Annotated in this window: 65 protein-coding genes and 1 tRNA gene (2 of these 66 running past the window's edge); 42 read left to right on the top strand and 24 right to left on the bottom strand. The window is 62.3% G+C overall.

Features of this window, described 5'->3' with window-relative positions; genetic code table 11:
* Positions 1–33: the 5' portion of a phosphonate metabolism transcriptional regulator PhnF gene (phnF, locus tag AWT76_RS01220; protein WP_072244350.1), read on the bottom strand. It extends 705 nt beyond the left edge of the window; 33 of the gene's 738 nt are visible here — the first part of the coding sequence; its start codon is at positions 31–33; the stop codon falls past the left edge of the window.
* Between the two features lie 89 nt (positions 34–122).
* Here phnF and phnG point away from each other — a divergent pair, with 89 nt between their 5' ends.
* The 7 genes from phnG to phnN all read left to right on the top strand — a co-directional run bounded on the left by phnG (position 123) and on the right by phnN (position 5,213).
* Positions 123–560 carry a phosphonate C-P lyase system protein PhnG gene (phnG, locus tag AWT76_RS01225; protein ID WP_072244351.1) on the top strand — a complete coding sequence of 146 codons (438 nt, stop codon included), beginning with the start codon at positions 123–125 and terminating at the stop codon, positions 558–560.
* A complete protein-coding gene (gene phnH, locus AWT76_RS01230; RefSeq protein WP_072244352.1) occupies positions 560–1,123 on the top strand; it encodes a phosphonate C-P lyase system protein PhnH in 564 nt (187 codons plus the stop codon). The genes phnG and phnH overlap by 1 nt, the downstream gene beginning before the upstream one ends.
* Entirely contained in the window at positions 1,123–2,211 is a 1,089-nt protein-coding gene (locus tag AWT76_RS01235; protein ID WP_072244353.1) for a carbon-phosphorus lyase complex subunit, read from the top strand. The genes phnH and AWT76_RS01235 overlap by 1 nt, the downstream gene beginning before the upstream one ends.
* 103 nt (positions 2,212–2,314) lie before the next feature.
* Entirely contained in the window at positions 2,315–3,154 is an 840-nt protein-coding gene (locus AWT76_RS01240; RefSeq protein ID WP_072244354.1) for an alpha-D-ribose 1-methylphosphonate 5-phosphate C-P-lyase PhnJ, read from the top strand.
* Positions 3,151–3,921, top strand: coding sequence for a phosphonate C-P lyase system protein PhnK (gene phnK, locus AWT76_RS01245; protein WP_072244355.1), 771 nt, complete (start codon positions 3,151–3,153; stop codon positions 3,919–3,921). The genes AWT76_RS01240 and phnK overlap by 4 nt, the downstream gene beginning before the upstream one ends.
* A gap of 63 nt (positions 3,922–3,984) precedes the next feature.
* The gene (phnL, locus tag AWT76_RS01250; RefSeq protein WP_072244695.1) at positions 3,985–4,671 is read left to right on the top strand and encodes a phosphonate C-P lyase system protein PhnL; all 687 of its coding nucleotides are present in this window, start codon (positions 3,985–3,987) and stop codon (positions 4,669–4,671) included.
* Positions 4,668–5,213, top strand: coding sequence for a phosphonate metabolism protein/1,5-bisphosphokinase (PRPP-forming) PhnN (phnN, locus tag AWT76_RS01255; RefSeq protein ID WP_072244356.1), 546 nt, complete (start codon positions 4,668–4,670; stop codon positions 5,211–5,213). The genes phnL and phnN overlap by 4 nt, the downstream gene beginning before the upstream one ends.
* Here phnN and AWT76_RS01260 read toward each other — a convergent pair.
* Positions 5,188–5,868: a DUF1045 domain-containing protein gene (locus AWT76_RS01260; protein WP_072244357.1), complete on the bottom strand. Its 681-nt coding sequence runs from the start codon at positions 5,866–5,868 to the stop codon at positions 5,188–5,190. The two genes, phnN and AWT76_RS01260, sit on opposite strands and share 26 nt — an antisense overlap.
* 94 nt (positions 5,869–5,962) lie before the next feature.
* Between AWT76_RS01260 and AWT76_RS01265 the strand changes: the two genes are divergently transcribed.
* Positions 5,963–7,105 (top strand): alpha-D-ribose 1-methylphosphonate 5-triphosphate diphosphatase, encoded by a 1,143-nt coding sequence (locus tag AWT76_RS01265; protein ID WP_072244358.1) that lies wholly within the window; start codon positions 5,963–5,965, stop codon positions 7,103–7,105.
* Positions 7,106–7,845: 740 nt separating this feature from the next.
* Here the strand turns inward: AWT76_RS01265 and AWT76_RS01270 are convergent.
* Positions 7,846–8,751 carry a universal stress protein gene (locus tag AWT76_RS01270; protein ID WP_245638743.1) on the bottom strand — a complete coding sequence of 302 codons (906 nt, stop codon included), beginning with the start codon at positions 8,749–8,751 and terminating at the stop codon, positions 7,846–7,848.
* 84 nt (positions 8,752–8,835) lie between these two features.
* Here AWT76_RS01270 and AWT76_RS01275 point away from each other — a divergent pair, with 84 nt between their 5' ends.
* The 4 genes from AWT76_RS01275 to AWT76_RS01290 are packed head-to-tail and all read left to right on the top strand — an operon-like array spanning position 8,836 to position 14,190.
* Complete coding sequence (locus AWT76_RS01275) at positions 8,836–9,063, top strand: helix-turn-helix domain-containing protein (RefSeq protein WP_072244360.1); 228 nt, start codon at positions 8,836–8,838, stop codon at positions 9,061–9,063.
* Positions 9,063–10,778 (top strand): cation:proton antiporter, encoded by a 1,716-nt coding sequence (locus tag AWT76_RS01280; RefSeq protein ID WP_072244361.1) that lies wholly within the window; start codon positions 9,063–9,065, stop codon positions 10,776–10,778. Before AWT76_RS01275 ends, AWT76_RS01280 begins: the two co-directional genes overlap by 1 nt.
* Before the next feature lie 38 nt (positions 10,779–10,816).
* On the top strand, positions 10,817–11,587 hold the full coding sequence (locus AWT76_RS01285) for an SDR family NAD(P)-dependent oxidoreductase (RefSeq protein ID WP_072244362.1): 771 nt from the start codon (positions 10,817–10,819) through the stop codon (positions 11,585–11,587).
* The gene (locus AWT76_RS01290; protein WP_072244697.1) at positions 11,587–14,190 is read left to right on the top strand and encodes an HAD-IC family P-type ATPase; all 2,604 of its coding nucleotides are present in this window, start codon (positions 11,587–11,589) and stop codon (positions 14,188–14,190) included. The genes AWT76_RS01285 and AWT76_RS01290 overlap by 1 nt, the downstream gene beginning before the upstream one ends.
* A gap of 531 nt (positions 14,191–14,721) precedes the next feature.
* On the opposite strand, the gene AWT76_RS01295 is transcribed toward AWT76_RS01290, so the two are convergent.
* The 3 genes from AWT76_RS01295 to AWT76_RS01305 all read right to left on the bottom strand — a co-directional run bounded on the left by AWT76_RS01295 (position 14,722) and on the right by AWT76_RS01305 (position 17,212).
* Entirely contained in the window at positions 14,722–15,027 is a 306-nt protein-coding gene (locus AWT76_RS01295) for a hypothetical protein (protein WP_072244363.1), read from the bottom strand.
* A 1-nt stretch (position 15,028) separates the two neighbouring features.
* Positions 15,029–16,087 (bottom strand): phage minor head protein, encoded by a 1,059-nt coding sequence (locus tag AWT76_RS01300; protein WP_176699303.1) that lies wholly within the window; start codon positions 16,085–16,087, stop codon positions 15,029–15,031.
* A 531-nt stretch (positions 16,088–16,618) separates the two neighbouring features.
* Entirely contained in the window at positions 16,619–17,212 is a 594-nt protein-coding gene (locus AWT76_RS01305; protein WP_176699304.1) for a TetR family transcriptional regulator C-terminal domain-containing protein, read from the bottom strand.
* Positions 17,213–17,289: 77 nt separating this feature from the next.
* Here AWT76_RS01305 and AWT76_RS01310 point away from each other — a divergent pair, with 77 nt between their 5' ends.
* Positions 17,290–18,417, top strand: coding sequence for a DUF418 domain-containing protein (locus AWT76_RS01310; RefSeq protein WP_072244365.1), 1,128 nt, complete (start codon positions 17,290–17,292; stop codon positions 18,415–18,417).
* Positions 18,418–18,689: 272 nt separating this feature from the next.
* Here the strand turns inward: AWT76_RS01310 and AWT76_RS01315 are convergent.
* The 4 genes from AWT76_RS01315 to AWT76_RS01330 all read right to left on the bottom strand — a co-directional run bounded on the left by AWT76_RS01315 (position 18,690) and on the right by AWT76_RS01330 (position 22,383).
* A tRNA-Arg gene (locus AWT76_RS01315) sits at positions 18,690–18,766 on the bottom strand.
* A gap of 81 nt (positions 18,767–18,847) precedes the next feature.
* A complete protein-coding gene (locus AWT76_RS01320) occupies positions 18,848–20,242 on the bottom strand; it encodes a sensor histidine kinase (RefSeq protein ID WP_072244366.1) in 1,395 nt (464 codons plus the stop codon).
* Positions 20,243–20,269: 27 nt separating this feature from the next.
* Positions 20,270–21,664, bottom strand: coding sequence for a dihydrolipoyl dehydrogenase family protein (locus AWT76_RS01325; RefSeq protein ID WP_072244367.1), 1,395 nt, complete (start codon positions 21,662–21,664; stop codon positions 20,270–20,272).
* Positions 21,661–22,383, bottom strand: coding sequence for a TVP38/TMEM64 family protein (locus tag AWT76_RS01330; protein WP_245638744.1), 723 nt, complete (start codon positions 22,381–22,383; stop codon positions 21,661–21,663). The genes AWT76_RS01325 and AWT76_RS01330 overlap by 4 nt, the downstream gene beginning before the upstream one ends.
* A 278-nt stretch (positions 22,384–22,661) precedes the next feature.
* Between AWT76_RS01330 and rpmH the strand changes: the two genes are divergently transcribed.
* The 10 genes from rpmH (at position 22,662) to AWT76_RS01380 (ending at position 29,653) form a co-directional block, all read left to right on the top strand.
* Complete coding sequence (gene rpmH / locus AWT76_RS01335) at positions 22,662–22,796, top strand: 50S ribosomal protein L34 (RefSeq protein ID WP_072244369.1); 135 nt, start codon at positions 22,662–22,664, stop codon at positions 22,794–22,796.
* Positions 22,797–22,834: 38 nt separating this feature from the next.
* Positions 22,835–23,245, top strand: a complete 411-nt coding sequence (rnpA, locus tag AWT76_RS01340; RefSeq protein ID WP_072244370.1) for a ribonuclease P protein component — start codon at positions 22,835–22,837, stop codon at positions 23,243–23,245.
* Positions 23,242–23,502, top strand: a complete 261-nt coding sequence (gene yidD, locus AWT76_RS01345; RefSeq protein WP_072244371.1) for a membrane protein insertion efficiency factor YidD — start codon at positions 23,242–23,244, stop codon at positions 23,500–23,502. Before rnpA ends, yidD begins: the two co-directional genes overlap by 4 nt.
* Before the next feature lies 1 nt (position 23,503).
* The gene (ttcA, locus tag AWT76_RS01350; RefSeq protein WP_072244372.1) at positions 23,504–24,349 is read left to right on the top strand and encodes a tRNA 2-thiocytidine(32) synthetase TtcA; all 846 of its coding nucleotides are present in this window, start codon (positions 23,504–23,506) and stop codon (positions 24,347–24,349) included.
* Between the two features lie 100 nt (positions 24,350–24,449).
* The gene (gene yidC / locus AWT76_RS01355; protein WP_072244373.1) at positions 24,450–26,216 is read left to right on the top strand and encodes a membrane protein insertase YidC; all 1,767 of its coding nucleotides are present in this window, start codon (positions 24,450–24,452) and stop codon (positions 26,214–26,216) included.
* Positions 26,217–26,219: 3 nt separating this feature from the next.
* Positions 26,220–26,963 (top strand): MOSC domain-containing protein, encoded by a 744-nt coding sequence (locus AWT76_RS01360; protein WP_072244374.1) that lies wholly within the window; start codon positions 26,220–26,222, stop codon positions 26,961–26,963.
* On the top strand, positions 26,960–27,613 hold the full coding sequence (gene yihA, locus AWT76_RS01365) for a ribosome biogenesis GTP-binding protein YihA/YsxC (protein ID WP_072244375.1): 654 nt from the start codon (positions 26,960–26,962) through the stop codon (positions 27,611–27,613). Before AWT76_RS01360 ends, yihA begins: the two co-directional genes overlap by 4 nt.
* A gap of 17 nt (positions 27,614–27,630) precedes the next feature.
* Positions 27,631–28,503: an acetylglutamate kinase gene (gene argB / locus AWT76_RS01370; RefSeq protein WP_072244376.1), complete on the top strand. Its 873-nt coding sequence runs from the start codon at positions 27,631–27,633 to the stop codon at positions 28,501–28,503.
* A gap of 2 nt (positions 28,504–28,505) precedes the next feature.
* Positions 28,506–29,153 carry a ferredoxin gene (locus tag AWT76_RS01375; RefSeq protein ID WP_072244377.1) on the top strand — a complete coding sequence of 216 codons (648 nt, stop codon included), beginning with the start codon at positions 28,506–28,508 and terminating at the stop codon, positions 29,151–29,153.
* Positions 29,150–29,653: a SixA phosphatase family protein gene (locus AWT76_RS01380; protein ID WP_072244378.1), complete on the top strand. Its 504-nt coding sequence runs from the start codon at positions 29,150–29,152 to the stop codon at positions 29,651–29,653. Before AWT76_RS01375 ends, AWT76_RS01380 begins: the two co-directional genes overlap by 4 nt.
* On the opposite strand, the gene AWT76_RS01385 is transcribed toward AWT76_RS01380, so the two are convergent.
* The 3 genes from AWT76_RS01385 to AWT76_RS01395 all read right to left on the bottom strand — a co-directional run bounded on the left by AWT76_RS01385 (position 29,650) and on the right by AWT76_RS01395 (position 30,969).
* Positions 29,650–30,225, bottom strand: coding sequence for a methyltransferase domain-containing protein (locus AWT76_RS01385; protein ID WP_072244379.1), 576 nt, complete (start codon positions 30,223–30,225; stop codon positions 29,650–29,652). The genes AWT76_RS01380 and AWT76_RS01385 overlap by 4 nt on opposite strands.
* 89 nt (positions 30,226–30,314) lie before the next feature.
* A complete protein-coding gene (locus AWT76_RS01390; protein WP_072244380.1) occupies positions 30,315–30,539 on the bottom strand; it encodes a DUF1150 family protein in 225 nt (74 codons plus the stop codon).
* Between the two features lie 13 nt (positions 30,540–30,552).
* Positions 30,553–30,969, bottom strand: coding sequence for an Hsp20 family protein (locus tag AWT76_RS01395; RefSeq protein ID WP_072244381.1), 417 nt, complete (start codon positions 30,967–30,969; stop codon positions 30,553–30,555).
* Between the two features lie 166 nt (positions 30,970–31,135).
* Here AWT76_RS01395 and AWT76_RS01400 point away from each other — a divergent pair, with 166 nt between their 5' ends.
* From AWT76_RS01400 to AWT76_RS01410, 3 genes are read left to right on the top strand one after another with little or no spacing between them, the layout of a single operon-like run.
* The gene (locus AWT76_RS01400) at positions 31,136–31,354 is read left to right on the top strand and encodes a YdcH family protein (RefSeq protein WP_072244382.1); all 219 of its coding nucleotides are present in this window, start codon (positions 31,136–31,138) and stop codon (positions 31,352–31,354) included.
* Between the two features lie 60 nt (positions 31,355–31,414).
* On the top strand, positions 31,415–31,897 hold the full coding sequence (gene purE / locus AWT76_RS01405; RefSeq protein WP_072244383.1) for a 5-(carboxyamino)imidazole ribonucleotide mutase: 483 nt from the start codon (positions 31,415–31,417) through the stop codon (positions 31,895–31,897).
* On the top strand, positions 31,890–32,963 hold the full coding sequence (locus AWT76_RS01410; protein ID WP_072244384.1) for a 5-(carboxyamino)imidazole ribonucleotide synthase: 1,074 nt from the start codon (positions 31,890–31,892) through the stop codon (positions 32,961–32,963). The genes purE and AWT76_RS01410 overlap by 8 nt, the downstream gene beginning before the upstream one ends.
* A 27-nt stretch (positions 32,964–32,990) precedes the next feature.
* On the opposite strand, the gene parA is transcribed toward AWT76_RS01410, so the two are convergent.
* Complete coding sequence (gene parA / locus AWT76_RS01415) at positions 32,991–33,632, bottom strand: ParA family partition ATPase (RefSeq protein ID WP_072244385.1); 642 nt, start codon at positions 33,630–33,632, stop codon at positions 32,991–32,993.
* Positions 33,633–33,693: 61 nt separating this feature from the next.
* Positions 33,694–34,146 carry an Lrp/AsnC family transcriptional regulator gene (locus AWT76_RS01420; RefSeq protein ID WP_072244701.1) on the bottom strand — a complete coding sequence of 151 codons (453 nt, stop codon included), beginning with the start codon at positions 34,144–34,146 and terminating at the stop codon, positions 33,694–33,696.
* Between the two features lie 102 nt (positions 34,147–34,248).
* Between AWT76_RS01420 and AWT76_RS01425 the strand changes: the two genes are divergently transcribed.
* The 4 genes from AWT76_RS01425 (at position 34,249) to AWT76_RS01440 (ending at position 38,405) form a co-directional block, all read left to right on the top strand.
* Positions 34,249–34,845, top strand: coding sequence for a LysE family translocator (locus AWT76_RS01425; protein ID WP_072244386.1), 597 nt, complete (start codon positions 34,249–34,251; stop codon positions 34,843–34,845).
* Between the two features lie 92 nt (positions 34,846–34,937).
* Positions 34,938–35,897 (top strand): TAXI family TRAP transporter solute-binding subunit, encoded by a 960-nt coding sequence (locus tag AWT76_RS01430; protein ID WP_072244387.1) that lies wholly within the window; start codon positions 34,938–34,940, stop codon positions 35,895–35,897.
* Complete coding sequence (locus AWT76_RS01435; RefSeq protein WP_245638745.1) at positions 35,894–36,355, top strand: DUF1850 domain-containing protein; 462 nt, start codon at positions 35,894–35,896, stop codon at positions 36,353–36,355. The genes AWT76_RS01430 and AWT76_RS01435 overlap by 4 nt, the downstream gene beginning before the upstream one ends.
* Positions 36,356–36,374: 19 nt before the next feature.
* Positions 36,375–38,405 carry a TRAP transporter permease gene (locus AWT76_RS01440; RefSeq protein ID WP_072244388.1) on the top strand — a complete coding sequence of 677 codons (2,031 nt, stop codon included), beginning with the start codon at positions 36,375–36,377 and terminating at the stop codon, positions 38,403–38,405.
* On the opposite strand, the gene AWT76_RS01445 is transcribed toward AWT76_RS01440, so the two are convergent.
* Positions 38,314–38,691, bottom strand: coding sequence for an ArsR/SmtB family transcription factor (locus AWT76_RS01445; protein ID WP_072244389.1), 378 nt, complete (start codon positions 38,689–38,691; stop codon positions 38,314–38,316). The genes AWT76_RS01440 and AWT76_RS01445 overlap by 92 nt on opposite strands.
* A 213-nt stretch (positions 38,692–38,904) precedes the next feature.
* Between AWT76_RS01445 and AWT76_RS01450 the strand changes: the two genes are divergently transcribed.
* The 5 genes from AWT76_RS01450 (at position 38,905) to AWT76_RS01470 (ending at position 41,441) form a co-directional block, all read left to right on the top strand.
* Complete coding sequence (locus AWT76_RS01450; RefSeq protein ID WP_072244390.1) at positions 38,905–39,243, top strand: AtpZ/AtpI family protein; 339 nt, start codon at positions 38,905–38,907, stop codon at positions 39,241–39,243.
* 40 nt (positions 39,244–39,283) lie between these two features.
* The gene (locus tag AWT76_RS01455; RefSeq protein WP_082700070.1) at positions 39,284–39,991 is read left to right on the top strand and encodes a F0F1 ATP synthase subunit A; all 708 of its coding nucleotides are present in this window, start codon (positions 39,284–39,286) and stop codon (positions 39,989–39,991) included.
* A 59-nt stretch (positions 39,992–40,050) separates the two neighbouring features.
* Entirely contained in the window at positions 40,051–40,287 is a 237-nt protein-coding gene (locus tag AWT76_RS01460; RefSeq protein ID WP_071470100.1) for a F0F1 ATP synthase subunit C, read from the top strand.
* Between the two features lie 75 nt (positions 40,288–40,362).
* Positions 40,363–40,881 (top strand): F0F1 ATP synthase subunit B', encoded by a 519-nt coding sequence (locus tag AWT76_RS01465; RefSeq protein ID WP_072244392.1) that lies wholly within the window; start codon positions 40,363–40,365, stop codon positions 40,879–40,881.
* Positions 40,881–41,441 carry a F0F1 ATP synthase subunit B family protein gene (locus AWT76_RS01470; RefSeq protein ID WP_072244704.1) on the top strand — a complete coding sequence of 187 codons (561 nt, stop codon included), beginning with the start codon at positions 40,881–40,883 and terminating at the stop codon, positions 41,439–41,441. The genes AWT76_RS01465 and AWT76_RS01470 overlap by 1 nt, the downstream gene beginning before the upstream one ends.
* Before the next feature lie 50 nt (positions 41,442–41,491).
* Here AWT76_RS01470 and AWT76_RS01475 read toward each other — a convergent pair whose 3' ends face one another.
* The 3 genes from AWT76_RS01475 to AWT76_RS01485 all read right to left on the bottom strand — a co-directional run bounded on the left by AWT76_RS01475 (position 41,492) and on the right by AWT76_RS01485 (position 43,947).
* Positions 41,492–42,262: a FadR/GntR family transcriptional regulator gene (locus AWT76_RS01475; RefSeq protein WP_072244393.1), complete on the bottom strand. Its 771-nt coding sequence runs from the start codon at positions 42,260–42,262 to the stop codon at positions 41,492–41,494.
* 120 nt (positions 42,263–42,382) lie between these two features.
* A complete protein-coding gene (locus tag AWT76_RS01480; protein ID WP_072244394.1) occupies positions 42,383–43,021 on the bottom strand; it encodes a YiaD family glycine zipper/OmpA-like lipoprotein in 639 nt (212 codons plus the stop codon).
* 86 nt (positions 43,022–43,107) lie between these two features.
* A complete protein-coding gene (locus AWT76_RS01485; RefSeq protein ID WP_072244706.1) occupies positions 43,108–43,947 on the bottom strand; it encodes a methylated-DNA--[protein]-cysteine S-methyltransferase in 840 nt (279 codons plus the stop codon).
* 126 nt (positions 43,948–44,073) lie between these two features.
* Between AWT76_RS01485 and AWT76_RS01490 the strand changes: the two genes are divergently transcribed.
* Positions 44,074–45,237 (top strand): MFS transporter, encoded by a 1,164-nt coding sequence (locus AWT76_RS01490; protein WP_072244395.1) that lies wholly within the window; start codon positions 44,074–44,076, stop codon positions 45,235–45,237.
* Here AWT76_RS01490 and fmt read toward each other — a convergent pair.
* The 3 genes from fmt to def (AWT76_RS01505) all read right to left on the bottom strand — a co-directional run bounded on the left by fmt (position 45,234) and on the right by def (AWT76_RS01505) (position 47,225).
* Positions 45,234–46,139, bottom strand: a complete 906-nt coding sequence (gene fmt / locus AWT76_RS01495) for a methionyl-tRNA formyltransferase (protein ID WP_072244396.1) — start codon at positions 46,137–46,139, stop codon at positions 45,234–45,236. The genes AWT76_RS01490 and fmt overlap by 4 nt on opposite strands.
* A 73-nt stretch (positions 46,140–46,212) precedes the next feature.
* Positions 46,213–46,707: a peptide deformylase gene (gene def / locus AWT76_RS01500; protein WP_072244397.1), complete on the bottom strand. Its 495-nt coding sequence runs from the start codon at positions 46,705–46,707 to the stop codon at positions 46,213–46,215.
* Positions 46,704–47,225: a peptide deformylase gene (gene def, locus AWT76_RS01505; protein ID WP_072244398.1), complete on the bottom strand. Its 522-nt coding sequence runs from the start codon at positions 47,223–47,225 to the stop codon at positions 46,704–46,706. The genes def (AWT76_RS01500) and def (AWT76_RS01505) overlap by 4 nt, the downstream gene beginning before the upstream one ends.
* 119 nt (positions 47,226–47,344) lie before the next feature.
* Here def (AWT76_RS01505) and AWT76_RS01510 point away from each other — a divergent pair, with 119 nt between their 5' ends.
* From AWT76_RS01510 to AWT76_RS01520, 3 genes are all read left to right on the top strand, one after another.
* A complete protein-coding gene (locus AWT76_RS01510) occupies positions 47,345–47,752 on the top strand; it encodes a hypothetical protein (RefSeq protein WP_141655838.1) in 408 nt (135 codons plus the stop codon).
* Between the two features lie 132 nt (positions 47,753–47,884).
* Positions 47,885–48,130 carry a helix-turn-helix transcriptional regulator gene (locus AWT76_RS01515; protein WP_072244400.1) on the top strand — a complete coding sequence of 82 codons (246 nt, stop codon included), beginning with the start codon at positions 47,885–47,887 and terminating at the stop codon, positions 48,128–48,130.
* 3 nt (positions 48,131–48,133) lie between these two features.
* Positions 48,134–49,306: a MalY/PatB family protein gene (locus AWT76_RS01520; RefSeq protein WP_072244401.1), complete on the top strand. Its 1,173-nt coding sequence runs from the start codon at positions 48,134–48,136 to the stop codon at positions 49,304–49,306.
* A 31-nt stretch (positions 49,307–49,337) separates the two neighbouring features.
* Here AWT76_RS01520 and AWT76_RS01525 read toward each other — a convergent pair whose 3' ends face one another.
* On the bottom strand, positions 49,338–50,264 hold the full coding sequence (locus tag AWT76_RS01525; protein WP_072244402.1) for an MBL fold metallo-hydrolase: 927 nt from the start codon (positions 50,262–50,264) through the stop codon (positions 49,338–49,340).
* A gap of 165 nt (positions 50,265–50,429) precedes the next feature.
* Between AWT76_RS01525 and AWT76_RS01530 the strand changes: the two genes are divergently transcribed.
* The 3 genes from AWT76_RS01530 to AWT76_RS01540 all read left to right on the top strand — a co-directional run bounded on the left by AWT76_RS01530 (position 50,430) and on the right by AWT76_RS01540 (position 52,901).
* Positions 50,430–51,062, top strand: a complete 633-nt coding sequence (locus AWT76_RS01530) for an FMN-binding negative transcriptional regulator (protein ID WP_072244403.1) — start codon at positions 50,430–50,432, stop codon at positions 51,060–51,062.
* Between the two features lie 13 nt (positions 51,063–51,075).
* Complete coding sequence (locus tag AWT76_RS01535) at positions 51,076–51,834, top strand: pyridoxine 5'-phosphate synthase (RefSeq protein ID WP_072244404.1); 759 nt, start codon at positions 51,076–51,078, stop codon at positions 51,832–51,834.
* 86 nt (positions 51,835–51,920) lie between these two features.
* Positions 51,921–52,901, top strand: coding sequence for a glutathione S-transferase family protein (locus AWT76_RS01540; protein WP_072244405.1), 981 nt, complete (start codon positions 51,921–51,923; stop codon positions 52,899–52,901).
* On the opposite strand, the gene AWT76_RS01545 is transcribed toward AWT76_RS01540, so the two are convergent.
* A protein-coding gene (locus AWT76_RS01545; RefSeq protein WP_072244406.1) for a L,D-transpeptidase family protein crosses the window boundary here: on the bottom strand, positions 52,870–52,923 show its 3' end. The gene runs 600 nt beyond the window's last position; only the last 54 of its 654 coding nucleotides appear in the window; its start codon lies off the right edge, out of view; the stop codon is at positions 52,870–52,872. The two genes, AWT76_RS01540 and AWT76_RS01545, sit on opposite strands and share 32 nt — an antisense overlap.

Consider the following 52,923-nt stretch of genomic DNA (forward strand, 5'->3'; position numbering starts at 1 on the left):
TATGGCCAGCCACAGCGGTTCAGGTTTTTCCATGTCGTGAAACTTTCACAAAAAATCCTTTGAAGGCAAGGAATACTTCGCGTATTTGTCTAGTTGTCTATAATATGCGGAAAGCCCTGACAATGACCGAATCCGAACCGCGCCGCGACTGGATGGGCCTGCTGGCCCGCGCGCCCGGTCCCATGCTGGACAGGCTTTGGCCCGACCCGGCCCCGGCCTTCGACTGGCTTCGTCGCCCCGAGCAGGGCAGCATGATGGTGCAGGGCCGCGCCGGTGCCGTTGGGGCCGCGTTCAATCTGGGCGAAGTCACGGTGACGCGCGCATCTGTCCGGCTGGGCTGCGGCACGGTCGGTCACGCGCTGGTGCAGGGTCTGGATGCGCGCAAGGCTGAGCGCGCGGCGCTGCTGGATGCGCTTTTGCAAACGTCTGCGCACAACGATCTGGCCGTGCGGGTTCTGACGCCCTTGCGCGAGGCCGAGGCGCAGGCGCAAGCGGCGCGCGCAAAACGGGCCGCCGCCACCAAGGTCGATTTCTTTACCATGGTTCGGGGGGAAGCGTGATGGATGGTTTGACCCCTGGTTTCGACCAGCCCGCAACCGATGCCGCCCGCGCCTTTCGCATGGTGTTGGATGCGATGGCGCATCCCGGCCGCATAGTCACGTTGGATGGCCCCGCTGCGCCCGCGCCCTGTTCGCAAGCCGCCTGCGTGGCGCTGCTAACCTTGGCCGATGCGACAACGCCGCTGCATCTGGCGGGCGCGCATGATTGCGGCCCCTTGCGCGACTGGGTGGCCTTTCATCTGGCGGCGCCGCTGGTTGGCCCGGAAGATGCCACCTTCGCGCTGGGCACATGGGGCGCGCTTGGACCGCTGACAGCCTATCGCCAAGGCGCACCCGACTATCCCGACCGCTCTGCCACGCTGATTGTTGAAATGCCCGCCTTGGTGCCGAACGGCACGCGCTTGACCGGGCCGGGCATTGAAACGGCCGCATATCTGTCCTTGCCCGACGCCGGCGCTTTGCGCGGCAATGCCGCGCGCTTCCCCTTGGGGCTGGATTTTCTGTTCACAAGCGGTGCGCAGTTGGCGGCCCTGCCGCGCACGACCAAACTGGGGGATAGCTGATGTATGTGGCTGTCAAAGGCGGCGCACGCGCCATTGCCAACGCCCATGCTTGGCTGGACGAGGCGCGGCGCGGCGACCGCGAGGTGCCGGAAATGGGCGCGGACCAGATCCGCGAACAACTTGCGCTGGCGGTGGACCGGGTGATGGCCGAAGGGTCATTATATGACCCGGACTTGGCCGCGCTGGCGCTGAAGCAGGCGCGGGGCGACACGATCGAAGCTGTCTTCCTGATCCGCGCTTTTCGCACCACCTTGCCGCGTTTCGGGGCCAGTGTGCCGGTGCAGACGGACAAGATGCAATTGTCGCGCCGTATCTCTGCCACTTACAAGGATGCACCGGGCGGGCAGGTTCTGGGGCCGACTTTCGATTACACGCATCGGCTGCTGGATTTCGGGCTGGCAAAGGGCCGTGACGTGCCGCCCGCGCCGCAGGCCGAGACCGGGCTGGACCCCGCCCCGCATATCCTGAGCCATCTGGGCGGCGAAGGGCTGATGCAGTCCGAACCTCAAGCCATGGGCGCGGTGCCGGACCTGACCCGCGACCCGCTGGCCTTTCCCGCCGAGCGTGCGCTGCGCTTGCAGGCGCTGGCGCGCGGGGATGAGGGGTTCCTGCTGTCGCTGGCCTATTCCACGCAGCGCGGCTACGGGCGCAACCATGCTTTCGTGGGCGAATTGCGCATCGGGGTCGTGCGGGTTGCGGCGCATCTGCCGGAACTGGGCTTTGACATAGAATTTGCCGAAATCACCCTGACGGAATGCGAGACGGTAAACCAGTTCCAAGGGTCAAAGACCCAGCCTGCACAGTTCACGCGCGGCTATGGCTTGGTGTTCGGGCAGTCCGAGCGCAAGGCGATTTCGATGGCGCTGGTGGACCGGGCCTTGCGGGCCGAAGAGCTGGGCGAAGACCTGTCGGGAGCGCCCGCGCAGGACGCGGAATTCGTGCTGTCGCATTGCGACAACATCCAGTCCAGCGGATTTCTGGAGCATATCAAGCTGCCGCATTACGTCGATTTCCAGGCAGAACTGGAACTGGTGCGCAAGCTACGGCGCGAGGCCGGGGCAGATGCCGTGCCAGAGGCGGCAGAATGAACGCCCCGGTGCTGCCCTGCCTGCGCGCCCTTGCGTCGCGCCCACCCGCCCACCCCGCGCCGCAAGGGCGCGCGGTTGCACCATTTGGCCGACAGGTGTGCCCATGACCGACTATAATTTCGCCTATCTGGACGAAGCCACCAAGCGGATGATCCGCCGGGCGCTGCTGAAAGCGGTCGCCATTCCCGGCTACCAAGTGCCGTTCTCCAGCCGTGAAATGCCCATGCCCTATGGGTGGGGCACCGGCGGTGTGCAGGTGACAGCCGCCTGTCTGGTGCCCGAGGACACGCTGAAGGTGATCGACCAAGGCGCGGATGACACGACCAACGCGGTGTCGATCCGCAGCTTTTTTGAAAAAGTTGCAGGCGTGGCCACGACCGAAGCCACGGCAGAAGCGAGCGTTATCCAGACGCGCCACCGCATACCGGAAACGCCCTTGCGCGAAGGGCAGATTCTTGTCTTTCAGGTGCCGATCCCTGAACCCTTGCGTTTTCTGGAACCGCGAGAGACTGAAACCCGTGTCATGCACGCGCTCGAAGATTACGGGCTGATGCAGGTGCGCTTGTATGAGGACATCGCCCGGCATGGCGAGATCGCCCGCGCCTATGCCTACCCGGTCAAGGTGGAAGGGCGCTATGTCATGGACCCGTCGCCCATTCCGAAATTCGACAATCCGAAGCTGCACATGTCGCCCGCGCTTCAGTTGTTCGGCGCAGGGCGCGAATGCCGCATTTATGCGCTGCCGCCTTTTACACGGGTCGAGAGCCTCGATTTCGAGGATTACCCTTTCACACCGTCGAAGGCCGCGGGGCAGGATTGCGCGATCTGCGGCGCCGCGGGTAGCTATCTGGACGAGGTAATCACCGATGATGCGGGCGGGCGGATGTTCGTCTGTTCCGACACTGATTATTGCGCAACCCGCGTGCAGGAGGGCAGCGCATGACCCCGCTCTTGCAAGTAAAAAACCTGACCAAACGTTACGGCGCGCATCTGGGCTGCGGCGATGTGTCGTTCGATCTGTGGCCGGGCGAGGTGATGGGCATTGTCGGTGAAAGCGGATCGGGCAAATCGACCTTGCTGAACTGTCTTGCCGGGCATCTGGCCCCCGATGCGGGGCAGGTGATTTTCGACACGCGCGACCACGGCCCGCGCGACACGCTGCAAATGCCCGCCCCCGAACGCCGATGGCTGTCCCGCACCGACTGGGCCTTCGTGCACCAGAACCCGCGCGATGGGCTGCGCATGGGGGTTAGCGCCGGTGGCAATGTGGGCGAGCGGCTGATGGCGGTCGGCGCGCGCCATTACGGCGACATTCGCGGGCAGGCGCAAGACTGGCTGACCCGCGTGGAAATTGACGCGAACCGCATGGATGACCGCCCCAGCACCTTCAGCGGCGGGATGCAGCAACGTGTGCAGATCGCGCGCAACCTTGTGACCGGGCCAAGGCTGGTCTTCATGGATGAACCCACGGGCGGGCTGGATGTCAGCGTGCAGGCGCGGCTTTTGGACCTGCTGCGCGGTCTGGTGCGGCGGTTGGGCCTGTCGGTGGTGATCGTGACGCATGATCTGGCCGTGGTGCGGCTGCTGGCCGACCGCTTGATGGTAATGAAGGACGGCCATGTCGTTGAAGAGGGTCTGACCGACCAAGTGTTGGACGATCCGCAACATGGTTACACGCAGCTCTTGGTCAGTTCGGTGCTGAATGTCTGAGGGCAGGGCAGATGCCACGCGATGCCCCATGAGTATTTGGTGCAAGATGAAGGAATGGGGACGATGATAAACGTCACGGATGCTGGTAAACGTTTCGTGTTGCACAATCAGGGCGGGACGGTCTTGCCCGTCATGTCGGGGGCGTCCCTGCATGTTGGGCCGGGCGAATGCGTGGCGCTGACTGGCGCGTCGGGGGCGGGCAAATCCACCCTGATGCGGATGATCTGGGGCAATTACCGCTGCGACACCGGGTCGATCCGCGTGGCGGGGGTAGAGCTGAACGGCGCCGCGCCGCGCGATGTTCTGGCGCTGCGGCGTGACCGTCTGGGCTATGTCAGCCAGTTCCTGCGGGTGATCCCGCGTGTCCCTACGCTGGACGTGGTTGCCGAACCCTTGGCCATGCAAGGTATGCCAGAGCCAGAGGCCCGCGCGGCGGCCGAGGCAATGCTGACGCGGTTGAATATTCCCCAGCGCCTGTGGGGGTTGTCACCGACGACCTTTTCCGGCGGCGAACAGCAGCGTGTGAACATCGCCCGCGGCTTTATCCATAACTGGCCGGTCATGTTGCTGGACGAACCGACGGCGAGTCTGGATGCCGCAAACCGCGCGGTGGTTCTGGACCTGATTTCAGAGGCCAAGGCAAGCGGGGCCGCGATTCTTGGTATTTTCCACGATCTGGCCGCAAGGCAGGCCGTGTGCGACCGCGAGGTCGATGTGCAAGCCTTTACACCCAAGGGGCAGGCAGCATGAGCGCGGGGCGGCTTGTGGTCGTGGTCGGCCCTTCGGGCGTGGGCAAAGACACGCTGATCGGCGCGCTGGCCGAACATTGCCCCGAGATTGTCGTGGCGCGCCGGGTCATCACGCGCGCCGCCGGGGCCAAGGGCGAAGATCATGATGCGGTCAGCGAGGCCCTTTTCGACGCAAGGCTGGCCTTGGGGCATTACGCCGTGCATTGGTCCGCCCATGGCTTGCGCTATGCCATCCCGGCCACGATAGACGGCGCGCTGGCTGCCGGGCGCATGGTGGTGTTCAACGGCTCTCGGGGGGCATTGCCCGCGATCAAGGCGCGCTACCCGCAGGCCGAGGTGCTGATGATTACCGCCACACCGGAAACGCTGGCCCGGCGGTTGCAGGCGCGCGGGCGCGAAACCGCCAGAGAGATCGCCGCGCGTTTGAAGCGCGCCGCACTGGACCCGCCCAAGGACGCGCATGTCATTTTCAATGATGGGTCGCTGGAAGATGCGCTGGCGCAGATGTTACGCGCACTCAACCTGTCAGCGCAAAGCGCCTGAGCAGATGGAAGCGACCGGATTCATCCTCGCCGAACACGGCAAGTTCGGATATCTCGTGCGGCTCTGCCAGAATTGGGCCAAACCACGCATCGGCGGCGCGGAACAGGTCGCGCATCGTGGCATCGTCCAGCTTGCCGCTGAGGGTAATGTGGAAGCGGAATTCATCCATCACGAACGGGTAGCCCCATTCCGTCAGCAGCGCGTCTTGGTGCGGGGTCAACCCGGCGGCGCGGCGGCGGTCCAGATCGGCCTGCGACAGCGCTGCGCGAAACGGATTGGTCGCGCGCACCAAATCGGCGGCCAGCGTTTCCAGCGTTGGGCCTTGCGGGTCGGGCAAGATGGCCAGAAAACCGCCAAGAACGCGCAGGCGCAATTTGCCCAACAGCACCGGCGGCTGCTTTTGCGCAAAGGTCTCGACCGCGTCGAGGAAGGTTGCGGGCGCGGTTGCCAGCCGCATGGGCGCGCGCAATGTGCCATGCAGCCCGTATTTGCGCGGTGTGCGCGTGACGGTCGCCAGATCAAGGCCCAGATCGGGATGCGGCATGTCCTGTCCTGCTGCCGGATCCCAGCCCAGCCAACGCGCGCCGGCGGCGGCAAAATCGCTGCCTTCGGGCGGTGCGTAGAAAACCGCGTATCGGCTGAAATGGTCGGGCATGGCATTGGTCCTGTCACTTGCGTGGCCATGTCGTGGCATGACCGCATGACAGCGCCATGACGCACGAAACCATCTTACCGTCAAAGAGGTTCGGATGACAGAACGTATCTTGTCCAATGCCCGGCTTGTGCTGCCAACAGAGATCTTGCGCGGCACGGTGCTTTTGCGTGAGGGTGTCATTGCGTCCATCGATACAGGTGGGACGGCCCTGCCGGGTGCAGAGGATTGCGACGGCGATTTCATTTGCCCCGGCCTGATCGAATTGCACACCGACAATCTGGAACGCCACCTTGCACCGCGCCCCGGCGTGGACTGGCCCCATGCCGCGGCAGTGGTGGCGCATGACCGCGAATTGGCGGGTTGCGGGATTACGACGGTTTTCGATGCGCTGCGCCTTGGGTCGCTGACCGGCAAGGACCGGCGCGGGCGTGGGCGCTATGCGCGCGACCTTGCAACCGAATTGTTACAGATGCGCTCTGCGGATGCGCTGAAGATCAGCCATTTTCTGCATCTGCGGGCCGAAGTCTGTTCGGAAACCCTGATCGAGGAACTGGAAGAATTCGGGCCAGAGGACCGCGTCGGCATTGTCAGCTTGATGGATCACACGCCGGGGCAGCGGCAATTCTCTAACCTTGCGCAGTTGCGGGTTTATATGCGCGGCAAGCACGGCCTGACCGATGCCGAATTTGAAGACCACGTTGCCCGCCAGCAAGCGCTGGGCGCGCGGGTGCGCGACCCGCATGAAACTGCGGTGGTCGCGGCTGCAAAGCGTTATGGCGCGGTATTGGCCAGTCATGACGACACGACCCAAGCCCATGTCGCGACCTCTGCCGGTCATGGGGTGCGGCTGGCCGAATTCCCGACAACGCTGGTTGCCGCGCAAGCCTGCCATGCGCATGGCATTGCGGTCATGATGGGCGCTCCGAACCTTGTGCGGGGCGGGTCGCATTCTGGCAATGTCGCGGCGGCAGAACTGGCGCAGGCGGGGCTTCTGGACATCGTCTCATCCGATTATGTGCCGGCGGCGCTGCTTCAGGCGGCGGTCCAGCTAGGCCAGATATGGGACAACTTGGCAGCGGGTATCGCCACCGTCACCGCAGCGCCTGCACGGGCTGCGGCGTTGCACGATCGCGGGTTGTTGCAAGTGGGGCTGCGCGCAGACCTTTTGCGGGTGCGGCTGTTGGGGGCGACGCCATTGTTGCAGGCGGTATGGGTGCGCGGCACGCGCGTTGCGTGATTGTCAGAAAACATCGTGAGCGCGGCGCATGGCTAGCTGATTGTCAGCCTGTCGCGCGCTGTGCGTTTGACGGTGTCGGCAAGATGGGATCAGCCCCGCTGACGATGCCGATAGCCATACAGCGCGGCATAGGACATGCGCCAAACCGTGACAGCTATCGCCACAGGCGCCAGAAAACGTGTAAATGGAAAATGGCGCACCAAAGCGGTAGAAGATGAGAACTGGAAAGTTGTTTTGAAACGGTAGGTTGGCGTTCATCGACATTGGCTTTTGGGGGGGCGTGTTGGACAAAATCCAAAACCGCGTTGGAATGACTTATCTTGCTGTGATTATTGAAGACATTTTTTTCGCTCTTTAAGCAGTCAAAGATTTAACCGCCCCCATGGCGTCACGAACAGCGGCGCAAAATATCACCCACCATTACTTATGAAGACATCGCAAAGGGCAGAAAGCTGACCTTCGCCTCAATCTTCGACACGTTGGAGAAGCTTCATAATCAGCCGGTCATGCGAGACGATCGCTCTGCGCCGCAGGTTATCAGCGGCGCAATTCAGGCTGTCATGTGTCAATGTGACAGCAGAACCGCAAGGCTAAGGCCTGAAGCACGACCTTCGTTGCTCCATCCAGAATGAGGTCGGGTTCCCGAAAGGGGCGCAAGGGATGTCGGCAATGCGGTCGGACATGGCGTACGCTCCTTTCACAGTTGCAGGGCGCAATACTCGCAAGCGGTGCCGCGCCAATCAGGCCGCGCCGGGCGGAATGACCAAGACGTCACATTGCGCGTCTTTCAAAACCTGCCCGGCCACGCTGCCCAGAACCATGCGGGCGACTGCACCCTTGCCGCTGGTCGCAATGACGATAAGGTCCGCTTTCAGCTCTTCCGCCGCCTTTAGAATTTCATTGGCGACGGTCGATTCTTCAGGCCGGACGACCTTTTCCGCCTGTCCAATCCCCAGCCGCGAGATGAACGCCGCCAGAGACTTTCGCGCGTCAGTGCGCAGGTCGTTCAGGTAATCTTCCTGTCCTTCCTTGCCCATGCTGTCGGACATCGCAAGGCGCAGGGCGGGCGCGTCGAAGACGGTCAGCACAGATGATCGCGCGCCCGCGCCAAGACCCAGCCCAATAAATCGCTTGAGGGCCTTCTCTGCGGCCTCAGAGAGGTCCGTTGTATGCAGCATGTGGCGCCAGGGGCCGACGGGCGGGCCGTTCACCATCAGCACCGTGCAGGACGCCGCGCGAATCGTGCGTTCAGCCGTGGTCCCGACAAAGGCATCTCGCAGGATCTGCCGGCGATGCGGCCCTATGACCAGAAGGTCGGGGGTAGCCTTGGCCACCGCCTTGAGGATCCCGGCAAAAGGATCGTCCTGCACGATCTGCGTACTGCAGGAGACACCGTCCAGATCCTTCAGGTTGCGGGCAAGTTCGCCGAGAAGCTGGCGGGCATCGTTTGCCTCGTGATCGACGATCCGGCGTGGCCGATCGTCGTCGACCACATGCACGATCTCCAGAACGGCATCATGCGCCCGTGCAAGGATGACCGCGCGCCGGAGCGCTCGATCAGACCTTTCCGAAAAATCGGTCGCAAACATGATCCTTTTCATGGTCTGCCCTCCTGTCCTTGCCATGAGGACAAGTAAAACACTCAAGATCGTGTCGCGGGTTGATGCAGATCAATCAAAAGCGACAATCCTTCGTTAGTCTTCACAAAACCCCACAAGAAGCAGAAGGCCATGCCGCTGGATCAGTATCAAACCATCAAGGACGTCGCTGACCGCCTGAAGGTGGCCGAGGCGACCGTGCGCCACTGGGTCAAACTTGGCCATTTGCGCGCCATCAATATCGGCAAGGGCTGGCGCATTGCCAATACCGATCTGAACGAATTCCTGCGGCTGCATCAGACAGCACCGAGGCAGCAGAGCGATGGACCGAACGGTTCTGATTCCGAAGGGAAGCCTTGATGCCGATACTGACCCCCTTTGCCGAAGTGGCCCTGCTTTTGGTCATGGCCGCCGGGATCGGTCTGATCGGCACGCTGGCGCGCCAGCCCCTGATCGTCAGCTTCATAGCGGTCGGGCTGATTGCGGGGCCGTCGGCGCTGGATGTCGTGCGGTCGGACGCGCAGATCGACCTCTTGTCGGAACTTGGCATTGCGGTGCTGCTGTTTCTGGTCGGCATCAAGCTGGACGTAAAGCTGATCCGGTCGCTGGGCGTGGTGTCGGTGATGACCGGGCTTGGGCAGGTCATCTTTACCGCATTCTTCGGCTATCTGATCGGTCTGTCGCTGGGGCTTGGTCACATCACCAGCCTTTACGTCGCAGTCGCGCTGACGTTTTCCTCGACCATCATCATCGTCAAACTTCTGTCCGACAAACGCGAGATCGACGCGCTGCATGGCCAGATCGCGCTGGGGTTTCTGATCGTCCAGGACCTTGTCGTGGTGTTGGCAATGATCGTGCTGTCGGCCATCGGCATCGGCGCTGCGGACGGCGGGCATGGCGGCGGGTCGGTGGCGATGGTGCTGGCCTCCGGACTGGCGCTCGTGGCGGTGGTGGTCTTGTTCGTGCGCTACGCCGCCGATCCCTTGACGGAACGGCTGGCCCGCGCACCCGAACTTCTGGTGATCTTCGCCATTGCACTCGCCGCAATGTTTGCCGCCGTCGGCGATTTTGTCGGCTTGGGCAAAGAGGTGGGCGGTCTGATGGCAGGCGTGGCGCTGGCCTCTACCCCATACCGCGAGACCATCGCCGCCCGGCTGGCGCCCTTGCGGGACTTCCTGCTTTTGTTCTTCTTCATCGCGCTTGGGGCCACGCTGGACCTGTCGCTTCTAGGCACGCATGTCACCGGGGCGATCCTGTTCTCGCTGTTCGTGCTGATCGGCAACCCGTTGATCGTGCTGGCGATCATGGGGGCTATGGGCTACCGAAAGCGCACCGGATTCCTGGCCGGGCTGACGGTGGCGCAGATCAGCGAATTCTCGTTGATCTTCGTCGCGATGGGCGTGTCGATCGGGCATGTGACCGAGGACGCGCTTGGCCTTGTCACCATGGTGGGCCTCGTGACCATCGCGGCTTCGACCTACATGATCACCTATTCGCATCAGCTTTACACGCTGTTCGAGCCGCTGCTTGGTGTCTTCGAACGCAAGAACACCCCGCGAGAGCCCTCCGAGGCCGGGACCCATGCGGCCAGCAGCTACAGGATCATCATTTTCGGTCTGGGCCGCTTTGGCACCGCCATCGGACTGCGGCTCCACAAACGCGGCATCCGGGTGCTGGGTGTGGATTTCAACCCGCAAGCGGTGCGGCGCTGGCGCGATCTTGGGCTTGAGGCCGATTTTGGCGATGCGAGCGACCCCGAGTTTGTCACCGAACTGCCGTTTCGGGGGGCGGAGTGGTTGGTCTCGACCGTGCCGATCCACCCCACGGGCCTAAGCCACGAAGACACCCGCCGGACACTGATCCAACTGGCGCGCTCGGCCGGGTTCACAGGTCAGATCGCCGCCGCCTCACACAGCAGCGGTGACAGCGCTGCCCTGTTCGGCGCGGGCGTCGATCTGGTGCTGGAGCCCTTTCAGGACGCGGCTGACCGGGCGGTGGAACTCTTGTCCGGTGCCGTGACCGAGGAACGAACCGACTTTCCCGAAATCGCGGCCGAGGGCCGGGCAACGGGCTAACGCGAAGACTTCAACCCAACACCGAAAGGACGACTGCCATGAACCGACTTGCAGGCAAGACCGCCATCGTGACCGGGGGTGCCGTCGGCATCGGCCGCGCCTGTGTCATCCGCATGGCCGAGGAAGGGGCAAAGGTTGCCATCCTTGACATGCTGGAGGCCGAGGGCAAGGCGCTGGCCGCCGACCTGACGGCAAAGGACCATGAAGTCGGCGTTTGGCCAGTCGATGTTGCGGACGAGGCCGGGATGAAAGCCGCCATCGACGCCGTAGCCGCCCGGTTCGGCGGCCTGCAGGTGCTGGTGAACAACGCGGGCATTTCCGGCAGCCCCAAGCCCACCGATCAGGTGACCGAGGCGGAGTGGGACCTTGTGCAGGCGGTGAACGTGAAAGGCGTGTTCTTTGGCACCAAGCATGCGATCCCGCATCTGCGCGCGGCGGGAAAGGGTTCGATCATCAACCTGTCCTCCATCGCGGGGCTAATCGGCATTGGTGGTATTGCACCCTATCATGCCTCAAAGGGTGCGGTGCGTCTGATGACCAAGAATGACGCCATCACCTATGCGGCGGAAAAGATCCGGGTGAACTCGATTCACCCCGCCTATATCTGGACACCGATGGTCGAAAACCACTTGCGCGCCACCGCCCCTGATCTGGAGGCGGCAAAGGCGGCGGCGGGGGCAGCACACCCCATCGGCACCATGGGCGAGCCTGACGACATCGCATGGGCGGTGGTCTGGCTGGCCTCGGAAGAGGCCAAGTTTGTCACCGGCACCGAGATCGTCATCGACGGCGGCTATACCGCGCGATGATGGACCTGACCGAACCGCACGCCATCCCCGTCGCCGATTGCCTTGCCGACCTTGCCGCAACACCCGATGGTCTGACTGCGCCCGAGGCGGCGCGGCGGCTGGCCGAACATGGGCCAAACCGCCTGCCGGAAGTGCGGGCGCGGGGGCCGCTGGTCCGTTTCCTGCGGCAATTCCACAATGTGCTGATCTATGTGCTGATCGGTGCTGCGGTTGTGACGGGGGCCTTGCAGCATTGGGTCGATACCGGGGTGATCCTTGCCGTGGTGCTGGCGAACGCCATCATCGGCTTCATCCAGGAGGGCAAGGCCGAAGCCGCGATGGCGGCGATCCGGGGCATGCTGGCACCAAAGGCCTCCGTGTTGCGCGATGGGCGACGGGTATCGGTGGACGGGGCCGACCTTGTGCCCGGCGACATCGTGCTGCTGGAGGCTGGCGACAAGGTGCCCGCCGACCTGCGGGTGATCGAGGCGCGGGGTCTGGCCGCGCAAGAGGCGATCCTGACCGGCGAATCTGTGCCGGTCGAAAAGGGTCAAACCCCGGTTGCCACCGATGCAGCCCTTGGCGACCGTCGGTCGATGCTGTGGTCGGGCACACTGGTTACCATCGGCACCGCGCGCGGGCTGGTGGTGGCGACGGGTCAGGCCACCGAAATCGGGCGCATCGGCGGGCTTCTGGCAGGGGTCGAACAACTGACTACCCCCTTGGTCAAGCAGATCGACCATTTCGCGCGCTGGCTGTCGTTCCTGATCCTGCTGGTCGCGGGCCTTCTGCTCGTCTGGGGCTACTACGTCGGCCACATGCCCTTTGCTGAACTTTTCATGGCCGTGGTCGGCGTCGCTGTGGCGGCAATCCCCGAAGGCTTGCCCGCCGTGATGACGATCACTCTGGCCATCGGCGTGCAGGCCATGGCGCGGCGCAACGCGATCGTCCGCCGCCTGCCTGCGATCGAGGCCATCGGCTCGGTCTCGGTGATCTGCACCGACAAGACCGGCACGCTGACCCGCAACGAAATGGTGGTGGCGGCGGCGGAGACAGCGGAGGGTGTCTTTGCCATCGATGGCGAGGGCTATGCGCCGACAGGTGCCATCACCCAGGCGGGTGATCTTGAGCGGCTCGCCCGCGCGGCGGCGCTGTGCAACGACGCCGCCCTGTCTTGGAAGGAAGGGGTCTGGATGGTCGAGGGCGACCCGATGGAAGGCGCTTTACTAGCCTTTGCGGGCAAGGTTGGCGGCGACCCTACCGCGCACCGCCTGGACGCCATCCCCTTCGACAGTCGCCACCGCTTCATGGCCGTGCTGACCGAAGGACCGCTGGGCCGCGTGACCCATGTAAAAGGCGCGCCGGAGCGCGTGCTGCGCATGTGTGGCGGGATTGACCTGCCTCACTGGTACGACAGGGCCGAAGCGCTGGGGCGGCGGGGCTTGCGCGTGCTGGCGCTGGCAGAACGGGCCGAGACGGGCGAGCGGATCGATGCAGCCGCGCTGGAAGACGGGCTGACTTTCCTTGGCCTTGTCGGCCTGATCGACCCGCCCCGCCCCCAGGCGATTGCCGCCGTGGCCGAATGTCGGGCTGCGGGCATCCGCGTCAAGATGATCACCGGTGATCATGCCGGAACCGCCGCTGCCATTGCCGCACAGATCGGGCTGGCGAACCCCAACCGCGTGCTGACTGGGGCTGACCTCGACAAGTTGGACGATGCGCAACTGGCGCTGGAGGTGGCGGATGTCGACATCTTCGCCCGCACCAGCCCTGAGCACAAACTCCGCCTTGTGACTGCGCTACAGGCACGTGGTCTGTCTGTCGCGATGACCGGCGACGGGGTGAACGACGCGCCCGCCCTTAAACGCGCCGATGCGGGCATCGCCATGGGGCTGAAGGGATCTGAAGCCGCTAAGGAGGCCGCCGATCTGGTGCTGGCTGACGACAATTTCGCCAGTATCGCCGCCGCCGTGCGGGAGGGGCGAACCGTTTATGACAACCTCAAAAAGGTCATCAGCTGGACCCTGCCCACCAATGCGGGCGAATCGATGGTTGTGGTGCTGGCCCTGCTTTTGGGCCTCGCCATGCCGATTACGGCGGTGCAAATCCTGTGGATCAACCTGATCACCGGCATCACGCTGGGCCTCGCGCTGGCGTTCGAGCCGACAGAAGCAGGCACCATGGCCCGCCCGCCGCGCGCCCGCCGCGCGCCGATCCTGTCGGGCGGGTTGGTTTGGCATGTCGTTCTGGTGGCTGTGCTGTTCCTCGCGGCGGTCTTCGGGATCTTCACCTATGCCACAGGCAAAGGCTATCCACTGGCCTTGGCGCAAACGATGGCGATGAACACGCTGGTGGTGCTGGAAATCTTCCATCTGTTCTTTATCCGCAACATCCACAGCACTTCACTGACATGGGCTGCAGCGCGCGGGACGAAAATGGTCTGGACCGTGGTCATTGCCATCACCGCCGCGCAATTCGCTGTAACCTACCTGCCACCCCTGCAAGCAGTGCTGGGCACAAGCCCCGTTCCGCTGATGGACGGACTGCTGATCGTGGCCATCGGCGCCGCCTTTTTCGCGCTGATCGAGATAGAAAAGCAGATCAGGCTGGGGCTGAAAGGATGACATCGTATTGGTGACGACGACTGGCAGCTATGGGCCATAAATCAGCCACTCACGACTGTCACTACTTGGTCATCGCGGTGCAACCCAGCTTAGCGAGGTCGTTTGCCAGACACTTCAGGTGTAAACTCGCACAACAAACACACAGATCTGGCTCATCAAGCACGACAGAAAAATATGCGAAATAAAATATGGCGCACCGTAGCGGCAGAAGATGAGAACTGGCAAGTTGTTTTGAAACGGTAGGTTACGTTGGCAGGAATTTGGTTGAGTGCGCTAGGGCTGCGAGATCATCGTTGGAAATTTCGACTTGCCCCGCGCCGCCCGAAAACGGCCGAGTTTGAGTCCCCCGATCACGCCTGTCGCGACGACGAGATCCCGTTCTGAGGAACAGGGCCTCCCCCTCGGGCTCGTCGGGGCAGGCCGCCGGGTTACCTCTGTCTCAAATCCTACCGCACCTTCGGAACCGCTCAGTTCCAAATCGACGGCCGCTCGCGAAGTGCATGGCTGAGAATGCGTGACTCAAACCAGGCCTTATTTAATGGAGGATGCCCATGCCTGAAAATCCTTGAAAAGCCGCCGAATACCTTCGCTGGAAATGACCCAGTCAGCTTTTGACTCTTTGAACCACAATTCCTCAAGGTCCACATGCTCGCTGGACATCAGTTTATCTAAAAAAACATTCAATTCACGCACCGCCTCGTCACCATACCTCCGCCGGAAACTCGTGTAGATGTCATGGCGTGCTGTAGGGGAGTCAGCCCCCCAATTCGGATGGACTAAGTCCATATCCTGATGGAACTGCAACGTAAAGTCACGGAAGGCCTGCGGCGGTTTCATGCTATTCGTCCCTTGGATAGGAGGTTATGATTATGAAGCCGTTCGGCATGTCCGGGGCATGGCGAATATATGTTCCCACACCATAGGTTGTCCGCAGCCGAATCGGCGACGAGGCTCTTCGGGTCAACCGATATGCCTCTTGGCCGGTGATGCTGGAGAAGGTGCTTGTTATGAAAGCGTCCTCCAATCGTCCAGTCGCGACCGCATTCACAATGTCTGCATTGCGGGAAAGGTTCGCATTCGTCAACCTCTCGGCAGCCGCTGGCGAGCTGAATGAACCGTGGCGCCAGCGGTAGACCGTGTAGAACAGCGTCCTGGCTTGCGGCACGGTGACCATGCCGATGAGGAAAGCCTCGCTCTTGCCGACGTGCAATTCAATCGTGTGCCCGCCCGCGGCCTCATGCTCGGCGAGGTCTTGAAGAGGATAGCCCCCGGCCCTCGGTACGTAATCCACAAGCGTGACATCGTCGGGGGTACTGGGACTGACCGGCTCGGCATAGCAGCGACAATTGTGCGCCTGCCCCGGATGGCCGCCTGCGGGCGGCTCGTCCCAGCGAAACACCTGATCATCGCGTTCGGCGTGGCTGTCGCGCACTTTCGCATCGTCTTGGGAGCGCCAGATGTATCGCTCTATGCCGAGGTCCTGCTGCCGAAGCTGATTGATCAGGCCTGCGAAGGCCCGCAGCAGGCGTTCTTCCATTGCGGTTCGCAGGGGGCGAAGGCGCTGCGGATGGGTCTCGTATTCCTCGAAGATGGCCGTCAACCGCGCATCCCACTGGCGCAGCGCCTCCTCCTTCGCATCCGACACGTCGCGAAGGTCGTCTTCGGACACCCGTGGCACGGTGTCCGGGGGCGTCAGCGCATTCAACAGCATCCGGGTGTTGTCGGCGATCACGCGGTCGAGTTGGTCGGTGAAATCGGCCCGCGGGTCCGCATAGCCGGGAAAAAGTGACTTGATCGAAATGCCCGCGCGGTAGCCGTACACGGCTCCGTTCTGGCTTGCGAACACGTACTGCCCGCTGCCACCGTGGCGAAGAAATTCCCGTAGATTGTGCTGCATGGAACCTCCCGCCGACCCGCGCGATGGTTTGTATTGCAGGAGCGTTAATTTACACTCAACCGACGGTGCGTTGCTCGGATCAAGGGTCATGCTCGCGGACGGCAGCATTCGAAAGATCACCAAAGTGAGAGGCGTGCCGGTTTCCCGGTGAAGGCATGAGGTTTGGGAGAGTGGCTTCCGGCACAGGTGGGTGGCAGCCGTTTTTTTCATCCGGCCTGATAGCGGGCGGTATCTGTCGGCCGACGATCTCTGGCCTGATGTGACTCCTCGATCCGAACGCAGCCCCATGGAGCTTCCCGGAATCGCCCCTGCAAACGCCCACCTCAAACACACTGGTCACGCGCAGCAGACACATGAAAAATATGCGAAATAAATTATGGCGCACCGTAGCGGCAGAAGATGAGAACTGGAAAGTTGTTTTGAAACGGTAGGTTGGCGTACATCGCTACTGGTTTTGGGGGCCGTGTCAGGCCCATCCCCAAATCTCTTTGGAATTCCCTGATCTGTTGATCCTAGTTTCTAATATCAAATTCATGCCCCTTGAGTTCCCAAAGGCCGATGCTGCGGCGTCCCAAGCTCCAGTGCCACGAAGCGTTTCAGATTCTCTGCGGCTTCGGCGCGTTCCAGTTTTGGCAAGCCGGTCAGCACGAAACCAACCAGCCCGTCATGAAACGCAAGGATGCGCAGAGCCGCGGCGCGGGGTGCGGGGCAGTGCCATTGACCGTTAGCTGCGCCCTGTTCCAGAATGGCTGCCAGTTCGTCCAGAATACCCTCGGCGCAGCCCTCGGCCGCACGCGCCATGTCAGGGTCGGACATGGCAAGGTCGGTCACCTCGATCCAGAGCCGCCACAGGGGGTCGGCGTCTTCGCCGAAAGCGCGCGTCAGAAAGACATCAAGCTGCCGGTCCGGCGTCGGTGCATCGGGCACGACGCGGTCGATTTCGGCCCAGAGGGCCTGCGCCGCCGCAAGGGCCCGAAGTTCACCCCATTTGAAATAGTGGTTGAGCAACCCGATACCGACGCCTGCGCGGGTGGTGACATCGCGCGTGCGCACCGCCGCAACCCCGTTTTCGCGGATCAGGTCTGCGGCGGCGGACAGGATGGCGGTGCGGCGATCAGTGGTCATGTGTGTTCGTATATCACCCGTTGAGCACATGCTCAATGCCTGATATGTTGAGCATATGCTCAATCAGGAATCACCCCATGACCCGTACTTCTTCTGTCGATGTGCTGCGCGGTTTTGCCCTTCTGGGCATCGGCATCGTCAACCTGCCGCATCTGGCACTGCCCATGGCAGCGGCGCTTGCCTCACCCGAGGGCACGCTGGATCTGATCGCCAAGGGCATTGTCGGCCTGCTGTTTGAGGGCAAGTTCTTCGTCCTGTTTTCCTTCCTGTTCGGCTGGGGGTTCGGCGTGCAACTGGCCTCGGCCGAGCGTTCCGGAGTGCCTGCCGCAGCGCAATACCGCGCGCGCCTGATCGCGCTGGCGCTCTTCGGGGTCGCGCATGCGCTCCTTATCTTTCATGGTGACATCCTCTTGGCTTATGCCGTGCTGGGTGCCGGGCTTTGGGGCCTGCGCGATGCCACGCCGCGACGCCTTGTCCGGATTGCAGCGGCGATGGTGCCCTTGGCCGCTTTGGCATTTACGGCACTCGCGGTTCTCGATGCCTCCGCCGAAGACATGGCGCAAGGCACCATGGACCTGAGCGGCCTGGGGTATCAGGGCAGCTTCCTTGATGCGGTGATGCAGCGGCTGGCCGACTGGCCCATCGCCTTGGTGGTTGTGGTTCTGTTCAACGGACCGCTGGCCTTCGGGGCCTTCTGTCTGGGTCTTGCCGCACAGAAGGCCGGGTTTTTCGACCCTGCATCGCCTGTGCAAGGCGCGCTTGCCGCCCGGGTCCCGGTGCTGCTGGCCGTAGCCCTGCCGGCCAACGCCCTGTATGCGGCGGCAACCCTGGGGCTGCTGCCAGCCGGCTGGCCCACGACACTCGGCTATGCGGCGCTTGCGCTTGGCGCACCTACACTGGCCGCTGTCTATGTCGTCGCGGTGTTGCGCCTGACGCCACGGCTGGGTCTCTTGGCCCCGGCCGGGTCGATGCCGCTGACGGGCTATGTCGCGCAGGGGCTGCTGGCCGGGGCGCTGTTCCACGGCTGGGGGCTTGGACTGTTCGGCACGCTTGGCAACGCAGCCCTTCTGGGTATGGCCTTTCTGATCTGGGGGGCTGTCACGATCGCGGCCATACTCTGGCGGCAGCAGTGGGAGCGCGGCCCCCTCGACGCCGCCTTGCGCGCCGTGGTCAGACGATTGGGCAGGTCCGGCTCTCGTCCCTGAGGCGGTGCTGGACCCAAAGACCTCTCTCGCTGTGATTGTAACGTATTGTACACCGCACCAAAGGCTGTTTCGGGGCCGGTGAGGCGCCGTCACGCGTGACGACGAACGGCACAACATGGCCGAAATCACCCATGGGCGGCTGTCCTTGCCCGATCATGGCGCTTCAACCCATCTTGGCGAGGCGATTTAACTGACAGTTCCGGTGTGACATCGCCCCACAAAGACACAGCTCTGGTTGGGCAAACAAAGGAAAAGATATGCGAAATAAAATATGGCGCACCCGAAAGGATTCGAACCTCTGACCCCTTGATTCGTAGTCAAGTGCTCTATCCAGCTGAGCTACGGGTGCGTTGGGCGCTGATTACCGCCCCGGTCCGGGGTTTGCAAGGGGGGGCGGACAGGGTTTTTCAGCGAAAACGTCAAAAACCTGTCACGCATTGTTTGGCAGCCAGATTCTGAATTCCGTTCCGTCCGAATCCGATCGCACCAGTTCCAGCTTCCCGCCATGACCGCGCACCAGTTCGGCGGCGATGGCCAAGCCCAGCCCAATACCGCCTTTGCGCGCGCCCCCTTGAAACGCTTCGAACAGGTGCTCGCGGGCCTTGGGCGGCAGGCCCGGTCCGCTGTCGCCAATGCGGATACAGACGCCCGATTGGCCGTTGTTTACGGTCTCTGCGGCGGTCACTTCAATCACACCGGGCTTGCTGGCTGCTTCCAAGGCTTGTCGGGCATTGCGCACCAGATTGCCCAGCACGCGGAACAGTTGTTCGCCATCCGCGCGCAGGTGCAGGGTGGGCGCGACCTCTGCAACATAGGCAATCTGCGTGTCGCCGCCGGCCAGCTTCTCGCTTTCCAGCACATCTTCGACCAGGGGCGCCAGCCGCAGCCGGTCCAGCCGTGGCGGGGGGTCTTCGGCCTTGCCAAAGGCCAAGGTCGATTCACACAGGTTGATCGCGCGCGAAAGTGACCCCACCAGCTTGGGTGCTGCGCGTTTGACGCTGGGGTCTTCGCTCATCTCTATCCGGTCGGCCAGCATGGAAGCCGTGGTCAGCATGTTGCGCAAATCATGGCTTATGCGCGCGACCGAGCCGCCTAGCTGCGCCAGCCGCTCTTTCTGCCGCAACAAGCCGGTCAAATCGGTTTGCAGCTTTTGCAGCGCCTCCTCGGCTTCGCGCAATTCCGCGATGCTGGATTGCGGGACCATGATGCGCGTCGCATCTTCCGGGTTCGCGGCATAATCCGACATGGAGCGGATCACCCGGCTCATGGGAGAGACCACAAATACGCGCACCGACAAGTAAAGCAAAAGCGCGGTAAACAGCGAAATTGCAAGCGACAGCGCCAGAATGCGCCCGCCATATTCCCACAATTCGCGTTGCAACTGCGCGGTGTCGAGCGTGATCTCGATCAGCAGCCCACCGCGCTGCACCGGGTTGCCGATGATACGGATGATGCGTGGCTCGGGCTGCGTCATTTCCTGTAGCGCGTCGCGGGTCAGGCCAAGAAGGTTGGCGTTGCGCAAATCGAAACTGGCATCGACCGGGCCGGGCAGCGGAGAGGCAAGGACCAGTTCGCGGATTTCGTCACGCCGCAGCACCACGTTGAACACGCCCGCATTGTCCAGCAATTCAGCCGCCAGCTCGCCCGCGATGGACCCGTCAGAGGCCAGCAGCGCCAATGACGCGATCTGCGCCCGTTCCAGCCGCGCTTCTAGGTAGTCGGCACGGTAGCGCGCGACCGAGGGGGCGAAAATCAGCACTTCGGCCACCATCACGAAGATGACCACCAACCACAGAAACCGTCCTGACAGCGTATTTGCAAACATGTCCGCCCGTTATGCTCATGGGCAGGGTCAGGGCAGCCATTTCTGCACCAGCCGCACCACGCGCTTCACGTTAGGATTATCAAACAGTTTGCCAGAGAAATAGGCCCCTGCGCCGCGTTTGCCGATTTCCGCCAATGTCGGGTAGGGCAGGACGGTATTGGCAATGGCCGACAGCTTCATCTTGTTGGCAATCGCCAGCGCGTAAGGCGCGATCAACTCGCCCGCCTGTCGGCCCACGATGGTGCAGCCTACAGGGCGGCCATGTGCCACCATCAGTTTCAGAAAACCGGTGGTCGCGCCTTCGGCTTGCGCGCGGTCAATCTGGTCATAGCCAACCTTGTGCACCGACAGATTTGCGCCGAATTGCTTGCGCGCGTCGGCCTCTGACAGGCCGACATGGGCCAATTCCGGGTCCGTGTAGGTGACATGCGGAATATGGTCGGTGCGCGCCTTGGCTGGCAAGCCAAATAGCATGGCGCGGATGATGACACCGGCATGATACCCCGCCAGATGGGTAAACTGGCCTTTGCCCGCCACATCGCCAATGGCATAGATGCGTTTGTTGCTGCTGCGCAGGTCAGGCCCGACCGTCACGCCATTGCGGTCATGTTTTACGCCCGCCCGGTCCAGACCCAGCGTGTCAGTATTCGGTTTGCGCCCGACCGCGATCAGCAGATGCGTGCCAGTAAAGATGGTGCCACCCTTGACCTGCACCTCCAGCGCGCCCGCGCGGCCTGACAGTTTCTCGACCGTCGCGCCCTCGACAATGTCAATGCCTTCGGTCCGCAGGCTGGCCAGCACGATTGCGGCGGCGTCGGGGTCGTCGCGGCCCATGGCCTTTGCGCCTTCGATCACCGTCACCTCGGACCCAAGGCGGCGATGCGCCAGCGCCATTTCCAGCCCGATGGGGCCACCGCCAATGACCAAAAGATGACCGGGGCGCGCCTGTTGGTCGAATATGGTTTCGTTGGTCATATAGGGCACGCTGTCGATGCCCTCTATCGGGGGCACGAATGGTGCCGACCCGGTCGCGATCACGAAGCGGCGCGCCTTGACGGTGGTGCCGTTTACCTCGGCCCGGTCCGGCCCGGTGAAGCGGGCGTGGCCTTGCAACACCTGCACGCCCAACCCCTCGAACCGCTCGACCGAATCATGCGGGGCAATCGCCGCGATCGTTGCTTTCACATGCGCCATGGCCGCGGTAAAATCGTTTGGCGTGGGTTTCGTGCCGCGGGCCTTTACCGCGCGCGCCTGTGCCAGCAGCGCCTTGGAGGGCACGCAGCCATAATTCAGGCAGTCGCCGCCCATCTTGTGGCCTTCGATCAGCACCACACGCGCCCCCATCTGCACCGCCCCTGCCGCCACTGACAGCCCGCCGGAGCCGCCGCCGATAACGCAAATATCCGTGGTGATCGTGCTCATGCTTTCGGCTCCTTGCGGATGGATTTCAAAATGGTGGGCAGGAAAGACAAAGCTGCCAGACCCAATAGCGGGCCTATGATATGCGGCTCGAATATAATGCCCAGATTGGGGGTTTCGCCACGGGCAAAGACCTCTCCCAAGCCGACGCCGACCCATGTATAGATAATCCCGCCGGGAATGATGCCGAAAAACGTGGTCGCGGCAAAAACCGACAGGCGCACCCCGATCAGCGCCGGGATGATATTGGCCACGAAGAACGGCAGCACCGGCACAAGCCGCATGGAAAACAGCACCGATGCGCCATTGTCGCGGATGGCTTGGGTCATACGTTTGACGCGCCCGTCGCTGGCGTCGATCTTTTCGGCCAGCCCGCGGCCCAGACCGGTGCGCACTGCCAGAAAGATCAGCACCGCCCCGATGGTCGCCCCCACCACATTGAACAGAGCGCCGGGAAACAGCCCGAACAAAAAGCCGCCGGTCAGCGTGGCGGGGGTGGCACCGGGCAGCGAAAAGGCCACGATGGCGATATAGGCCAGAACGAAAGCCAGCGCGGTCAGCGCATAATTGTCATCGCGAAAGGCCAGCAGCGCCTCGCGATTGTCGCGCAGCGATTCGAAGCTGAGGTAATCGCGCAACGCGAAAGCGCCGATGGCGGCCACCGCCACGACGGCAATCAGCGGCAGCCTGTCGCGCCATTTCGAAGGTTGGGAATCGGTCACAGGAAACGTCCTTTGGTTCTTCGGTCTGGCTGCACTTCGGCCTGAATGCCGCATGCGTTGCGAATGTGACAGCCCTATCACGCGCGCTTGACAAAGCGTGAGTGTATCGGCCCAATTGTTTCAATTCCGCACCGATTGCAGCATGTCGCCCGGTTTTCCGAATTGACTTGGCCGCGTCGCCCCTGTAACCCGCGCATCTGAGATTGATTGGCCGCCGATTCCGGCAGGATTTGTGCGTGCCTTACAGACCGTAATATGACTTACAAGGACGCCAAGCGATGAAACGCACATTCCAGCCCAGCAATCTGGTTCGCAAGCACCGTCACGGGTTCCGCGCGCGCATGGCCACCAAGGCTGGCCGCAAGATCATCAATGCGCGCCGCCGCATGGGCCGCAAGAAGCTGACGGCCTAAGCCGTCCGGCCCTGCGGGGCCGTGCCATGGGTGACCGCATGAATGCGCCGGGTTCAGACAGGGTGGGGAGCAGTGCCTCGCCCAAGTTTGGCCCGGTTTCTTCATGTGTGGCTGTTGAAACCCTGAAGCAGCGCGCGGATTTCCTGCGCGCGGCCAAGGCCAAGCGCGCGCCATGCCCGGCCTTTTTGCTGCAAGCGCGCGCGCGTGATGACGCGGCGCTGATCCGGGTGGGCTACACCTGTTCCAAGAAAATCGGCAATGCCGTTACCCGCAACCGTGCCAAGCGGCGCCTTCGGGCCATGGCGCGGCAGGTGATGGCGCAGCATGGGCGCCCCGGCTGGGATTATGTGCTGGTCGGCCGCCCCGGCGCGACGGTCAGCCACGACTTTGCTGCAATGGTCGCCGATCTGGAACGCGCGCTGGGCAAATTGCACGGGGGGACGAAATGACCCCTTTGGCGTGGATCGTCTCGCTTCCCATCCGGTTTTACCGCGTGGCGTTCAGCCCTTGGGTTGGCCATGGCTGCCGGTTCCAGCCCACCTGTTCGGCCTATGCGATGGAAGCGTTGGAGCGCCACGGCGCATTCAAGGGCACATGGCTGACCATCCGTCGCCTTGGCCGCTGTAACCCCTTGGGCAGTTCCGGCTATGACCCGGTTCCGGGTGCGGACCCCAAGCACGATGCCTGCAACTGCGGAAAGGACTGACATGTTCGACGATACCGACCTGCCGCCGCTGCTGCAAAACGCGCCCGATAGCACAGAGTTCCGCAAACTGCGCAAGCGCATCATCCGCGAAACCCGCGCGGCAATTGACCAATACGGCATGATAGAGCCGGGCGCGCGCTGGCTGGTCTGCCTGTCGGGGGGCAAGGACAGCTACACGCTGCTCGCGGCCCTCGTGGAGCTTCAATGGCGCGGGCTGTTGCCGGTTGATTTGCTGGCCTGCAATCTGGACCAAGGCCAGCCCGGTTTCCCGGCGACCGTGTTGCCGGAGTTTCTGACGCGCATGCAGGTGCCGCACCGCATTGAATACCAAGACACCTATTCCATCGTGATGGACAAGGTGCCGGCGGGGCGCACCTATTGCGCGCTGTGCTCGCGGCTGCGGCGCGGCAACCTGTATCGGGTCGCGCGCGAAGAAGGATGCTCTGCGGTCGTGCTGGGCCACCACCGCGATGACCTGCTGGAAACCTTCTTCATGAACTTGTTCCATGGTGGGCGCGTGGCCACGATGCCGCCCAAGCTGGTGAACGAGGAAGGCGATTTGTTCGTCTACCGCCCTTTGGCCTTCGTCGCAGAGGAAGATTGCGACCGGTTCGCCCGGGCCATGAATTATCCGATTATTCCCTGTGATCTGTGCGGCTCTCAGGACGGCTTGCAGCGCATGCAGGTCAAAGCGCTGCTGAACGAGTGGGAAAAGCGCACGCCCGGACGCCGCAACAAGATGTTCCGCGCGCTGCTGAACGTGCGCCCCTCGCATATGCCCGACCCAGAGTTGTTCGACTTTCTTGGCCTTGCGCGCGGGCAGGCCGGGCAGGATGATCCGCTCTGAGCAGAATGTGACGCCGCATTTTCGGGAAAACCGCTTGACCTTTGTGCGCCCCTTCTGTTGAACCGGGCGCGAGTGCCGCATTGATAGGAACGCCCCTTCCATGGACGATCAGAATCGCAATCTTCTTCTGGCCTTCGCGCTGTCCTTGCTGGTTCTTGTCGGCTGGATGTATATGTTCCCGCCCCCCGAAACGACCGCACCTGCCACGCAGGATGCCGCAGATCTGACCCTGCCCCCGGCAGAGGGCGCGCAAACCATGGCAGAGGCGGACGCCCCCGCCGCCGAAGAGTTGCCCCGCGTGAGCATAGAGACGCCGCGCCTGAAGGGGTCCATCAATATGCTGGGCGGGCGGATCGACGATCTGTCGATGAAAGACTATTTCGAAACGACCGACCCGGATTCTGACATCGTTCATCTGCTGACGCCCGAAGGCCAGAATGAAGCCTTCTACGCGATGCAAGGCTGGCGCCCCGGTCGCGACATGACGTGGGACGACGTGCCCGGCGCGAATACGCCTTGGCAGGTGGTCGAAGGCAGCACGCTATCCCCCGACAGCCCTGTGACGATTGCATGGGAGAATGGGGCGGGCCTGCGCTTTACCCGGACCTTCGCGGTGGATGAGAATTACATGTTCACCATCACGCAGGCGGTGGAAAACACCGGCACCGACACCGCGCGCATGGCCCCTTACAGCCTGCTGTCGCGCCATGGCGAACCGTCGGATCTGGAAAACTTCTTCATCAGCCATGAAGGGTTTATCGAGGTCGCGGATGGCACCCTGACCGAAGAAGATTACGGCGCGGTGCGCGATTTCCGCGTGGATGAGCGCGAAGGCACCCATGCGCGCGTGGTCGATGTGCAGGAAAACGGCTGGCTGGGCATTGCCGACAAATACTGGATGGCGATGATCGTGCCCGTGCCGGGCGAGAGCTTTTCCGCGGTTTCGCGCTATGTGCCTGCGCGCGATGTCTATCAGACCCGCGCAGACCTGCCATCTGTTACCGTTGGGCCGGGCGAGCGTGCCCAAGCGCAAACCATGCTGTTTGCCGGGGCAAAGGAATGGACCACCCTGCGCACCTATGAAGCAGAGTTGGGCATTGATCGGTTCATTGATGCGATCGACTGGGGCTGGTTCTTCTTCCTGACGAAACCCATTTTCGCGACGCTCTATTTCATCGAAGGGCTGATCGGGAACATGGGATGGTCGATCATCGTGTTGACCCTACTAATCAAGGCGGTTCTGCTGCCCTTGGCGTGGAAATCCTATGTCAGCATGGCACGGATGAAGGAACTTCAGCCCGAAATGCTGGCGCTGAAAGAACGCGCGGGCGACGACCGCCAGAAGCTTCAGACGGAAATGATGAAGCTGTATAAGGAAAAGAAGGTCAACCCGGCGGCGGGCTGTTTGCCGATCCTGCTGCAAATCCCGATCTTCTTTTCGCTATATAAGGTGATCTTCGTCACCATCGATTTGCGCCATGCCGAATGGTTCGGCGTGTTCAACGACCTGTCGGCACCCGACCCCACCTCGATCTTCAACCTGTTTGGGGTCTTTCCGTGGGACGCGCCCGCACCCGACAGCTTCCTGTCGCTGATCTTCATCGGGATCTTGCCGATCTTCCTTGGCATTTCGATGTTCTTCCAGATGCGCCTGAACCCCGCCCCGACAGAGCCGATCCAGCAAGCTGTCATGACCTGGATGCCATGGATGTTCATGTTCATGCTGGGCTGGTTCGCGTCGGGTCTGGTGCTGTACTGGATCGCGAACAACACGATCACGTTCATCCAGCAGTATTCGATCATGACCATGCACGGGTCACGACCGGACCTGCTGGGCAATCTTGGCGTGAAAAAGAAGAAGAGTTAGCGGATGGGATGGCGGCTGGCGCATATCTTCCGCCATCCCATAAAGGCGCATGGGCGGGAGGGGTTGGACGCGGTGGACCTGACAGAGGGCCGCTGCTTGCCCATGGACCGGCATTGGGCGGTCGCGCATGACGCGGCCATGCTGATGCCGGGCTGGAACCCGTGCACGAATTTCACGCGCGGGGCCAAGACCTCTGCGCTACAAGCGATCAACGCGGCTTGGGACGGGGCGCGCCTGACGCTGACCCATCCTAACCTTGCACCGCTGAGCTTTGACCCCGAAACGCCAGAAGGCGAGGCCGCGTTCCTTGCTTGGGTGCGCCCGCTGCATGATAGCAGTCGCGCCGGCCCTGCCAAACTGGTCAAGGCCGGGCGCGGGATGACGGATACCGATTTCGAATCCGTTTCAATCCTGAACCTTGCGTCCAATGCCGCTTTGGGAGCGCAGATCGGGGCAGACCTTGGGCTGGACCGCTGGCGCGCGAACCTGTGGCTGGACGGGATGGACGCTTGGGCCGAATGCGACCTTATTGGCCGCGAATTGACCATCGGGGCCGCGCGTCTGCGTGTGGTGGAACCCATCGGCCGTTGTCGCGCCACGATGGTGGATTGTGCCACTGGGCAAATAGACCATGACACGCTGAAAGCCCTGCGCACCGCGCGCGGCGACACCAATTTCGGCGTTTATGCGACCGTCATCCAATCCGGCCCCATTCGTGCGGGCGATAGCGTGGAGATTGCCGCATGACCGCGCTGCCCTTCCCCTTGGCCCCAGAGGCCGATGCCCAAAGCCTTGAACAAGGGCGCAAGCTGCTGACCGGGCAGGTGGAATTCCTGAAAGGCGTGGTCGCCATGGACGGGCTGCCCCCGGATGACCGGCTGGAAGTGTGCTTCGCCGGGCGCTCGAACGTGGGCAAGTCCAGCCTTATCAATGCGCTGACCGGGCGGCGGGCCATTGCGCGCACCTCGAACACGCCGGGGCGCACGCAGGAAATCAACTTCTTCACCGCGGGCGACAGCCATTACCTTGTGGACCTGCCGGGTTACGGTTTCGCCAAAGCGCCCATCCCGGTTGTGGAAAAATGGCAGCGCCTGCTAAAAGCATACCTGTCGGGCCGCGCCACGCTGCGCCGTGCATTCTTGCTGGTTGACATGCGCCATGGCGTGAAAGACGTGGATGCAGAGATCATGCGCATGCTCGACAGTGCCGCCGTGACCTTTCAGGTGGTGCTGACCAAGGCCGACAAGATCGGCACCGCCGCGCGCGATAAAACGCTGGCCCAAGTGCGAGAGAAACTTGCCAAACACCCTGCCGCCTATCCGGAACTTGTCGTAACCTCGTCCGAGACTGGCGACGGCATTGCAAATCTGCGCGCCATTATCGCTGGTCTGACTTGATGAAGAAGCAAAAGCCCATGTCCCAAGATTGGTTTGCCACCGCTCGCACCCTGTCAGAGGCTTTGCCCTATCTGCAACGCTATGCGGGGGCGATTGTGGTCATCAAGTTTGGTGGCCACGCCATGGGCGACACTGATGAAATGGCCAGCTTTGCCCGCGATATCGTGCTGATGCGCCAAGTGGGGGTGAACCCTGTCATCGTGCATGGCGGTGGCCCGATGATTAACGAAATGCTGGGCAAGTTGAACATCCAGTCCGATTTTGTGCGCGGCAAACGCGTGACCGATGCCGCGACCATGGAAGTGGTCGAAATGGTGCTGTCGGGGATGGTCAACAAGCGCATCGTGCAGGCCATTCAGGACGAAGGCGGGCGCGCGGTGGGCTTGTCGGGCAAGGATGGCGGCATGATTACATGCGAGGCCGACGACCCCGAACTGGGCCTTGTGGGCCGCCCGGTCGAGATTGACACAGACTTGCTGCACCACCTGTTCACGGGCGGGTTCATTCCGGTAATTGCCCCCTTGGGCATGGGCCAAGAGGGCGAGACTTACAACATCAACGGCGACACTGTCGCAGGCACGATCGCCGCCGCGTTGAAGGCCGACCGGCTGTTGTTGCTGACCGACACTGCCGGGGTGAAGGATGCCAATGGCGATGTCGTCACGCAGCTTTCGCCCGCGCATGTGCGCGCACTGACCGATCAAGGTGTGATCGCGGGGGGCATGATTCCGAAAACCGAAACCGCGCTGACGGCAATTGCAGGCGGTGTGCGCGCGGCAGTTATCATGGATGGGCGCGCGCCGAATGCCTGCTTGCTGGAATTGTTCACCGACCATGGTGCGGGCAGCATTATCCGCGACAGCGATCCGCTAATCCAACCCATGGCCTGACCATGGGCGGGCTGGCCCGGATGGAGCAGGCCGCCCAAGCGCAAGCTTTGCGTGTTGCGGGGCTGGTGCCCGAAGGCCGTGCCCCCATGCCCGACGGGCTACGCAGCATCGTGCTGCTGGCCCCGGATGAACCCGCTTTCTGGCCCCGATTCACCCAAAGCCCGGAATATCGCGATGGCGCGCCCGACCCGATGGACCGCTGGTCCATGCGCGTGATTGGCGCTTTGGCCGAGGAGTTGGGCGCGCAGGCGCTGTTCCCGTTCGGCACGCAACCGCCGCACCCGTTCTACACATGGGCGCTGGCATCGGGCCGCGTGTGGTCCTCGCCCGTGCAATTCTTGGTGGGGGCAGATGCGGGGCTATGGGCGTCCTATCGCGGGGCCCTGGGCTTGGCAGAGGCATTGGCGCCTTTGCCCGAGGCCGCGAAACCTTGCGACGCCTGCGCGCAGCCCTGTGCGACCGCTTGCCCTGTGGCCGCGCTGACCCCGGCAGGATATGACCTTGCAGCCTGTCATGCCTTTCTGGACACGCCCGCCGGGCAAGATTGCATGACCACAGGTTGCGCCGTGCGCCGTGTCTGCCCGGTGTCGCAGGCGCTTGGCCGCGACCCGGCCCAATCCGCTTTTCATATGAGGCATTTCCATCGATGACCCTGCGCCTGATCCTGAGCCGCCACGCCAAATCCGACTGGGACAATCCGCTCGACAGCGATCACACCCGCCCGCTCAGTGCGCGCGGGCTGGATGCCGCGCCGCGCATCGGGCGTTGGCTGGCGGAAACGGGGTATCTGCCGGGGCAGGCGCTGGTGTCGGACGCCATGCGCACCCGCCAGACATGGGACCTGATCGCGCAGGAACTGCCCAACGCCCCGGCCGCAGCTTTTGACAATTTCCTGTATCTGGCGGGGCCGGACGTGCTGATGGGGCGTTTGCGGCAGGCCAGTGCGCCTTGCGTTATCGTGATTGCGCATAACCCCGGTATTGCCGAATTTGCGCATCGGCTGCTTGCCGTCCCGATGGCGCATCCCGGCTTCAACGGGTTTCCGACCTGCGCCACGCTGGTGGCCGAGTTCTATGCCCCTGACTGGGCGCAGCTGGAGTTTGGCACCGGGCGCGGCGTGGATTTCACTGTTCCGCGCGACCTGCTTTAGCGGCGGCGCATGACCGCCATCTGGCTTGGCCCGCCAAGCATGGGGTGTTGCCCGCCCAGATCGGCGAATGTCACGTCATAGCCATGGGCTGCTGCCATGCGCCCGGCCCAAGTGCGAAACTTTGCGCGCGGCCATTCGAATTTGTGGTCCGGGTGGCGGAACCTGTGGGCGGGCACGCCCAAAAGCGGGTTGAATTCGGCATTGGGCGTGGTCACGACAATTTTGGCGGGGCGCAGGGTGCGGCACACCGCGCGTTCCAGCTTTGACAGGTGGGATGGGTCCAGATGTTCGATCACCTCGACCAATGCCGCACAGTCGAACCCAGCCAAATCGGCCGGCGGATCCAATACAGAGGCCAGCCGCAATTCAGCCCCGTTCAGCCGTTGGCGCAGCCGCGCAAGCGAGCCGTGACAGGTATCGCAGCCCACCAGCCGCGACAGGCCCGGCATAGCCGCCAGCCGCAGCATCAGCTCTCCATCGCCGCAGCCAAGGTCAAGAACTGTGGTGGGTTGGTCGCGCGTAACCTCTGATACGACTGCCGCCAGGCGTTCTTGGTGCAGGACGGTTGTCATCTGGCCGGGTCACGCTTTGGCAAAGGTTCGTTGAAAGTGCCGCGCGTGGCCGGTCGAAACAGGCCCATCACGGCAAGGTCAACACGCGATCAATGCACGCTGACGGGTTCGAAATCGTTCTGGCGGGCCATGACGAATGCCATGGTGCGGTTCGACACCAACGCCAGTTGGTCGCCCTCTTCATGGTGGATCGCATAAATCTCTGTCACGCCGCCAAGCTGGTTGCGGATGTCGTCGGGCAGGTCAGCGACCTGCACGGGCCGGACATAGGCAATGGGCCGCGTGCTGTGCAGATTCGGGAATTTGGTGTTCATCTGTGTCTCCCTCTTACTTGCGGTCGATGCGGATGGTCTGGACGGTTTCTTCCGGTTCAAGGCGTTTCAGGTCGATATGCAGCAACCCGTCGGACAGCTGCGCGCGCGCCACGTCCACGCCATCGCCCAAGGCAAAGACGCGCTGAAACTGGCGTGCCGCGATGCCCCGGTGCAGGAAAACGCGGTCCTCGGTCCCGGCATCACATTGCTGGCCGCGCACGACAAGCTGTCGGCCTTCCAGCGTGATCGACAGGTCATCCTCTCCGAACCCGGCCAGCGCAAGGGTAATGCGGAAACTGTGCTCGCCCGTCACCTCTATGTTGAAGGGCGGATACCCGTCTGCACTGCTGCGTGCGGTTCGTTCCACCAGCCGTTCCAATTGGTCAAACCCCAGCAAAAGCGGGTGCGAGGGAAAGGTGAGCTTGCTCATCAGCGATGTCCTTGTGCAAAAAGCGACGGTGCCGCGGGTCCCGATTTCGGCAACCCGTTGCTAAAGATATGGGGGTAGGGGCTTTATTCTGCAAGCTTGGCCAACAGGGGCTTTTGTCACAGCGGGTTCCGGGCTAGGCTAAGAAAAAACAACGGTAGTCCCGGACATGAACGCCCCCCATGAACTGAGCCATGAAGAGGTGTTGCGCCTGAAACTGGAAGTTTTTAAGCGCAAACACCGCGATCTGGATGAGGCGATTGCCGCGCTTCAGGCGCAGGGGCCGAATACGGCCTTGACGGTGCAGCGTTTCAAAAAGGAAAAACTGATCCTGAAGGACGAAATCGCCCGGATTGAGGACGAACTGACGCCCGACATTATCGCCTGAGGCAATTGCGCCTGTGGGGCGGCCTTGTATAAGGCGACAAGAAGCGTGACGGGGGTGCAGATGGCGCAAGTGCAAGTCGGGATCATCATGGGCAGCCAGTCGGATTGGCCGACCATGCGCGAGGCGGCCGCAATTCTGGATGAGTTGGGCGTGGCCTATGAAACGCGCATCGTGTCAGCCCATCGCACGCCGGACCGCTTGTGGGAGTATGGGCGCGCAGCGGTGTCGCGCGGGTTGCAGGTGATTATCGCAGGTGCGGGCGGGGCGGCGCATCTGCCCGGCATGATGGCGTCGAAAACCCGTGTGCCAGTGATCGGTGTGCCGGTGCAGACACGGGCGCTGGCCGGGGTCGATAGCCTGTATTCCATCGTGCAGATGCCGCGTGGCTACCCGGTGGCGACCATGGCCATTGGCGGCGCGGCCAATGCCGGGCTGATGGCAGCGGGCATTTTGGCATTGCAGGATGCCGCGCTGGCTGACCGCTTGGATGCGTGGCGCGCCGCATTGTCCGAGTCCATCCCAGAGGTGCCCACGGATGACTGATATTCTGCCGCAAGGCGCAACCATCGGTATTCTGGGCGGCGGCCAGTTGGGGCGCATGTTGTCGGTGGCGGCCAGCCGATTGGGCTATCGCTGCCATGTGTATGATCCCGGCGCAAATCCGCCGGCGGGCGATGTCTGCGCGCAGGTCACGACCGCGCCATGGGATGATGCCGCGGCGCTTCGGGCCTTCGCGGCCTCTGTCGATGTCATCACCTTCGAGTTCGAGAATATCCCAACCGCCACCTTGGACCTGCTGGAAGCGGCCAAGCCCATTCGTCCGGACCGCCGCGCGCTGTCCGTGTCGCAAGATCGGCTGACGGAAAAGCAATTCCTGCGCGATCTGGGCCTGATGACCGCGCCGTTCCTGCCAGTGTCGGATGCGGCCAGCCTGACAGATGCGGTGGCGCAGATCGGCACACCTGCGATCCTGAAAACCCGCCGCATGGGCTATGATGGCAAAGGGCAAGCGCGGATCATGTCCGCCGCGGATGCGCCGAATGCGCTGGCCGAAGTGGTCGGGGCAGAGGCGATCCTTGAAGGGTTCGTCCATTTCAGCCACGAAGTGTCGGTCATTGCCGCGCGCGGTCTGGATGGCCAAGTTGCGGCCTATGATCCGGGCGAAAACCTGCATCAAGATGGTATCTTGCGCCAGACAACAGTCCCCGCGCGGCTGTCCGGATCGCAACGCGCCGATGCGGTGCTGCTGGCGGGGCGCATCCTGAACGCGCTTGATTATGTCGGCGTGATGGGGGTTGAGCTGTTCGTGACCCCGCAAGGGCTGGTGGTGAATGAAATCGCGCCGCGCGTGCATAATTCCGGCCATTGGACGCAGAATGGTTGCACCGTGGACCAGTTCGAACAGCATATCCGCGCGATCACCGGCCTGCCCTTGGGGGATGCAGGGCGCCATGCCGATGTGGTTATGGAAAACCTGATCGGTGACGACATGGACCGCGTGCCAGAGCTGCTGGCCGCGCGTGATGTGGCGCTGCACCTGTATGGCAAGACGGAACGCCGCGCCGGGCGCAAGATGGGGCATGCAAACCGGGTTGTGGGCCGCGGCTAAGTTTGCCGATTTGCGGATGCCGCTGTGTCAGCCCGCATCCAGCGTGCGCGTGATTTCGGCCAACAGGGCTTCCAACTCTGTGCGCAAGGCGGGGTTCGCGGCACCTTCGGCGGCACCCAAGCCTTCACCAAGGCTGGCCGCATAGGCCACGCGGTTGGCGATCTGCGTTTCGGCAAGATCGGCGGCCAGCCCTTTGGCGGCTTCCGAAATTTCTGCGCCCAGCTTGGTGCCCGCGCGCGCGCGATTCAGCACCAGCAGCACCTCGCGCCCCTCGCGGCGGGCCAGATCCAATACGCCATCGGTGGCCCAAAGGTCGACATGGCTGGACGCGATGGGCACCAGCACCAGATCAGCCGCGCGCAAAGCCGGGCGCAAATCGCTATCGGCCTTGGGCGGCGTGTCGATGATAACGAAATCCGCCATGTCGCGCAGCTTGCCAACCTCGTAGCCCACCCCCCAAGCAGAGGATGTCGAGAACTCCATGCCATTTGCGCGACCCGCCTCGTGACGGGTCATGAACCAACGTCCCAAAGACCCTTGCGGATCGGTGTCCAGAAACGCAACCGAATGCCCGGCGCGGACCAACATGACCCCAAGGTTAACCGCAAGCGTGGTCTTGCCGGATCCGCCTTTTTGCTGCGCGACGGTGATAACCTTGCCTTTGGCCATGGTTTGCTCCTTTTGCTGCGGCGCAGCATAACGGATTTGTAACGCCATTGCACGCGCTATCTCAGGCGCGGTCATCCTTGGGCGAGCCCATGACCACCATCGTCGTCAGTGTGTTCAGATACGGGAACGCACCAAGATATTCTGTATGGAAATGCTTGTAGGCGGGAAGGTCGCGCGCTTCGACCCGCAGCAGATATTCGACCGTCCCGGTAATGTTGTGACATTCGCGCACTTGCGGGGCGGCGCGCATCAGCCGCTCGAATTCTGCCTGCGCGGCTTTGGTGTGCTGCGACAAGCCCACGGTCACATAGGCAACAAAGCCGGTCCCGGTTTTCGCCGGGTCCACCACCGCGCGGTAGCCGGTTATGATGCCCCGGCGCTCCATATCCTGCACGCGGCGCAAACAAGCAGAGGGCGACAGGCCCACGCGGTCCGCCAGTTCCAGATTCGGGATGCGCCCCTCGCGTTGCAAGATGCGCAATATATGGTGGGATTTCTCGTCCAGATCGCTCATCAATTGCAAAAATACCGCAACCAGCACAAATATTGCAACCAGAATGCAGCGTAGCGGCGCTAGATTGCGCGAACGCGCCAAACTGCGCAAAAAGAGCCCCAAATGACGTTCGAGATATTCGCAGCCCTTCTGACCTTCGCTTTCGTTACCGCCGTCACACCGGGGCCGAATAACGTTATGCTTATGGCCTCTGGCGTCAATTTCGGCTTTCGCCGCACCATTCCGCATATGGCGGGCGTGGCCTTGGGGCATGCTTTCATGGTGTTTCTGGTCGGCGTCGGGCTGATGGGCGCGTTTATCAGCTACCCGCCCTTGCAGATGGCGCTCAAGGTTGTCTCTGCGCTATACATGCTGTGGCTGGCATGGAAAATCGCAACCGCCGTACCGCCTTCGGGCGCCAAGGCCGAAGGTAACCCCCTGACCTTTTTGCAAGCCGCCGCGTTCCAATGGGTAAACCCCAAGGCTTGGATCATATCATTGGCGGCGGTGGCGATCTATGCCCCCGATCAGCAATTCGGCGCAGTGGCTTGGGTGGCTTTGGGGTTCCTGAGCGTTGGCTGGCTGACAACCGTCATCTGGACCGCTGTCGGGGTTAGCCTGCGCCGTCTGCTGACCCGCCCAAGCTGGCTGCGCCTGTTTAACTACACGATGGCGGCGTTGCTTCTGGCCTCGCTTTACCCGGTTCTGTTTCAGGGCTGAAAGGCTTGCGTGGACCAAGACGCGCGGCTAGTCTTTGCCCCGGACCCGTCAGGGCCCCACGAAAAACACACACATATCCTTGGGAGGATACCATGACATTCAAGGCAACGGCCCTCGTGGCCGCAGCGGCGCTTATGGCGGCACCGGTCGCGGCGCAGGAACTGTCTATCGCAACAGGCGGCACGGGCGGGGTGTATTTCCCCTATGGTGGCGGTCTGGCAGAGGTGATCTCGAACCATATCGATGGGGCATCCGCCAGCGCCGAAGTGACAGGGGCATCGGTCGAAAACGTGGCGCTGATCGCGCGCGGCGACAGCGACATTGCCATCGCATTGGCCGATACCGTTTATGGCGCCTATAATGGCACCGGTGCATTCGAAGGCCGTCAGGTCGGCGAATTGCGCGCTTTGGCCTCTATCTATCCCAACGCGGTGCAGATCGTGACATTGGCAGATAGCGGTATTTCCAGCTTGGATGACCTGCGCGGCAAGCGCGTGTCCGTCGGCGCACCGGGGTCAGGCACCGAAGTCAGCGCGCAGACATTGCTGGAAGCCAATGGCATCACCTATGATGACTTCGACGAACAGCGCCTGAACTTCAACGAAACCGCTGACGCGCTGCGCGATGGTGACATTGACGCAGGTTTCTGGAGCGTGGGCCCGCCCACCTCGTCCATCCTGAACCTTGCGACCACGCGCGACATTACGCTTGTCCCGCTGTCCAGCGACCAGATTGCCGCCGCGATCGAGGTTGAGGCGACCTTCGCCCCCTACACGCTGCGCGAAGGTTTGTATGACGGCGTGGATATGGCGGTTGCGACCATTTCCACCCCGAATGTGCTGATCGTTCACGCCGATATGGACGAGGAACTGGCCTATAACATCACCAAGGCGATGTATGAAAACGTGGAAGAGCTGATCGCCATTCACCCGGCCGCGAATGACACCACGTTGGAGTTCTCTGTCGCGGCAACGCCCATCCCCTTCCACCCCGGCGCGCTGCGCTATCTGGAAGAAGTGGGTGCGGATGTGCAGGATCGTCAGCGTCCGTGACGGTTTGGGCAATCGGGCGGCCAGTTTTGGCCGCCCTTTTCATGGCCTTGCCAGCCCATGCGAGCGATGCGCTGCAAGCCGTCACGCAAGACGGGCATATTGTGGCCGAATTGCCCTTTGACGGGGGTGAAATTTGCCTGACATGGGCGCATTCCGTTAGCGGCGGGGCTGTGGCCGATTGCTTTGCCGCGCGCGATGGGCGGTTGGTTCTGGTCGGCAGCTTCCTGCATGACTACGCCGCCGGGTTGGGAGAGGTCGCAAACCGTGGCCGGGTCATTCCGGCAGAGGGTGGCGGCTACTGGATTGTCGAGATTGATGAACCTATGCCCCCCGACGGTCTGCCCTTGCGCGTTGGTCCTGCCCGGGTTGGCCACAAACTGACTGGCGCGGCGGGCGTGATCGACCTGTCGGCCATTGCAGAAAATACACGTGTAACCTTGCGGGTTCGTCCCGAATAACCAAAGCGGAACCGTTCAGATGTCGCAAGCAGACCTGCAAGATGTGATCCCCGAATCGATGCGTTCGGCCGACGCGATTCAGCCGCGCTACGTTCTGTGGGCAATCACGCTGACCGGCGTCGCCTTGTCGCTGTTCCAGCTATACACCGCGGGCATCGAACCGCTGGGGCTGTTTTACCAACGAACGGCGCATCTGGGCTTTATCCTGTTCTTGGCGTTCCTGTTATTCCCGCTGACCGGCCAGTCACGCCGCCGCACATGGTGGGCATGGGGCATTGATGCGGTGTTTCTGGCCGCGTCGTTCCTGAGCGGGTTCTACATCATCTGGTATCTGGATGACATCATTGCGCGGGCAGGCTGGTGGTCGCAAGCCGATATCATTGTCGGGGTCATCTGCGTCATCGCCGTGCTAGAGGCCAGCCGCCGTGTCGTGGGGCTTGGCCTGACCATCATCGGGCTGGTCGCAATCCTTTATGCGCTGGCAGGCTCTCGCGGGGCGCTGCCTTGGCTGGGCGACATGATGCCGGGCATCCTGTCGCATCGCGGCGCCAGCCTAGACCGCTTGGTGGGTCAGCTTTACCTCGGTCAGGAAGGCATTTTCGGGCTGCCCTTGGGTGTGGCCGCGACCTATGTTTTCATGTTCGTGTTGTTCGGCGCGTTCTTGGAAAAGACCGGCGCGGGCAAGTTCTTCATCGACCTTGCCTTTGCCGCAACCGGGCGCAAGGCGGGCGGTCCGGCCAAGGCCGCCGTGATCGCCAGCGCCGGGATGGGGTCCATCTCTGGCTCTGCGATTGCCAATGTGGTCACGACCGGGGCCTTCACCATTCCGCTGATGAAGAAACTTGGCTACCGCCCCGCGCAGGCGGGGGGCGTCGAGGCTGCGGCCTCTACTGGCGGGCAAATCACGCCACCCTTGATGGGGGCAGGGGCCTTTCTGATCTCGGAATACACCCAGATTCCTTATGTCGATATTGTTCTGGTCTCTATCTTCCCGGCGATCCTGTATCTTGGGACCGTCTACCTGTTCGTGCATCTTGTTGCCATGAAGCAGGGCATGAAGGGTCTGCCCGCGTCGGAATTGCCGGTGGTGCGGCAGGTGCTGGCGGCAGGTTGGCAATTCATCGTGCCGCTGATTTTGCTGATCGTGCTGCTGGTCAACAGCATCTCGCCCATGCGGGTGGGGTTCTGGGCGATCATTTCGGTCATCGCCATGGCGGGCCTTCGCGGCGCTTGGGCGCTTTATGCCGATGGGCCAATGACCGGCGCGCGCATCCGCGAGTCTGTCATGCGGGGCATTCGCATGGTCTTTGAATCGCTGGAACTGGGCGCGCGCAATGCCGTGGCGGTGTCCATTGCCTGCGCGGTGGCAGGCATCATCGTGGGTGTTGTGGGCCTGACCGGGTTGGGGCTGAAATTCAGCTCCATGATGATCTCGCTCTCGGGCGGCAATATCGTGATTGCTTTGGGGCTGGTGCTGATCGCCTCACTGATCCTTGGCTTGGGCCTGCCCGTCACGGCCAGCTATATCGTGCTGATCGTGCTGGTCGGCCCGGCGCTGAACACCGAATTCGGCATTCCGCTTCTGATCGCGCATCTGGTCGTGTTCTGGTATTCCCAAGACAGCAATGTCACGCCCCCGGTGGCGCTGGCAGGCTTTGCGGGCGCGGCGATTGCCGGGGCCAAGCCCATGGAAACCAGCTTGCAAGCATGGAAATACGCCAAAGGGCTGTATCTGATCCCGGCTTTCATGGTGTTCAATCCAGAATTGATCCTTGGCGGGCCAGTGCCCTATGTCATCTGGATCGGCTTTAGCGCGGCGCTGGGGTTGGTTGCCTTTGCCGCCGCGATCGAGGGGTATCTGTTCGCGTCCATGAAAGCGTGGATGCGTCTGGCGCTGGTGCCGCCGATCATTGCCCTGTTCTGGCCCAGCTTTGCGGCGGAACTGGTCGGCGCGGCGGCTATTCTCGGGCTTCTGGGAATGAACTGGATGGCAGGGCGTCAGGACAGGACAGTTCTTGCGCCAGAAACCGCTCGAACGCGTCCAGATTGACGGCATCATATTGGCCGAAAGCCTGCATCCAGACCGATGCCTCGCGCAGGGCGTCGGGCTCCAGTTTGCACCATTTCACCCGGCCACGCTTTTCTTGGCTTATCAGCCCCGCATTGGCGAGGATAACCAGATGCTTGGACACGGCGGCCAGCGACATCTCGAACGGGTCGGCGACATCGGTCACGGCCATGTCGTCTTCCAAAAGCATGGCCAGAATGGCGCGCCGCGTGGGGTCGGCCAGCGCGGTAAAGACCAGATCAAGCGAGGGGGCGGGCGAAGTATCCATGGCCCTATCTTTCGTGTGTGGGCGCAAAGGTCAACTGAATGGTTGAATATGCTGCATGTGCACAACCTGCCTATCGCGCCCAAGCAATAATTTGGCTCGATAAAAAAAATCAATATTATCAATAATTTGCGGAAAATTCTGCGCCGCGTTTGCTTTCTTGACTCTGGCGTCCCCTCTGCATAGCTTGCGCGCAACTCAAGGCCGGGAGAGGGCATGACCGATAGCGACGAGCGTGAGCGCCTGAAGGCACTCGAAGCACGCATCTCGCAGGTTCGGGCCAAGCATGACCCTAAACCGGTTGCGCAGGATCATCATTCCATGGCCCAAGTGGGCTGGCGCATGGTGATCGAACTTGTCACCGGCCTTTTTCTTGGGGCCGGCATCGGATACGGGCTGGACTGGCTGTTTGATACCATGCCGCTCTTTCTGGTGGTGTTTACAATACTGGGCTTCGCCGCCGGCGTGCAGACAATGCTGCGCTCGGCACGCGAACTGGCCGTGACGACCGATCAATCGACCCCGCCACAAGCGGGCGACCAGAAGAAGGACTAGACCTGTGGCAGAAGAAAGTGGCGGCCTTGTCATCAAGCCCATGGACCAGTTTCGGGTCGAAGCGCTCTTTGGGGGCGATATTGCGTGGTACACGCCGACCAATGTCACCTTGTGGATGGCGCTGACCGTTTTGGCTGCCACGGCGCTGATGGTGTTCGGTGCCCGCGGTCGCGCGCTGGTGCCCAGCCGCGCACAATCCGCCGCAGAGATGACCTATGGTTTCATATACAAGATGGTCGAGGATGTCGCTGGCCATGATGCCGTGCGCTTCTTTCCCTATATCTTCACGCTGTTCATGTTCGTTCTGTTCGCGAACCTTCTGGGCCTGATCCCCTTTGCCTTTACCACCACCTCGCATATTGCGGTTACGGCGGTTTTGGCCTTCGCGGTGTTCTTTACGGTCACGGCGCTGGGCTTCATCTTGCACGGCACCAAGTTTCTGAAACTGTTCTGGGTTGACAGCGCGCCCTTGGCGCTGCGTCCTGTGCTGGCGCTGATCGAGGTGATTTCCTACTGCGTGCGCCCAGTCAGCCATTCCATTCGTCTTGCCGGTGCGATGATGGCCGGGCACGCCGTGGCCAAGGTGTTTGCAAGCTTTGCAGCCGCGCTTGGCGCTTTCTTCTTCGTTCCGATCTTGGCCGTGACCGCGCTTTACGCGCTGGAACTGCTTGTGGCCGTCATTCAGGCCTATGTCTTCACCATTCTGACCTGCGTCTATCTGAAAGACGCATTGCATCCTGCGCATTAGGCGCGGCGCTCGGGTCCGGATAATCCATCTTGCCAATTCCAACTCAAGGAGAAACGACTATGGAAGGCGATATCGCAGAAATGGGTAAATACATCGGTGTTGGTCTGACCGCCATTGGTATGGGCGGCGCCGCAATCGGTGTGGGCAACATTGCAGGCAACTTCCTGTCGGGTGCTCTGCGCAACCCGTCGGCTGCTGCTGGTCAGACCGCTATGCTCTTCATCGGCATCGCGTTTGCAGAAGCTCTGGGGATCTTCTCGTTCCTCGTCGCTCTGCTGCTGATGTTCGCTGTCTAAGCACATCCCGACGTATCCTTACGGCTGGCGGGGCGCGCGCGTCCTGCCGGTGTTTTCCGGGGTTAGGGGGATGATATGGCAGAGACTGCTGCTTCGGGGCCGGGTATGCCCCAACTGGATATAACCACCTTCTCGAACCAGATCTTTTGGCTGGTCGTGGCTTTGGTGGTTCTGTATTACGTCATGTCCCGCGTGGCGCTGCCGCGTGTGGCCTCGGTTCTGGCCGATCGTCGTGGTGCCATTACCGCAGACATTGCCGCCGCCGAGGAATACAAGCAAAAAGCACTGGATGCCGAGGAAGCCTTCAAAAAGGCTGAAGCGGATGCACGCGCGGAAGCGCAGCGCATTGTCGAGGCCGCCAAGGCAGAAATGCAAGAAGCCTTGAACGCCCAGATCGCCAAGGCAGATGCAGAGATTGCTGCGAAATCCGCCGAGTCTGAAAAGCGTATCCGCGACATTACCGCCAACGCGGTAGAGATGGTGGGCGACGTTTCGAATGACGTGACCAAGGATATTGTTGCGGCGTTCGATATGAAGGCAGATGCACGCAGCGTGACTGCGGCCGTCAAAGCCCAGATGAAGGGGAATGCATGATGTTGCGTCTTGCCGCCATTGCCATGCTGCTGGCCAGCCCCGCGCTTGCTGCGGTCGAAGGCAAGCCCTTCTTCTCGCTGTATAATACCGACCTGATTGTCCTTGCGGCCTTTACCGTTTTCATCGGTATTTTGATCTATGCGAAGGTGCCCGGCAAGCTGGGCGATTTGCTGGACCAACGGTCTGCTACGATCAAGGCAGAGCTTGAAGAAGCCCGCCGCCTGCGTGAAGAAGCGCTGGAACTGCATGCCTCTTTCGAGCGCAAGCAGGCCGAGGTCAAGGCAGAGGCCGCGCGCATTGTGGAAAAGGCGAAAGCCGATGCGCAGCTTGCCGCAGAGCAAACCAAGGCAGAGATCGAGGCGTCAATTACGCGCCGCCTGAAAGCTGCAGAGGATCAGATCGCCTCTGCCGAAGCGGGTGCGATCCGTCAGGTGCGGGACAAGGCAACTGAAGTGGCGATTGCCGCTGCCGGAACCGTCATCGCCAAGAACATGGATGATGCACGCAGCGACGCGCTGATTGCCGATGCGATCAAGGCTGTGAACGAACGCCTGCACTAACTGGCGCAGCCCAAGAACAGCAAAAAACCCGGCTGCAAGGCCGGGTTTTTTCATAAGCTTTCTTGTGAGTGTTCGTAACGCAGTCGCGCAATGGCTTCGTTATGCTCGCTGCGTTTGAAGTCGTTCATGATCCTCTCGACAAAATCCAGATGCGCCGTGGCTGCCGCATGGGCCGCAACAGGGTCGCGGGCCTGAATGGCCGCGTTGATTGCCTTGTGCTGGGCCAGCAGGTCGCTGCGGGTGGCGCGCTGGCGAAAGATCATCTGGCGATTATAGAAAACACCTTTATGCAACAGGTCGAACATGGCGCGCATCATGTGCAGCATGATGATGTTATGCGACGCTTCCACGATTGACAGGTGAAATTCGGCGTCAAGCTGCGCTTCCTCGGTCGGATCACGTTTCTGATGCGCGGCTTCCATGCGCTGGTAGAGGGTGTTGATAACCGCCAAATCCGTATCCGACCCAAGCCGCGCGGCCCTCTCTGCCGACATTGCCTCCATGTCGCGGCGAAAGCTGATGTAATCGAACAATGCTTCATCATGTTCGGCAAACAAGCGCACCAACGAATCCGAAAATGCGCTGTCCAGCAATTCGGCTACGAACACGCCGGCCCCGGCGCGGCTTTCCAGCAACCCGCGGTCCTGCAATTCCGCCAAAGCGTCGCGCAGGCTGGGACGGGACACGCCCAACCGTTCGGCCAGAACACGCTCTGCGGGCAACCGCTCGCCCGGGCGCAGGACACCGCGCAACAAAAGCAGTTCAATCTGCCGCACGACCGATTGTGACAGCTTTTCGGGCTGGATGCGCTGAAATGGCAAGTTTCCTCCTTACCCCATCTATGCGGGGTTTTGGTAAAAAGATATGACCGAATATCGCCCGCCGCAATCAAAAAGGCTGACCGCAAGGATCAGCCTTTCGTGGCAAGCTACAGGTATCGCCTAGCTAGGCTGATACGGTCGGACGTAAATTTCAACCCGGCGGTTCTGCTGCCGCCCCGATGCGGTGCCATTATCGGCGACCGGCTGGGTCAGCCCGCGCCCTTCGGCGCGCACGCGCGAAGCAGCGACACCATTGTTGAACAACACCTGCGCCACGCTGGCCGCGCGCCGTTCCGACAGCCCCTGATTATAGCTGGCCGACCCGGTATTGTCGGTATGGCCCACCACACGCACATCGCTGCGCGGGTAGTCCACAAGGTTATTGGCAATCACGCGCAGGTCGCTTTGCAGATCGGGGCGCACGGTGGCGCTGTCGGTCGCAAACAGCAGGTCTTGCGGCAGGGTCAGGATCAGTTCCTGCCCGGTATTCTCGATATTCACGTCACCGCCCAGTTGGCGGCGCAGCTCTGCGGCCTGACGGTCCAGCCGTTGGCCAATCAGCGCACCGCCTGTGCCCCCGATCAGGGCGCCGGCCAAGGCCCGGTCGCCGCCGCCATCACCCGTCGCGGCACCTACGACGGCACCAACGGCCGCCCCGGTCAATGCGCCCGTAAATGTGCGGTTTTGCGGGTTATTGGGGTCGGGGGCGCAGGCACTTAGGGCCAGAACCGAAATTGCAAAAGGGGCGACGAGTCTCATGACACTCTCCTACTAACTGCCCGCGTGATACCATATTCTGGGCGCACCCACCATTGCGGCGCGCGCCGATACGCGGGGATTTGCCATCACGCTTGCGCGACAGCATCGGCCTGCGCGGCTTCCCAGCCCAGCATGGCGCGTTTGCGCGTCAGCCCCCAATGATACCCGCCAAGTGCTCCGCTGCCTTGCAGCACGCGGTGGCAGGGAATGACAAAACCCAGCGGGTTGCGCCCCACCGCCGTGCCCACCGCGCGCGCGGCACGTTCCGAACAGACGGTTTTTGCGACCTCGCCATAGCTGGTGACATGACCGGGCGGCACCTGCAACAAGGCTTCCCAGACCTTTATCTGAAAGGGCGTGCCGATCATGTGCAATTGCGCCGTTCCTTTGCGGGCAAAGGCCACATCAACATGTGGCGCGGCTGCCGCCGGATCGGCCCTATAGCGCGCTTTTGGCCAGCGTCGGGTCATGTCAGCCAGGGCCGACATGTCGTCGCAGTTTTCGGCAAAGGCCAGCCCGCACAGGCCGCGATCCGTTGCAAGCCCCAAGGCCGGTCCGAAGGGGCTGTCGAACCAGCCATAGTGTATCTCCAGACCCTCGCCGCGCTTGGCATAATCACCGGGGGTCATTCCTTCCCAGCGCAGGAACAGATCATGCAGCCGCGCTTGCCCGGACAGGCCAAGCTGCAAGGCGGTGTCGAACGTCGAAAACCGCGCCGCAAGCAACTGCCGTGCATGGCCCAGCGTCAGGTATTGCTGGTAGCGTTTGGGCGAAACCCCGGCCCAAGCACTGAACACCCGCTGAAAATGCGCGGCGCTCAGGCCAAGCTCTGCTGCCAGATCGTCCAGACTGCGCGCGGTGCCGCCCGGCGCGTCAATCAGCGCAATCGCCCGCGCGATCAGCTTGTAATGATAACTTTGGTCCATGGCGTGCCTTTCCTTGCCCAAGCCATAGCGCGCGCTGGAAAAATCTGCACCCCGAAAGCTGCGCATTGCACGTGCTTCACAAGTTCACTACAGCTTGCCGCAACCATGTGAGGAGGAGGGCCCCGCGTGAAACTTGGACTTGCCTGTCTTGTGCTGGGCTATCTGCTCAGCCAGTTCTATCGTGCGTTTCTGGCGGTTCTGGCCGGACCTTTGACGCAGGATCTGGCTGTGACCCCCGATGATCTGGCGCTGTCCTCTGGTCTGTGGTTCTTGGTCTTTGCCGCAGCGCAGATTCCGCTGGGCATGGCGCTGGACCAGATTGGTCCGCGCCGCACGACCGCGCTGATGCTGGGGCTTGGCGGGACCGGGGGCGCGGCCCTATTCGCCTTGGCGCAAAATGCCACGCATATCCATCTGGCGATGATGCTGCTGGGCGTGGGCTGCGCGCCGGTGCTGATGGCGTCCTATTACATCTTTGCGCGCAGCTTTGCCCCGGCGGTCTTTGCCACGCTGGCGGGGGCGGTCATTGGCCTTGGGTCACTGGGCAATATTCTGGGCGCATGGCCCTTGGCTTGGGCATCAGAGGTCTATGGCTGGCGCATGGCGCTGTGGGTCATGGCGGGGATCACGGCCTTGGTTGCCACGGTCTTGTGGGTGGTCATCCCCGACCCGCCCCGCGCCGAAGCGCCCCAAGGCACCAAAGCCCGCCTGCGCGACGTGCTGCGCATTCGTGCGCTGTGGTGGATGATGCCGCTTTTGTTCGTCAATTACGCGCCAGCGGCAGGGCTGCGCGGGTTGTGGGTTGGTCCCTATATGACCGATACTTTCGGGGCCGATGCCAATCTTGTCGGGCAGGCAACGCTGGTCATGGCGTTTGCCATGATCGCAGGCAATTTTGCCTATGGCCCGCTGGACCGGCTGTTTGGCACGCGCAAATGGGTTATACTTGGTGGCAACTTGTTGGGGGCGGCGGCACTTGCAGTGCTGGCCATCGCGCCTGCCCTTGGGTTCTGGCCCAGTGCCATGTTGCTGGCGGCGGTGGGGTTCTTTGGCGCGTCTTTTCCCATGCTCATGGCGCATGGCCGCAGCTTCATCCCCGCGCATCTGACGGGGCGGGGGGTGACGCTGATAAACCTGTTCTCCATTGGCGGGGTCGGGTTGTTGCAGGTGGCCAGCGGGCATCTGCACCGAATGGGCGACGGGTCTTACAGCTTGCTGTTCGGGTTCTTCGCGCTGCTGCTTTTGGCGGGCTGCGCGGTCTACTTGTTCGCCACGGACCGGACGGATTAACCGCCCAGAACCGTGCCCGGCGCAAAGCGGTGACCGTTCAGGAAGGCTTCGGCGTCGCTCGCGCGCTTGCCTTCGCGCTGTACGGTCAATACTTGCACGGCCCCGGTGCCGCAGGCAATGGTCAACCCGTCCAGCACTTCGCCGGGCGCGCCATTGCCCGCGACAGCGCGGGCATCCAGCAGCTTCAGCCGCCCCGCTGGGCTGTCGCACCACGCGCCCGGAAAGGGAGAGAGCGCCCTGATCTGCCGCGCCACACCCTCTGCGGGCTGCGCCCAGTCAATCCGCGCTTCGGATTTGTCGATTTTCTCGGCATAGGTCACGCCGACCGTGGGTTGTGGGTGCGGCACAAGGCTATTCAACTGCGACAGCGCCTGCATGATCAACCGCGCGCCCATGTCGGACAGGCGGTCATGCAGGCGCGCGGTGGTGTCGCGCTCAGTAATTGGTGTGGCCTCGCGCAGCAGAACGGGGCCAGTATCCAGCCCCGCGTCCATCTGCATGATGCATACACCCGTTTCCGCGTCCCCTGCCATGATCGCGCGGTGAATGGGGGCAGCCCCTCGCCAGCGCGGCAAAAGGCTGGCATGGATATTCAGACAGCCAAAGCGCGGCGCATCCAGCACCGCTTGCGGCAGGATCAGCCCATAGGCCACAACCACAGCGACATCGGCATTCAGCGCTGCGAACGCGGCCTGCGCCTCGGCCTCTTTCAGGCTGACCGGGTGGCGCACCAGTAGCCCCAGCGCTTCGGCGCGCGCCTGCACTGGCGACGGGCGGTCCTTCTTGCCACGACCAGCGGGGCGGGGCGGCTGGGTATAGACGCAGCCCACCTCATGCGCAGCATGGATGGCATCCAGCGCGGGAACCGAGAAATCCGGCGTACCCATGAAGACAACTCGCATCGCATCCCCCTTCATCTTGCCAAAATACTCCGGGGAGCGTGAGGGGCTGGCCCCTCACTGGCACCACGGCAGCTTAACGCTGTTTCCCCGCGCGGCGCAGCAACATGTCGCGCTTTACCCGGCTAAGTCGGTCGAAGAACATGCGCCCGTCCAGATGGTCGATCTGGTGTTGCACGCTGGTCGCCCATAGCCCGACCATCTCGCGCTCTTCCAGCGCACCGGCCTCATTCAGAAACCGGACTGTGACGGCGCGGGGCCGCTCGACCCGCGCATGCACGCCGGGCAGGTTTGGGCTGGCTTCGTCATGCGCGCGCAGCACGGCGCTTGCGTGCAGAATCTCTGGGTTCGCCATGCGTAAGGCCTGACCGCGTGCTTCGGACGCGTCCACCACCGCCAGCCGCAGCCCCACGCCAATTTGCGGCGCGGCAAGGCCCACCCCCGGCATGGCTTCCATCGTGTCGATCATATCGTCCCAGATGGTGCGAATCTCATCCGTGATCGCATCTACCGGGGCGGCCTTGCGGCGCAGCACCGGGTCGGGCCAAGGCAGGCAACGGCGAACCGTCACGCGCGGGCCTTTTCGCGCTTTAGCTTGACCATTTTGCGGGTAATCATCTGCCGCTTGATCGCACCCAGATGGTCGATGAACAGCTTGCCGTTCAGATGGTCCAACTCATGCTGCGCGCAGGTGGCCCATAGCCCGTCGAACTCAACCTCGTGCAGTTTGCCATCCAGCCCCAGCCAGCGCATTGTCACCAGCTTAGGACGGGTGACTTCGCCATATTGCTCTGGAATGGACAGGCAGCCTTCCTCGTAGGTGTTCATCTCGTCCGACTTGGCGATGATCTCGGGGTTGATCAACACCATCGGGTGCTTTTCGGCATCGTCCTCTTTCGCGCAATCCATGACGAAAATACGCTTCAAGACCCCGATTTGGGGGGCAGCCAGGCCCACGCCCGGCGCGTCATACATCGTTTCCAGCATATCCTCGGCCAGTTTGCCGATATCGGCAGTCACCTCGGACACCGGGTCGCACAGCTTTTTCAGCCGCGGGTCGGGATGGATCAGGATGGGTCGAATGCTCATGGAAAGGGATTTATCGCGCGCGGGCGGGCGGGGCAAGGGTTTGGCTGCGTGTAACCTTGACGTTACCTGTCGAATCGCCCTATGTTACCTTTAGGTTACTTAAACGCGGAGGAAAACGCATGTCCCGGAATCCTGTCGCCTTTGTCCGAATGCTGACCATGGCCAGCGCGGTGGTGCTGATCGTTGTCTCGCTTGCCGCCATCTTCGCCGGCGTCGGCCCATCGGGGCAGACTTGGGCATGGATCATCGGGGGCACGATGTTCGCGCTGTCTGTCTTGTCCTTGGTCGTGAACATGGCTTTCCCGGGCCAATCTGACTGCGCATGGGATGAGATGAACCTCGCGGCGCATCGCGCCAGCCTTGTCTTTGGCTATTGGGCCGCGCTTGCCGCTTTCCTGCTGATGCTAAGCCTTGTCCTGACAGGGTGGCTAGAGGCGCAGGCCGCGTTCTACTGGATGGGGCCGGTTCTAGGCATTGCGCCCGCGCTGCATTTCCTAGCGTCCATCCTGCGTGGCCGCGCAGATTGAGCCGCCCGCTTTGGAACAGTGGGAAAATGGTCCTGATCCGCAGCTTCTGCCATATCGAAGCCAGAGGATTTGCAGTGGCGCCGCACCAAGCGGCGTATCACATGGTCATGTGGTGACAGGGACGCGGTGCCGATGAGTGACGACGCGCTTTATAACCGCCTGAAAGTGCTGCGCGCACAGCGCGGGCTGACGCAGGGCGAACTGGCCCTTGCCGTGGGCGTCAGCCGCAAGACGATCAATACCGTTGAAAACCGGGTGTTCATCCCCTCGACCATTCTGGCGTTGAAATTGGCGCGGGCACTGGACTGCCCCGTGTCAGAGCTTTTCGCGCTTGACCCTTTCGGGCCGCCCAAGGACAGTGCCGAAAACGGAGGGTAATCCATGACTTTCGACGAGATCATCGACCGGCGCGGCACGCATTGTTCCAAATGGGATATGATGCAGCCGCTTTACGGCGTGTCCCCGGATGACGGCTTGGCGATGTGGGTCGCGGATATGGATTTCCGCCCGCCCCAAGCGGTGCAAGACGTGCTGCAAGCCATGCTGGACCACGGGGTCTATGGCTATTACGGCGATGACAGCGCTTACCGGTCCGCGATCTGCTGGTGGATGGAGCACCGCCATGGCTGGCAGGTGGACCCTGCGCATATCTCGACCACGCATGGGTTGGTCAATGCGGTGGGTCTGTGCCTGCACACATGGACCGCACCGGGCGATGGGGTGATGCTGTTCACGCCGGTGTATCACGCCTTCGCGCGGGTCATCCATGCAGCCGGGCGGCGGGTTGTCGAATGCCCCATGGCCGAAGCTGACGGGCTGTACCAGATGGATATGGACGCCGCCGAGGCGCTGGTCGATGACAGCACCCGCATGGTCATCCTATGCTCGCCGCATAACCCCGGTGGGCGGGTCTGGTCGGTGGAAGAACTGCGCGCGGTGGCCGCGTTTTGCGCGCGGCATGATCTGCTTCTGATCTCGGACGAGATTCATCATGATCTGGTCATGCCCGGCCATACGCACACGGTCATGCCCTTGGCCGCGCCAGAGCATATGGACCGGGTGGTTATGCTGACCGCCCCGTCCAAGACATTCAACATTGCAGGCACGCATTGCGGGCAGGTCATTATCCCCGATGACCGGTTGCGCGCGCAATTCGCCGCCACGCTTGGCGCTATGGGCATTTCTGGCAACAGCTTTGGCTTTCATGCCGTGACCGCCGCCTATTCGCCGCAAGGGGCGCAATGGGTCGATGCGCTGGTCGCCTATCTGGATGAAAATCGCCGCCTGTTCGACGCGGGCGTGAACGCCATTCCCGGTCTGCGGTCCATGCCGTTGCAATCGACCTACCTAGCTTGGGTGGATTTTTCCGGCACAGGCATGGACATGGCAGAGTTCACAACACGGGTGGAACGCGACGCGAAGATCGTCGCCAACCATGGGCCGACATTCGGCACCGGTGGCGCGAATTACCTGCGCTTCAACCTTGGCGCGCCGCGTTCGGTGATGACCGATGCCGTGGCGCGGCTGCAACGCGCCTTTGGCGATCTGCAATGAAACGGGGCCGCAAGGCCCGGCCTCAGTCACCTTACCCCATCAACTGACCCGATTCCGGCACCCAACGGAATTCGGCACCGTCGCGGCCAGCATCCACATACCCCACAGCCGGAAAGGGCATGTGATAGCCGATGGCCGGAACCCGGTCGGCGGCGATCATACCCAGCACGCGGCGGCGGCTTTCGGCGGCCTGCGCCTTGTCGGCGTCAAAGCGCACTTCCCAATCGGGGCGCGCCAGCGACCAGACGGGGTGGTTGGCAAGGTCCGCGAAAATGACCAGCCCCGCCCCGTCGCTGTCCAGCCGGTAAACCATATGCCCCGGCGTGTGCCCAAAGGCCGCCATACCGGTAATGCCCGTCACCACGTCATCGCCATCGCCGATGAAGGTCATCATCTCGGCCATGGGGCGCACATTGGCGTCAAAGCCTTCGTTGCCCGCGGCGGCCCAATGGTCGAATTCCGCCTGCCCGGTGACGTAGCGCGCATTGGGGAAGGTCGCGGCCCCATCTGTCATCATGCCGCCAATGTGGTCGCCATGCATATGCGTCAGCACCACGATGTCGATCTGGTCGGGCGTGTAGCCCGCACTTGCCAGCGCTTCGGTCATTGCAGGACCGTTCAGGCCGGTGTCGAACAGCACCAGTTGGGACCCGGTATTGACCACGGTGGGCGTGAAGAAGAACTGCGACACATCCGTAGACAGGAAATTCGCGCGGCTGACCTCGGCAAATTCCTCTGCCGAGGCGTCCATCCCGAAAATCCCTTGCGGGTTTTCGCGCGGGGTGGTGCCGGCCAGAATGGTGGTCACCTCGAACCCGCCGATCATGAAGCGGCGGTGGCGTGCAAAACTTGCGCCCATCATCGGGGCTTCGGCAAGCGCGGCGCGAGGGGCGGCCAAGCCGGCCAAGGGCAGCGCGGCCCCTGCGGCCATAAGGGTGCGGCGGGTAAGCTTTGTCATGTCGTCTCCTCCAAAGGTGGGTAGCTTTGCGCCAAGACATAACGCCGCATGGCAAAAGTCCTGTCACGCTCGCGTGATGCGTTGGTCGCGCCAAGAGCCTGAAGTTTCCGGCTTACGGGGCATGGGCGCGGGTGCTATGCAAAACCGCACAGCAAGGGGGACCGCATGTTCCAGCCGCAGATGTTTCACGAAACCCGGCCAGAGGTGATGCATGACCTGATGCGCGCGCACCCGTTCGCGGCGTTGGTCACAGATGCTTTGGGCCAGATCACCGCCGATCATGTGCCTTTGGTGCTGCATCCCAAGGCAGGCGAGTATGGCGCGCTGCATGGTCATATCGCCCATGGCAACCCGTTATTTCGTATTACGACCGGGCCAATTTCGGCAATGGCAATCTTTCAGGGGCCGCAGGGCTATGTCACGCCGTCTTGGTATCCGTCCAAGCGCGAACACGGCAAGGTGGTGCCAACATGGAACTACGTCATCGTCCATGCGCGCGGCATCTTGCGGTTCCAACAAGACCCGGATTGGCTGATGCAGCATTTGCACGACCTGACACACGCCCATGAAAGCCATCGTCCGGTGCCGTGGCAGGTCTCTGATGCGCCGGCAGAGTTCATGCAGCGGCAATTGCGCGGGCTGGTCGGGTTCGAGTTGACGATCACAGAGCTGTCGGGCGTCTGGAAGGTTAGCCAGAACAAGACAGAGGCAGACCTTGCAGGCGTGCGCGACGGGCTAAATGCCGAAGGGCGGGCCGACCTGTCGCAACTTGTGGCCGACCGCGCGCGCGACCAGTGAAAGGGACTACGCCATGCCAACCTTGCTGTCCGTCAACCTGAACGTGGCCGCTTTGCTGCGCAACCGGCGCGATCACCCATGGCCCAGCGTTGTGGGTTTGGGCCGCATCGCGCTGGCCGCCGGGGCGGCAGGGCTGACCGTGCATCCCCGCCCGGACGAACGCCACACCCGCGCGAGCGACGTGCAGGATCTGCGCGCATTGATCGACAGCGAATTCCCCGACCGCGAATTGAACGTTGAAGGCTACCCCGACGCCCGGTTTCTGGACCTTGCCGCCACCGTGCGCGCGGAGCAGGTTACGCTTGTGCCTGACGACCCCGCGCAGGCAACCAGCGACCACGGCTGGGATTTTGCCAAGGATGGCGTTTGGCTAGCCGATATTGTGGGCGGACTGAAGGCACGCCGCCAACGCGTGTCGCTGTTTGCCGACCCCGATGCCCGCCAGATGGAAGCTGCCGCCGCGACCGGAACCCACCGGGTAGAGCTTTACACCGGCCCATACGGTGCTGCGCATTCCGACCCGGCGGCGTGTGAGCGCGCCCTGACCGATCTGGCCCAAGCCGCAACTGAAGCCACGCTGCTGGGCTTGGCGGTCAATGCGGGCCATGATCTGACGGTGCCGAATTTGGCTGTCTTAGTGGCGCATGTGCCGCAGATTGCAGAGGTCTCTATCGGACATGCGCTGTTTTGTGATGCGCTGACCTATGGGATGGACGCCACCGTGCGGCGCTATCTTGCGGCCTGCAACGGCACAGCGCCCGATCAAACCTAGCGCCTGCACAAGGCCTGCGCATTCGTGCAGGTTGGCCTCGGCCTCTTTGCGCCTTAGCTGTCAGGAAGCAGGAAAAGGAGGAAGTAATGGGCGTTCTGATCGACGGCAAATGGTCCGACCAATGGTATGACACCAGCAAAACTGGGGGCGCGTTCCAGCGCGACACGTCGCGGTTTCGCAACTGGATCACGCCCGATGGCAGCGCCGGGCCCAGTTGCGCGGGTGGCTTCAAGGCCGAAGCCGGGCGCTACCATCTATATGTGTCCTATGCCTGCCCATGGGCGCACCGGGCGCTGATCTTTCGTGCGTTGAAGGGGCTGGAAGGGCTGATCGACGTTTCCGCCGTGCACCCCGACATGCTGCAAGACGGATGGAGCTTTGCCACGGATTTCCCCGGCGCGACGGGCGACCGGCTGTTTGGCAGCACCCATATCCGCGACATTTACATTCGCGCCGACCCCAAGGTGTCGGGCCGTGCGACGGTGCCGGTGCTGTGGGACAAGGCGCAGGGCAAGATCGTGTCCAATGAGAGCGCCGAGATCATCCGCATGTTCAACAGCGCGTTCGACGACCTGACCGGGAACACGGAGGATTATTACCCCGAAGCCCTGCGCGCCGAGATCGACGCGGTCAATGACCGGGTCTACAACACGCTGAACAACGGCGTTTACAAATCCGGTTTTGCCAGCACCCAAGCGGCCTATGACGACGCGGTCTACCCGCTATTCGACACGCTCGACTGGTTGGACGCGCGACTGTCGCGCCAACGCTACCTTGCGGGCGACCAACTGACAGAGGCGGATTGGCGGCTGTTCACCACACTTGTGCGCTTCGATCTGGTCTATCACACGCATTTCAAATGCAACCGCGCGCGGATCGTGGATTACCCAAACCTGTGGGCCTATACGCGCGAGCTATACCAGCACCCCGGCGTGGCAGATACGGTGCATTTCGACCATATCGTGCGACACTACCATTACAGCCATGACACGATCAATCCGCACCGGATTATCCCGATCAACCCGCGCCCGGATTTTACCGCACCGCACGGGCGGGGGACGGTCTAGGACGAGGCGTATCTGGACCGGG

This window comes from Roseibaca calidilacus, assembly GCF_001517585.1.
Taxonomy (GTDB): Bacteria; Pseudomonadota; Alphaproteobacteria; order Rhodobacterales; family Rhodobacteraceae; genus Roseinatronobacter; species Roseinatronobacter calidilacus.

Excerpts from the sequence above, each read along its gene's own strand:
- AWT76_RS01420 (WP_072244701.1), bottom strand. The coding sequence starts at position 34,146 with ATGAGCGATCTGGACGAGAAATCCCACCATATATTGCGCATCTTGCAA.
- AWT76_RS01400 (WP_072244382.1), top strand. The coding sequence starts at position 31,136 with ATGAACGCCCCCCATGAACTGAGCCATGAAGAGGTGTTGCGCCTGAAA.
- yidC (WP_072244373.1), top strand. The coding sequence starts at position 24,450 with ATGGACGATCAGAATCGCAATCTTCTTCTGGCCTTCGCGCTGTCCTTG.
- AWT76_RS01275 (WP_072244360.1), top strand. The coding sequence starts at position 8,836 with ATGCCGCTGGATCAGTATCAAACCATCAAGGACGTCGCTGACCGCCTG.
- AWT76_RS01260 (WP_072244357.1), bottom strand. The coding sequence starts at position 5,868 with ATGCCCGACCATTTCAGCCGATACGCGGTTTTCTACGCACCGCCCGAA.
- rnpA (WP_072244370.1), top strand. The coding sequence starts at position 22,835 with ATGAATGCGCCGGGTTCAGACAGGGTGGGGAGCAGTGCCTCGCCCAAG.
- AWT76_RS01305 (WP_176699304.1), bottom strand. The coding sequence starts at position 17,212 with ATGACCACTGATCGCCGCACCGCCATCCTGTCCGCCGCCGCAGACCTG.
- AWT76_RS01485 (WP_072244706.1), bottom strand. The coding sequence starts at position 43,947 with ATGGACCAAAGTTATCATTACAAGCTGATCGCGCGGGCGATTGCGCTG.
- AWT76_RS01280 (WP_072244361.1), top strand. The coding sequence starts at position 9,063 with ATGCCGATACTGACCCCCTTTGCCGAAGTGGCCCTGCTTTTGGTCATG.
- AWT76_RS01325 (WP_072244367.1), bottom strand. The coding sequence starts at position 21,664 with ATGAGCACGATCACCACGGATATTTGCGTTATCGGCGGCGGCTCCGGC.
- AWT76_RS01450 (WP_072244390.1), top strand. The coding sequence starts at position 38,905 with ATGACCGATAGCGACGAGCGTGAGCGCCTGAAGGCACTCGAAGCACGC.
- AWT76_RS01285 (WP_072244362.1), top strand. The coding sequence starts at position 10,817 with ATGAACCGACTTGCAGGCAAGACCGCCATCGTGACCGGGGGTGCCGTC.
- AWT76_RS01535 (WP_072244404.1), top strand. The coding sequence starts at position 51,076 with ATGCCAACCTTGCTGTCCGTCAACCTGAACGTGGCCGCTTTGCTGCGC.
- AWT76_RS01240 (WP_072244354.1), top strand. The coding sequence starts at position 2,315 with ATGACCGACTATAATTTCGCCTATCTGGACGAAGCCACCAAGCGGATG.
- AWT76_RS01445 (WP_072244389.1), bottom strand. The coding sequence starts at position 38,691 with ATGGATACTTCGCCCGCCCCCTCGCTTGATCTGGTCTTTACCGCGCTG.
- AWT76_RS01410 (WP_072244384.1), top strand. The coding sequence starts at position 31,890 with ATGACTGATATTCTGCCGCAAGGCGCAACCATCGGTATTCTGGGCGGC.
- AWT76_RS01520 (WP_072244401.1), top strand. The coding sequence starts at position 48,134 with ATGACTTTCGACGAGATCATCGACCGGCGCGGCACGCATTGTTCCAAA.
- AWT76_RS01510 (WP_141655838.1), top strand. The coding sequence starts at position 47,345 with ATGTCCCGGAATCCTGTCGCCTTTGTCCGAATGCTGACCATGGCCAGC.
- AWT76_RS01390 (WP_072244380.1), bottom strand. The coding sequence starts at position 30,539 with ATGAACACCAAATTCCCGAATCTGCACAGCACGCGGCCCATTGCCTAT.
- phnH (WP_072244352.1), top strand. The coding sequence starts at position 560 with ATGGATGGTTTGACCCCTGGTTTCGACCAGCCCGCAACCGATGCCGCC.
- AWT76_RS01360 (WP_072244374.1), top strand. The coding sequence starts at position 26,220 with ATGGGATGGCGGCTGGCGCATATCTTCCGCCATCCCATAAAGGCGCAT.
- phnG (WP_072244351.1), top strand. The coding sequence starts at position 123 with ATGACCGAATCCGAACCGCGCCGCGACTGGATGGGCCTGCTGGCCCGC.
- AWT76_RS01540 (WP_072244405.1), top strand. The coding sequence starts at position 51,921 with ATGGGCGTTCTGATCGACGGCAAATGGTCCGACCAATGGTATGACACC.
- AWT76_RS01530 (WP_072244403.1), top strand. The coding sequence starts at position 50,430 with ATGTTCCAGCCGCAGATGTTTCACGAAACCCGGCCAGAGGTGATGCAT.
- AWT76_RS01380 (WP_072244378.1), top strand. The coding sequence starts at position 29,150 with ATGACCCTGCGCCTGATCCTGAGCCGCCACGCCAAATCCGACTGGGAC.
- rpmH (WP_072244369.1), top strand. The coding sequence starts at position 22,662 with ATGAAACGCACATTCCAGCCCAGCAATCTGGTTCGCAAGCACCGTCAC.
- AWT76_RS01480 (WP_072244394.1), bottom strand. The coding sequence starts at position 43,021 with ATGAGACTCGTCGCCCCTTTTGCAATTTCGGTTCTGGCCCTAAGTGCC.
- parA (WP_072244385.1), bottom strand. The coding sequence starts at position 33,632 with ATGGCCAAAGGCAAGGTTATCACCGTCGCGCAGCAAAAAGGCGGATCC.
- AWT76_RS01470 (WP_072244704.1), top strand. The coding sequence starts at position 40,881 with ATGTTGCGTCTTGCCGCCATTGCCATGCTGCTGGCCAGCCCCGCGCTT.
- AWT76_RS01310 (WP_072244365.1), top strand. The coding sequence starts at position 17,290 with ATGACCCGTACTTCTTCTGTCGATGTGCTGCGCGGTTTTGCCCTTCTG.
- AWT76_RS01425 (WP_072244386.1), top strand. The coding sequence starts at position 34,249 with ATGACGTTCGAGATATTCGCAGCCCTTCTGACCTTCGCTTTCGTTACC.
- AWT76_RS01460 (WP_071470100.1), top strand. The coding sequence starts at position 40,051 with ATGGAAGGCGATATCGCAGAAATGGGTAAATACATCGGTGTTGGTCTG.
- fmt (WP_072244396.1), bottom strand. The coding sequence starts at position 46,139 with ATGCGAGTTGTCTTCATGGGTACGCCGGATTTCTCGGTTCCCGCGCTG.
- phnL (WP_072244695.1), top strand. The coding sequence starts at position 3,985 with ATGATAAACGTCACGGATGCTGGTAAACGTTTCGTGTTGCACAATCAG.
- AWT76_RS01385 (WP_072244379.1), bottom strand. The coding sequence starts at position 30,225 with ATGACAACCGTCCTGCACCAAGAACGCCTGGCGGCAGTCGTATCAGAG.
- AWT76_RS01395 (WP_072244381.1), bottom strand. The coding sequence starts at position 30,969 with ATGAGCAAGCTCACCTTTCCCTCGCACCCGCTTTTGCTGGGGTTTGAC.
- AWT76_RS01525 (WP_072244402.1), bottom strand. The coding sequence starts at position 50,264 with ATGACAAAGCTTACCCGCCGCACCCTTATGGCCGCAGGGGCCGCGCTG.
- AWT76_RS01295 (WP_072244363.1), bottom strand. The coding sequence starts at position 15,027 with ATGAAACCGCCGCAGGCCTTCCGTGACTTTACGTTGCAGTTCCATCAG.
- def (WP_072244398.1), bottom strand. The coding sequence starts at position 47,225 with ATGAGCATTCGACCCATCCTGATCCATCCCGACCCGCGGCTGAAAAAG.
- argB (WP_072244376.1), top strand. The coding sequence starts at position 27,631 with ATGTCCCAAGATTGGTTTGCCACCGCTCGCACCCTGTCAGAGGCTTTG.
- AWT76_RS01515 (WP_072244400.1), top strand. The coding sequence starts at position 47,885 with ATGAGTGACGACGCGCTTTATAACCGCCTGAAAGTGCTGCGCGCACAG.
- AWT76_RS01320 (WP_072244366.1), bottom strand. The coding sequence starts at position 20,242 with ATGTTTGCAAATACGCTGTCAGGACGGTTTCTGTGGTTGGTGGTCATC.
- AWT76_RS01265 (WP_072244358.1), top strand. The coding sequence starts at position 5,963 with ATGACAGAACGTATCTTGTCCAATGCCCGGCTTGTGCTGCCAACAGAG.
- AWT76_RS01290 (WP_072244697.1), top strand. The coding sequence starts at position 11,587 with ATGGACCTGACCGAACCGCACGCCATCCCCGTCGCCGATTGCCTTGCC.
- AWT76_RS01440 (WP_072244388.1), top strand. The coding sequence starts at position 36,375 with ATGTCGCAAGCAGACCTGCAAGATGTGATCCCCGAATCGATGCGTTCG.
- AWT76_RS01430 (WP_072244387.1), top strand. The coding sequence starts at position 34,938 with ATGACATTCAAGGCAACGGCCCTCGTGGCCGCAGCGGCGCTTATGGCG.
- ttcA (WP_072244372.1), top strand. The coding sequence starts at position 23,504 with ATGTTCGACGATACCGACCTGCCGCCGCTGCTGCAAAACGCGCCCGAT.
- yidD (WP_072244371.1), top strand. The coding sequence starts at position 23,242 with ATGACCCCTTTGGCGTGGATCGTCTCGCTTCCCATCCGGTTTTACCGC.
- AWT76_RS01375 (WP_072244377.1), top strand. The coding sequence starts at position 28,506 with ATGGGCGGGCTGGCCCGGATGGAGCAGGCCGCCCAAGCGCAAGCTTTG.
- purE (WP_072244383.1), top strand. The coding sequence starts at position 31,415 with ATGGCGCAAGTGCAAGTCGGGATCATCATGGGCAGCCAGTCGGATTGG.
- AWT76_RS01235 (WP_072244353.1), top strand. The coding sequence starts at position 1,123 with ATGTATGTGGCTGTCAAAGGCGGCGCACGCGCCATTGCCAACGCCCAT.
- phnK (WP_072244355.1), top strand. The coding sequence starts at position 3,151 with ATGACCCCGCTCTTGCAAGTAAAAAACCTGACCAAACGTTACGGCGCG.
- yihA (WP_072244375.1), top strand. The coding sequence starts at position 26,960 with ATGACCGCGCTGCCCTTCCCCTTGGCCCCAGAGGCCGATGCCCAAAGC.
- AWT76_RS01455 (WP_082700070.1), top strand. The coding sequence starts at position 39,284 with ATGGACCAGTTTCGGGTCGAAGCGCTCTTTGGGGGCGATATTGCGTGG.
- AWT76_RS01465 (WP_072244392.1), top strand. The coding sequence starts at position 40,363 with ATGGCAGAGACTGCTGCTTCGGGGCCGGGTATGCCCCAACTGGATATA.
- AWT76_RS01300 (WP_176699303.1), bottom strand. The coding sequence starts at position 16,087 with ATGCAGCACAATCTACGGGAATTTCTTCGCCACGGTGGCAGCGGGCAG.
- phnN (WP_072244356.1), top strand. The coding sequence starts at position 4,668 with ATGAGCGCGGGGCGGCTTGTGGTCGTGGTCGGCCCTTCGGGCGTGGGC.